At 67.7% G+C, this 57,103-nt stretch carries 47 protein-coding genes (2 of these 47 cut by a window edge); 27 read left to right on the top strand and 20 right to left on the bottom strand.

All coding sequences use genetic code 11. The features are described 5' to 3' along the window. From yaaA to BLR24_RS17015, 6 genes are all read left to right on the top strand, one after another. On the top strand, positions 1 to 733 hold the 3' portion of the coding sequence (gene yaaA, locus BLR24_RS17040; RefSeq protein WP_093018942.1) for a peroxide stress protein YaaA. The gene continues 50 nt to the left of window position 1, outside the view; 733 of the gene's 783 nt are visible here — the last part of the coding sequence; its start codon lies off the left edge, out of view; its stop codon occupies positions 731 to 733. Between the two features lies 1 nt (position 734). Continuing rightward, positions 735 to 1,577, top strand: coding sequence for a 2OG-Fe(II) oxygenase (locus BLR24_RS17035; RefSeq protein WP_093018940.1), 843 nt, complete (start codon positions 735 to 737; stop codon positions 1,575 to 1,577). A gap of 13 nt (positions 1,578 to 1,590) precedes the next feature. Continuing rightward, positions 1,591 to 2,490: an alpha/beta fold hydrolase gene (locus tag BLR24_RS17030; RefSeq protein ID WP_093018938.1), complete on the top strand. Its 900-nt coding sequence runs from the start codon at positions 1,591 to 1,593 to the stop codon at positions 2,488 to 2,490. Further along, positions 2,487 to 3,362, top strand: coding sequence for an NADPH-dependent 7-cyano-7-deazaguanine reductase QueF (gene queF / locus BLR24_RS17025; RefSeq protein WP_093018936.1), 876 nt, complete (start codon positions 2,487 to 2,489; stop codon positions 3,360 to 3,362). Before BLR24_RS17030 ends, queF begins: the two co-directional genes overlap by 4 nt. A gap of 114 nt (positions 3,363 to 3,476) precedes the next feature. Beyond that, entirely contained in the window at positions 3,477 to 4,382 is a 906-nt protein-coding gene (locus BLR24_RS17020; RefSeq protein WP_093018934.1) for an SDR family NAD(P)-dependent oxidoreductase, read from the top strand. A 93-nt stretch (positions 4,383 to 4,475) separates the two neighbouring features. Further along, positions 4,476 to 5,366, top strand: coding sequence for a LysR family transcriptional regulator (locus tag BLR24_RS17015; RefSeq protein ID WP_093018932.1), 891 nt, complete (start codon positions 4,476 to 4,478; stop codon positions 5,364 to 5,366). 23 nt (positions 5,367 to 5,389) lie between these two features. On the opposite strand, the gene BLR24_RS17010 is transcribed toward BLR24_RS17015, so the two are convergent. The 3 genes from BLR24_RS17010 to BLR24_RS17000 are packed head-to-tail and all read right to left on the bottom strand — an operon-like array spanning position 5,390 to position 8,715. Then, entirely contained in the window at positions 5,390 to 6,751 is a 1,362-nt protein-coding gene (locus tag BLR24_RS17010; RefSeq protein WP_093018930.1) for an MmgE/PrpD family protein, read from the bottom strand. A 9-nt stretch (positions 6,752 to 6,760) separates the two neighbouring features. Next, positions 6,761 to 7,924 carry an acyl-CoA dehydrogenase family protein gene (locus BLR24_RS17005; RefSeq protein WP_093018928.1) on the bottom strand — a complete coding sequence of 388 codons (1,164 nt, stop codon included), beginning with the start codon at positions 7,922 to 7,924 and terminating at the stop codon, positions 6,761 to 6,763. 5 nt (positions 7,925 to 7,929) lie between these two features. Then, entirely contained in the window at positions 7,930 to 8,715 is a 786-nt protein-coding gene (locus BLR24_RS17000; RefSeq protein ID WP_093018926.1) for a citryl-CoA lyase, read from the bottom strand. A 106-nt stretch (positions 8,716 to 8,821) separates the two neighbouring features. On the opposite strand from BLR24_RS17000, the gene BLR24_RS16995 reads away from it, so the two are divergent. The 5 genes from BLR24_RS16995 to BLR24_RS16975 all read left to right on the top strand — a co-directional run bounded on the left by BLR24_RS16995 (position 8,822) and on the right by BLR24_RS16975 (position 14,888). Further along, positions 8,822 to 11,149: an acyl-CoA dehydrogenase family protein gene (locus tag BLR24_RS16995; protein ID WP_093019004.1), complete on the top strand. Its 2,328-nt coding sequence runs from the start codon at positions 8,822 to 8,824 to the stop codon at positions 11,147 to 11,149. Positions 11,150 to 11,191: 42 nt separating this feature from the next. Next, positions 11,192 to 12,175 carry a Bug family tripartite tricarboxylate transporter substrate binding protein gene (locus BLR24_RS16990; protein ID WP_093018924.1) on the top strand — a complete coding sequence of 328 codons (984 nt, stop codon included), beginning with the start codon at positions 11,192 to 11,194 and terminating at the stop codon, positions 12,173 to 12,175. A gap of 3 nt (positions 12,176 to 12,178) precedes the next feature. Continuing rightward, positions 12,179 to 13,675, top strand: a complete 1,497-nt coding sequence (locus BLR24_RS16985) for a class I adenylate-forming enzyme family protein (protein ID WP_093018922.1) — start codon at positions 12,179 to 12,181, stop codon at positions 13,673 to 13,675. A gap of 113 nt (positions 13,676 to 13,788) precedes the next feature. Next, a complete protein-coding gene (locus tag BLR24_RS16980) occupies positions 13,789 to 13,968 on the top strand; it encodes a DUF3606 domain-containing protein (protein ID WP_093018920.1) in 180 nt (59 codons plus the stop codon). Positions 13,969 to 14,210: 242 nt separating this feature from the next. Further along, the gene (locus BLR24_RS16975; RefSeq protein WP_093018918.1) at positions 14,211 to 14,888 is read left to right on the top strand and encodes a hypothetical protein; all 678 of its coding nucleotides are present in this window, start codon (positions 14,211 to 14,213) and stop codon (positions 14,886 to 14,888) included. Here the strand turns inward: BLR24_RS16975 and BLR24_RS16970 are convergent. Next, a complete protein-coding gene (locus tag BLR24_RS16970) occupies positions 14,834 to 16,120 on the bottom strand; it encodes a DNA topoisomerase IB (protein WP_093018915.1) in 1,287 nt (428 codons plus the stop codon). The genes BLR24_RS16975 and BLR24_RS16970 overlap by 55 nt on opposite strands. A gap of 119 nt (positions 16,121 to 16,239) precedes the next feature. Between BLR24_RS16970 and BLR24_RS16965 the strand changes: the two genes are divergently transcribed. Together BLR24_RS16965 and BLR24_RS16960 are read left to right on the top strand one after the other, a co-directional pair. After that, positions 16,240 to 17,292 (top strand): purine-nucleoside phosphorylase, encoded by a 1,053-nt coding sequence (locus BLR24_RS16965; protein ID WP_093018913.1) that lies wholly within the window; start codon positions 16,240 to 16,242, stop codon positions 17,290 to 17,292. Between the two features lie 97 nt (positions 17,293 to 17,389). Continuing rightward, the gene (locus BLR24_RS16960) at positions 17,390 to 18,667 is read left to right on the top strand and encodes an aspartate carbamoyltransferase (RefSeq protein ID WP_093018911.1); all 1,278 of its coding nucleotides are present in this window, start codon (positions 17,390 to 17,392) and stop codon (positions 18,665 to 18,667) included. An 11-nt stretch (positions 18,668 to 18,678) separates the two neighbouring features. On the opposite strand, the gene BLR24_RS16955 is transcribed toward BLR24_RS16960, so the two are convergent. Together BLR24_RS16955 and BLR24_RS16950 are read right to left on the bottom strand one after the other, a co-directional pair. Beyond that, on the bottom strand, positions 18,679 to 19,359 hold the full coding sequence (locus BLR24_RS16955) for a TIGR02117 family protein (protein WP_254787361.1): 681 nt from the start codon (positions 19,357 to 19,359) through the stop codon (positions 18,679 to 18,681). 8 nt (positions 19,360 to 19,367) lie between these two features. Continuing rightward, positions 19,368 to 20,618 carry a Y-family DNA polymerase gene (locus BLR24_RS16950; protein ID WP_093019002.1) on the bottom strand — a complete coding sequence of 417 codons (1,251 nt, stop codon included), beginning with the start codon at positions 20,616 to 20,618 and terminating at the stop codon, positions 19,368 to 19,370. 121 nt (positions 20,619 to 20,739) lie between these two features. Between BLR24_RS16950 and BLR24_RS16945 the strand changes: the two genes are divergently transcribed. Then, a complete protein-coding gene (locus BLR24_RS16945) occupies positions 20,740 to 21,585 on the top strand; it encodes an RNase A-like domain-containing protein (RefSeq protein WP_093018907.1) in 846 nt (281 codons plus the stop codon). Positions 21,586 to 21,604: 19 nt separating this feature from the next. Further along, complete coding sequence (locus BLR24_RS16940) at positions 21,605 to 21,883, top strand: contact-dependent growth inhibition system immunity protein (protein ID WP_055804005.1); 279 nt, start codon at positions 21,605 to 21,607, stop codon at positions 21,881 to 21,883. A 47-nt stretch (positions 21,884 to 21,930) separates the two neighbouring features. Here the strand turns inward: BLR24_RS16940 and BLR24_RS16935 are convergent, their stop codons facing one another. Then, the gene (locus tag BLR24_RS16935; protein WP_254787357.1) at positions 21,931 to 22,695 is read right to left on the bottom strand and encodes a hypothetical protein; all 765 of its coding nucleotides are present in this window, start codon (positions 22,693 to 22,695) and stop codon (positions 21,931 to 21,933) included. Between BLR24_RS16935 and BLR24_RS16930 the strand changes: the two genes are divergently transcribed. Then, the gene (locus BLR24_RS16930) at positions 22,676 to 23,236 is read left to right on the top strand and encodes a putative glycolipid-binding domain-containing protein (RefSeq protein ID WP_093018905.1); all 561 of its coding nucleotides are present in this window, start codon (positions 22,676 to 22,678) and stop codon (positions 23,234 to 23,236) included. The two genes, BLR24_RS16935 and BLR24_RS16930, sit on opposite strands and share 20 nt — an antisense overlap. Before the next feature lie 55 nt (positions 23,237 to 23,291). Continuing rightward, entirely contained in the window at positions 23,292 to 24,647 is a 1,356-nt protein-coding gene (locus BLR24_RS16925; RefSeq protein ID WP_093018903.1) for a hypothetical protein, read from the top strand. A 28-nt stretch (positions 24,648 to 24,675) separates the two neighbouring features. On the opposite strand, the gene BLR24_RS16920 is transcribed toward BLR24_RS16925, so the two are convergent. From BLR24_RS16920 to BLR24_RS16910, 3 genes are all read right to left on the bottom strand, one after another. Next, positions 24,676 to 25,833, bottom strand: a complete 1,158-nt coding sequence (locus BLR24_RS16920) for an alpha-hydroxy acid oxidase (protein WP_093018998.1) — start codon at positions 25,831 to 25,833, stop codon at positions 24,676 to 24,678. Positions 25,834 to 25,981: 148 nt separating this feature from the next. Further along, on the bottom strand, positions 25,982 to 26,866 hold the full coding sequence (locus BLR24_RS16915) for a LysR substrate-binding domain-containing protein (protein WP_093018901.1): 885 nt from the start codon (positions 26,864 to 26,866) through the stop codon (positions 25,982 to 25,984). Positions 26,867 to 26,886: 20 nt separating this feature from the next. Beyond that, a complete protein-coding gene (locus BLR24_RS16910) occupies positions 26,887 to 27,489 on the bottom strand; it encodes a TetR/AcrR family transcriptional regulator (protein WP_093018899.1) in 603 nt (200 codons plus the stop codon). A 96-nt stretch (positions 27,490 to 27,585) separates the two neighbouring features. On the opposite strand from BLR24_RS16910, the gene BLR24_RS16905 reads away from it, so the two are divergent. Continuing rightward, positions 27,586 to 28,008 (top strand): nuclear transport factor 2 family protein, encoded by a 423-nt coding sequence (locus BLR24_RS16905; RefSeq protein WP_093018897.1) that lies wholly within the window; start codon positions 27,586 to 27,588, stop codon positions 28,006 to 28,008. Between the two features lie 102 nt (positions 28,009 to 28,110). Beyond that, entirely contained in the window at positions 28,111 to 28,554 is a 444-nt protein-coding gene (gene cynS, locus BLR24_RS16900; RefSeq protein ID WP_093018895.1) for a cyanase, read from the top strand. Between the two features lie 27 nt (positions 28,555 to 28,581). On the opposite strand, the gene BLR24_RS16895 is transcribed toward cynS, so the two are convergent. Then, the gene (locus tag BLR24_RS16895) at positions 28,582 to 29,331 is read right to left on the bottom strand and encodes an SDR family oxidoreductase (protein WP_093018996.1); all 750 of its coding nucleotides are present in this window, start codon (positions 29,329 to 29,331) and stop codon (positions 28,582 to 28,584) included. Between the two features lie 111 nt (positions 29,332 to 29,442). Between BLR24_RS16895 and BLR24_RS16890 the strand changes: the two genes are divergently transcribed. After that, entirely contained in the window at positions 29,443 to 30,060 is a 618-nt protein-coding gene (locus BLR24_RS16890) for a DUF4329 domain-containing protein (RefSeq protein WP_139188769.1), read from the top strand. Positions 30,061 to 30,087: 27 nt separating this feature from the next. On the opposite strand, the gene BLR24_RS16885 is transcribed toward BLR24_RS16890, so the two are convergent. Further along, a complete protein-coding gene (locus BLR24_RS16885) occupies positions 30,088 to 30,678 on the bottom strand; it encodes an NADPH-dependent FMN reductase (RefSeq protein ID WP_093018891.1) in 591 nt (196 codons plus the stop codon). Positions 30,679 to 30,835: 157 nt separating this feature from the next. On the opposite strand from BLR24_RS16885, the gene BLR24_RS16880 reads away from it, so the two are divergent. After that, the gene (locus tag BLR24_RS16880) at positions 30,836 to 31,597 is read left to right on the top strand and encodes a hypothetical protein (RefSeq protein WP_093018889.1); all 762 of its coding nucleotides are present in this window, start codon (positions 30,836 to 30,838) and stop codon (positions 31,595 to 31,597) included. Between the two features lie 23 nt (positions 31,598 to 31,620). Here the strand turns inward: BLR24_RS16880 and BLR24_RS16875 are convergent, their stop codons facing one another. Both BLR24_RS16875 and BLR24_RS16870 read right to left on the bottom strand, forming a co-directional pair. Beyond that, entirely contained in the window at positions 31,621 to 32,901 is a 1,281-nt protein-coding gene (locus BLR24_RS16875) for a CynX/NimT family MFS transporter (RefSeq protein WP_093018887.1), read from the bottom strand. Next, entirely contained in the window at positions 32,898 to 33,587 is a 690-nt protein-coding gene (locus tag BLR24_RS16870; protein WP_093018885.1) for a FadR/GntR family transcriptional regulator, read from the bottom strand. The genes BLR24_RS16875 and BLR24_RS16870 overlap by 4 nt, the downstream gene beginning before the upstream one ends. A 366-nt stretch (positions 33,588 to 33,953) precedes the next feature. Between BLR24_RS16870 and BLR24_RS16865 the strand changes: the two genes are divergently transcribed. The 5 genes from BLR24_RS16865 to BLR24_RS16845 all read left to right on the top strand — a co-directional run bounded on the left by BLR24_RS16865 (position 33,954) and on the right by BLR24_RS16845 (position 51,711). Continuing rightward, positions 33,954 to 34,847 carry a LysR family transcriptional regulator gene (locus tag BLR24_RS16865; RefSeq protein ID WP_093018883.1) on the top strand — a complete coding sequence of 298 codons (894 nt, stop codon included), beginning with the start codon at positions 33,954 to 33,956 and terminating at the stop codon, positions 34,845 to 34,847. A 459-nt stretch (positions 34,848 to 35,306) separates the two neighbouring features. Then, positions 35,307 to 35,897 carry a DUF11 domain-containing protein gene (locus BLR24_RS16860; RefSeq protein WP_093018881.1) on the top strand — a complete coding sequence of 197 codons (591 nt, stop codon included), beginning with the start codon at positions 35,307 to 35,309 and terminating at the stop codon, positions 35,895 to 35,897. Between the two features lie 138 nt (positions 35,898 to 36,035). Then, entirely contained in the window at positions 36,036 to 38,942 is a 2,907-nt protein-coding gene (locus BLR24_RS16855; protein WP_093018880.1) for a beta strand repeat-containing protein, read from the top strand. 251 nt (positions 38,943 to 39,193) lie between these two features. After that, positions 39,194 to 46,384 (top strand): DUF11 domain-containing protein, encoded by a 7,191-nt coding sequence (locus BLR24_RS16850; protein WP_093018878.1) that lies wholly within the window; start codon positions 39,194 to 39,196, stop codon positions 46,382 to 46,384. A gap of 32 nt (positions 46,385 to 46,416) precedes the next feature. Then, positions 46,417 to 51,711 carry a beta strand repeat-containing protein gene (locus BLR24_RS16845; protein ID WP_302848510.1) on the top strand — a complete coding sequence of 1,765 codons (5,295 nt, stop codon included), beginning with the start codon at positions 46,417 to 46,419 and terminating at the stop codon, positions 51,709 to 51,711. A gap of 13 nt (positions 51,712 to 51,724) precedes the next feature. Here BLR24_RS16845 and pbpC read toward each other — a convergent pair whose 3' ends face one another. Then, a complete protein-coding gene (pbpC, locus tag BLR24_RS16840; RefSeq protein ID WP_093018994.1) occupies positions 51,725 to 54,013 on the bottom strand; it encodes a penicillin-binding protein 1C in 2,289 nt (762 codons plus the stop codon). Positions 54,014 to 54,291: 278 nt separating this feature from the next. Between pbpC and BLR24_RS16835 the strand changes: the two genes are divergently transcribed. Further along, positions 54,292 to 54,501, top strand: coding sequence for a hypothetical protein (locus BLR24_RS16835; protein ID WP_175543292.1), 210 nt, complete (start codon positions 54,292 to 54,294; stop codon positions 54,499 to 54,501). Between the two features lie 18 nt (positions 54,502 to 54,519). Here BLR24_RS16835 and BLR24_RS16830 read toward each other — a convergent pair whose 3' ends face one another. The 5 genes in view from BLR24_RS16830 to phnE are tightly spaced (at most 58 nt apart) and all read right to left on the bottom strand, a layout consistent with a single transcriptional unit that may run on beyond the window. Next, the gene (locus BLR24_RS16830; protein ID WP_093018874.1) at positions 54,520 to 55,146 is read right to left on the bottom strand and encodes a LysE family translocator; all 627 of its coding nucleotides are present in this window, start codon (positions 55,144 to 55,146) and stop codon (positions 54,520 to 54,522) included. A gap of 32 nt (positions 55,147 to 55,178) precedes the next feature. Next, the gene (locus BLR24_RS16825; protein WP_055804062.1) at positions 55,179 to 55,448 is read right to left on the bottom strand and encodes a DUF2277 domain-containing protein; all 270 of its coding nucleotides are present in this window, start codon (positions 55,446 to 55,448) and stop codon (positions 55,179 to 55,181) included. Positions 55,449 to 55,506: 58 nt separating this feature from the next. Next, positions 55,507 to 55,932, bottom strand: coding sequence for a GNAT family N-acetyltransferase (locus BLR24_RS16820; RefSeq protein WP_093018872.1), 426 nt, complete (start codon positions 55,930 to 55,932; stop codon positions 55,507 to 55,509). 26 nt (positions 55,933 to 55,958) lie between these two features. Next, positions 55,959 to 57,032, bottom strand: coding sequence for a tRNA 2-selenouridine(34) synthase MnmH (mnmH, locus tag BLR24_RS16815; protein ID WP_093018870.1), 1,074 nt, complete (start codon positions 57,030 to 57,032; stop codon positions 55,959 to 55,961). After that, on the bottom strand, positions 57,025 to 57,103 hold the 3' portion of the coding sequence (phnE, locus tag BLR24_RS30740; protein WP_254787354.1) for a phosphonate ABC transporter, permease protein PhnE. Its footprint extends 713 nt past the window's final position; 79 of the gene's 792 nt are visible here — the last part of the coding sequence; its start codon lies off the right edge, out of view; the stop codon is at positions 57,025 to 57,027. The genes mnmH and phnE overlap by 8 nt, the downstream gene beginning before the upstream one ends.

The raw sequence follows: 57,103 nt of genomic DNA, 5'->3' as shown, positions 1-57,103 counted from the left end.
TCCCGTCGAAATCCCTGCCACCCAACCCCATTTCGAATCCCCGCGCGGCCCTTCGGTCGAACTGATCAAGCTGTTGCGCGAGAAGTCGCCGCTGCAGATCTCGGAGCTCATGCACCTGTCGGACAAGCTCTCCGCCCTCAACGTGGCGCGCTACCAGGCCTGGGCCGGCAAGAGCACGCCGAAGAATGCTCGCCAGGCGGCCTTCGCATTCGATGGCGACGTGTACGGCGGCCTCGATGCCCGCTCGCTCACGCCCGCGCAACTGGCCTGGGCGCAGGAGCATGTGTGCATCTTGAGCGGCCTTTATGGCCTGCTGCGCCCGCTCGACCTGCTGCAGCCCTACCGGCTGGAGATGGGCACGGCACTGGCCAACCGCCATGGCAAGGACCTGTATGCCTTCTGGGGCTCGCGCATTGCGGAGCACCTCAACGAGCGCCTGGCTGCAGACCGCACGCCCGTCGTGGTCAATGTCGCCTCGCAGGAATATTTCAAGTCGGTGGACCTGAAGACGCTCAAGGCCCGCGTGGTCGAATGCGTGTTCGAGGAATGGAAGGGCGACAAATTCAAGATCGTGAGCTTCTACGCCAAGCGCGCCCGCGGCCTGCTCGCGCGCTGGGCGGTGCTGCACAAGGCGGCCACACCCAAGGCGCTGGAAAAATTCGATCTCGAGGGTTATGGTTTCGATGCCAGCGTATCGACAGCCGAAAGGCTGGTGTTCAGGAGGAAGGCTTGAGATGTCACAGGCGATCAGTCCCGAGCTGAGGGAATGGCTGGTGTCGCAGCTCGCGGCGGGGCATTCGGTGCCCGCGCTGCGCGCGTCGATGCGCGCAGCCGGCTGGAAGGACGCGGCCACCGATCTCGCGCTGGCTCAGCTCGAGGCCGGCTTTCCGCACTTGGAGGTGGCTGCGAAGACACCGCGCGCCGAAATGCCCGGCCCCGACCTTGAAGGCGCGCCGCTCTACATCGATGCGGGCGACCGCCGCGTGCAGGTGCTGCACACCATGCGGCATCCGCGGGTGGTGGTGTTCGGCAACCTGCTTTCGCCCGAGGAATGCGAAGGCCTGATTGCCGCGGCCCGGGTGCGGCTGGCGCGCTCGCTCACGGTCGAAACGCGCACCGGCGGTGAAGTGCTGAACGTCGACCGCACCAGCGAAGGCATGTTCTTCGAGCGCGGCGAGAACGACATCGTCGCGCGCCTGGAGCAGCGCATTGCCGCATTGCTGCGCTGGCCGGTTGAATTTGGCGAAGGCCTGCAGATCCTGCGCTATGCGCCCGGTGCCCAGTACCGCCCGCACTACGACTACTTCGACCCGGGCGAGCCCGGCACGCCCACAATCCTCAAGCGCGGCGGCCAGCGCGTGGCCACGCTCGTGATGTACCTGCAGGAGCCCGAGCAGGGCGGTGCCACCACCTTCCCTGACGTGGGCCTGGAAGTGGCGCCCGTGCGCGGCACCGGCGTGTTCTTCAGCTACGACGAGCCCGACCCCGCCACCCGCACGCTGCATGGCGGGGCGCCCGTGCTCGCGGGCGAGAAATGGGTTGCCACCAAGTGGCTGCGCGAGCGCGAATTCAAATAGCCACAAGGAACCGATGAAAGTCACCGCCAACGGGCTGCAGATCGAAGTCGACGATACCGGCGGGGAGGGGCGCCCCGTCGTCCTGCTCATCATGGGCCTGGGCATGCAGCTGGTGGCGTGGCCGAATGGCTTCGTACGGCAACTGGTCGACGCGGGTTTTCGCGTGGTGCGCCACGACAACCGCGACATCGGCCTGAGCCAGGGCTTCGACCATGCCGGTACCGGCAACATCGTCTGGGAAACCGTTCGCCACCGCCTGGGGCTGAAGGTGCGCTCGGCCTACACCCTGCAGGACATGACGCAAGACTCGATCGGCGTGCTCGATGCGCTGGGCATCCCCAAGGCCCACATCGTCGGGGCCTCCATGGGCGGCATGATCGCGCAGCGCCTTGCCGCCAGTGCGCCGCAGCGCGTTGCCAGCCTCGTGAGCATCATGAGTTCGAGCGGCGCGCGCGGCCTGCCCGGTCCGCGTCGCGAGGTGACCGCCATGCTCATGCGCAGACCCCTGGGCCGCAGCGAGGCCGAGCTCGTGGCGCACAGCATCAAGCTTTTGCGCCTGATCCAGAGCCCGGCGTATCCGCAGACCGACGAGGAACTGGCCGAACGCCTCACCTTCAGCATGCGCCGTTCGTACCGTCCGGCCGGCCTGATGCGTCAGATGCTGGCCATTGGCGCCGATGATGATCGCCCGCAGATCCTGCCGCGCATCCAGAGGCCGACGCTGGTGCTGCACGGCGAAGCCGACGCCCTCGTGCCCATTGCCTGCGGCAAGGATTCGGCGGAGCGCATTCCGGGCTCGACGTTCATCGGCATTCCCGGCATGGGCCACGACCTGCCGCCGCAGGTCTGCACCATCCTCGCCAACCACATTGCCCCGTTCGCGCATGCCGTGGACGCCAAGGAAAAGCCATGAGCCTCGACAACGCCCCCGACAACCCCAACACCCCCGAGCAGTCGCAGCTGGGCCGTGCCTCGGCCTACGCCGACAAGTACGACCCCTCGCTGCTCTTTCCGATTTCGCGCGCCACCCAGCGCGAGGCCATGGGCATCATCGGCGCCCAGCTGCCTTTCTTCGGCGCCGATCTCTGGACCGCCTTCGAGGTGAGCTGGCTCAACCTGCGCGGCAAGCCGCAACTGGCCATTGCGCACTTCACCGTGCCTTGCGAAACGCCCAACATCATCGAGAGCAAGTCGTTCAAGCTGTACCTCAACAGCTTCAACAGCACCGCTTTCGCGAGCCTCGATGCCGTGCGCGACCGCCTGCGCACCGACCTGTCCGAAGCGCTCTGGCGCGGCAGCGACCAGTCCGCCGGCATCGGCGTGAAGCTGCTGGCGCCCGACATGTTCGACCGCGAGCCGGTGCACGAACTCGACGGCCTGGATCTCGACCGCCTGGACATCGAGTGCACGCACTACCAGCCCGCGCCCGAGCTGCTGTCGAGCGACACCAGCCAGCCGCCGGTGAACGAAACGCTCACGAGCCGTCTGCTCAAGAGCAATTGCCTCGTCACCGGCCAGCCCGACTGGGGCAGCGTGCAGATCCGCTACAGCGGCCCGGCCATCGACCAGGCCGGCCTCCTGGCGTACATCGTGAGCTTTCGCAACCACAACGAGTTTCACGAACCCTGCGTCGAGCGCATGTTCACCGACATCTGGCGCCAGTGCCAGCCCAACAAGCTCGCCGTGTACGCACGCTACACGCGGCGCGGCGGGCTCGACATCAATCCGTTTCGCACCAGCTGGCCGCAGGCGCTGCCGCCCAACATCCGCACCGCGCGGCAATAAGCAGAGCGCGCGTCGCTGAAGCCCCTCTTCGGAAATCAGAAACTCGCAACCGCGCTGCTGTGGCATTCTGGATCCGCCCGTGAACCGCGGGCGGATTTCCCGGAGCAGACACACATGGTTGAAGGAAAAACAGTCGTCGTCACCGGCGCAGGCGGCGGCATCGGGCGCGACATCGCGCTGGCCATGGCGAGCCACGGCGCCAAGGTGGTGGTGAATGACATCGGCGCCGCGCTTGACGGCGAGGGCGGCAGCGCCGGCCCGGCGCAGCAGGTGGTCGACGAGATCCGCGCCGCGGGCGGCCAGGCCGTGCCCAACACCGACAGCGTGGCCGATGCGGCCAGCGCGGCGCGCATCGTCGAATGCGCGGTCGAGAGCTTCGGGCGCATCGACGCCGTGATCAACAACGCCGGTATCCTGCGCGACCGCTTCTTCCACAAGATGTCGGTCGACGAATGGGACGCCGTGATCAAGGTGCATCTCTACGGCGCCTACTACGTGAGCCGCGCGGCGGCCACGCACTTCAAGGAGCAGAACTCGGGCGCCCTGGTGCACATGACCTCGACTTCGGGCCTCATCGGCAACTATGGCCAGGCCAACTATGCGGCGGCCAAGCTCGGGATCGTGGCGCTGTCGAAGTCGATTGCGCTCGACATGCTCAAGTTCAACGTGCGTTCCAACTGCATTGCGCCCTTCGCGTGGAGCCGCATGATCGGCGCCATTCCCACCGACACCGACGAGCAGCGCGCCCGCGTCGACAAGATCAAGCAGATGACGCCCGCCAAGGTGGCGCCGCTCGCGGTGTACCTTGCGAGCGAGGCGGCCAGTGCGGTCAACGGCCAGATCTTCTCGGTGCGCAACAACGAGATCTCGCTCATCAGCCAGCCGCGGCCGGTGCGCTCCATCCACCGCTCTGAAGGCTGGACGCCCCAGAGCATTGCCGAGCACGCCATGCCCGCCATGCGCGCGAGCTTCCATCCGCTGGACCGCTCGGCGGACGTGTTCAGCTGGGACCCCGTCTGAGGCCAGGCCGCTGAGGTCAAACCCTGAGGCCGGCGCACCCGGCGCCATTCGCCGGACAATGTGTGCTTCTATCTCTTGTGGCGCGCTTGTCCGGTGAACCTGCATTTCGACCTGTTCGACCTGAAACTGTTCGTCTACGTGGCCGAGGCGCGCAGCCTCACGCGCGGCGCCGAAAAAGCCTGCATCTCGCTAGCGGCGGCCTCCACGCGCATCAAGCAGATGGAAGAAGCCGTGGGCGGCAAGCTGCTGCACCGCAGCGCACAGGGCGTGAGCCTCACGGCCGCGGGCCAGGCGGTGCTCTACCATGCCAAGCGTGTGATGCAGCAGATGGAGCACCTGCGCTGCGACATGCAGGACTTCGGCAAGGGCATCAAGGGCCACGTGCGCGTGTTCGCCAACACCACCTCCATCACGGAATACCTGCCGCAGAAGCTGGCCGGTTTTCTCACGCAACATCCGGCCGTGCAGGTGGACCTGCGCGAATACCTGAGCGAAGAAATCGTGCGCGCGGTGGCCGACGGCGAGGCCGACATCGGCATCCTGGCCGGCGACGTTCACACGGGGGAATTCGACGCGCGCCCCTTCGGCCGCAACCAGCTCGTGCTGGTGGTGCCCCTCAACCACCACCTTGCGGGCGCACCCTCGGTGGCCTTTGCCGACACGCTCGACGAGCAGCACGTGGGCCTGCACCACGGCAGCGCCATCCACCGATTTTTGCAGCGCCGCGCCGAGCTGGCCGGCCGCGGTTTCAACCCGCGCATCCAGGTCAGCAGCTTCGAGGCGATCTGCCTGATGATCGAGGCGGGCGTGGGTGTCGGCGTGCTGCCGGCCTCATCGGCGCAGCGGCTGTCGATGGCCATGCGGATCTCGACCGTTGCGCTCAGCGATGCATGGGCCGAGCGCGAACTCAAGCTCATTGCGCGCGACCGCGAACAGCTGCCGGCCTCCGCGCGCGAGCTGTTCGACCATCTGATCGCGCCGTAGCTTGCGCGTGCGCCGTGCTGCCTTCAGGGCAGCCAGCGGTCCACGCGCGGTGCATCGGCCAGTTGCCAGATGCGCTGGCACAAGGCCTTGGCCTCGTCGGCCGTGGCGCCTTCTCCGTAGTGCGTCAGGCGCTGCATCTTGTCTTCGATCTCCGCGCGGCTCAGGGTGTTGCCCGGATCGCCCTTGGGCTCGTCGACACGGCCTTGCAGCGTGCGGCCGTCGCGGGTCTGCACGCTCACCTTGCCGATCCAGCGCGCGGGGTAGGCGGTGTCGACCTCGGCATCGAGTGCCATCGCCACCTTGTCGCGGAACGCGGCCACTTCGGGCGCGAGAAAGTCGCGGTCGAATTCGCCGAGGCCCGCGCGGCCATGCACCGCGATGAGTCCCAGCACCGTGCCCATCGAGAACTTGCCCTGGTGCACGGTGGCCGGCACCGTGACACGGCCCAGCACGTCAATGGCACCTTGATGCACGTGCGTGGTCACGCGGGCCACGTCGTCATGCTTCAGGTTGTTCTGCGCCATGACTTGCAGCAGCGCATCGGCTGCGGGATGCGTGTGTCGGCACGAGGCGTGGTACTTGAACGAGGTTTCGGCCAACGCCCAGCGCGTGCCGAGGTGATCGGTGAGCTTCGCGGGATCGGCATCGCTCGACATGCCCACGCCGAGGCCTTGCGCACCTTCCAGCACCTTGGCTGCACCGGTGAAACCGTCCTGCGCAAGATAGGCCGACATCAGTCCGCTGGCAGCCGCATGCGCGCAGTGCAGCTGCTTGGAATCGGCCGCGTCGCGCAAGAACTCCCACACTCCGGCCGACTGCGTTCCGGCCGAACCGAAGGCGTGCAGCATCTGCTGTGGCGTGAGCTTCAACAGGCTGCCCACCGCGGCCGCCGCGGCCAGCGTGCCTGCCGTCGCGGTCGTGTGAAAGGTCCTGTAGTGGGAGCGGCCGAGAAACTCGCCGACGCGGATGCCCACCTCGTAGCCCGCGGCCACCGCAGTCAGCAACTGTGCACCGCTTGCACCCAGGCTCTGCGCCACGGCCAGCGCGGGCGCGATGACCACGGCCGCGGGATGGAACACCGAGCCGTTGTGCACGTCGTCCTGCTCCACGTAGTGTGAAGCCGCCGCGTTGACGAGCGCGGCAAACACCGGCGAGCTGGTGCGGCGCGAGGTCAGTATTTCACTCGGCCCATCGGCGGGCCCCATCATCTGCGCGAAGCGTTCGATGCTGCGCACCGGCCGCGCGGTGCGCGCCGCGAGCACGGAGCCCAGCCAATCGAGCATCAAGTCTTCGGTGCGGCGCAGCACGGGGGCTGGAATGTCCGCGAACTTCAGTTCGGCGGCGAAGGTGGCCAGTGTCTGGCTGGGATGATTCGATGAAGTCATGAGAGGTCTTCAGAACGATCGGGGGAGGCCAAGCATGTGCTCCGCCACATAGCTCAGGATCAAGTTCGTCGAGATCGGCGCCACCTGGTAGAGCCGCGTCTCGCGGAACTTGCGCTCGATGTCGTATTCGCACGCAAAGCCGAAGCCGCCATGGAACTGCAGGCAGGCATTGGCCGCCTCCCAGCTGGCTTTGGCTGCAAGGTACTTCGCCATGTTGGCCTGCGCGCCGCAGGGCTCGCGCGCATCGAACAAGCGGCAGGCCTCATAACGCATCAGGTTCGCGGCCTCGATCTCGATGAAGGCCTCGGCAATCGGAAACTGCACGCCCTGGTTCTGTCCGATGGGACGGCCGAACACCACGCGCTCCTTGGTGTAGGCCGTCACCTTGTCGATGAACCAATAGCCGTCGCCGATGCATTCGGCGGCGATCAGCGTGCGCTCGGCGTTGAGTCCGTCCAGGATGTACTTGAAGCCCTGGCCTTCTTCGCCGATCAGGTTCTCCGCGGGAATCTCGAGGTTTTCGAAGAAGAGCTCGTTGGTCTCGTGGTTCACCATGTTCAGGATGGGCCGCACCGTCATGCCATTGCCGATGGCTTCGCGCAGGTCGACGATGAAGATCGACATACCCTCTGACTTCTTCTTAACGTCGGCCAGCGGCGTGGTGCGCGCCAGCAAGATCATCAGGTCCGAATGCTGGATGCGCGAGATCCACACCTTCTGCCCATTGATGACGTAGCGGTCGCCCTTCTTCACGGCCGTGGTCTTGATCTTGGTGGTGTCGGTGCCGGTGCTGGGCTCGGTCACGCCCATCGACTGCAGGCGCAGTTCGCCGGTCGCAATGCGCGGCAGGTAGTTGCGCTTTTGCGCCTCGCTGCCGTGGCGCAGCAGCGTGCCCATGTTGTACATCTGGCCGTGGCAGGCACCGGAGTTGCCGCCGCAGCGGTTGATCTCTTCCATGATCACCGAGGCTTCGGTGAGCCCGAGGCCGGAGCCGCCGTACTCCTGCGGAATGAGCGCGGCCATCCAGCCGGCCTTGGTGAGCGCGTCGACGAACTCGGCGGGGTAGCCGCGCGCCTCGTCGACCTTGCGGAAGTATTCGTTCGGGAACTGCGCGCACAGATCGCGCACGGCGTCGCGAATGTCGGCAAAGCGGGTGTCGTTGTGGTTGTTCATTTCGTTCAATCCTGGCGCGGGCCGCCGGCTTCCTTCTCTACACGTTGCCAGATCTCGATCGCCATCGGGTCGTCGATCTCCTCGAGGATGTGGCCCACGAGCCCGATGGCGCGCGCCATCACGCCGAAGCCGCGAATGATCTTCCACGGAAAGCCGAACTCGGCGGCAATCGCGCCGATGGCGCCGGTGGCGTTGATGGGCAGCGACTTGCCCGAGACGCGCTCGGCTTCCTGCTGCACCGCCTGCATCAGCGCGACGTAATGGCCGGAAAGGCCGTTCTCCTCGGCAATCTGGAACAGTCGCGGCGTGCGCGGGTCGATGGGCTTGTGCAGCGGATGCCCGAGGCCCGGCACGATCTGTTTGCGCGCGCGGTGGTCGGCGACGATCTCCTGCGCCATCTCGGCAAGCGGCCGCGCCGGCTTCTCGCCGAAGGGAACGGCCTCATAGAGCATCTTCGCCGCGCCCTCGGTGCTGCCCACGAACACGCTGCCCAACCCGCACAGGCCTGCGGCCACGGCGGCCTGCAATGCTTCGGGCGCGCCCGCATAGGTGAGGCGCGCGGCCAGCGCGCTCGGCGTGATGCCGTGCTCGACCAGCGTGACGACGATGGCGTTGAAGGTGACCGATTCCTGCGGCGTCGGAATGCGGCCGGTGAGCTCCAGGAAAGCCATGTCGCCGAGGTTCAGGTGGCCGAGGATCTCGGAGGGCAGGTCGCGCCCGCGCACGGTGATCTTGTCGGGCGTGCTGTGGCCGAGTTCGGTGTGCAGGGATTTCTTGATCTTTGTAGGCATGCGCCGAATCTATGCCGCCGGCGCGCGAGGCGGTTCTGTGTTTGCGAAACCCTCCCTTCGGCAAATGCAAATGCCGCACGGCGAGGCGTTCTGTCACGCTGCGGCGATGGACATCGAATCACTTTCCGCCATGCGCGAGGCCGCGCTCGACTACTTCATTCGCAGCCGTTCGGTCCAGCGCCGGCGTGAGCGCATGGAGCGGCCCGACGCCGACGAGGCGCAGGGCTGGAGCGCCATCGCCGAACTGGGGTGGGCCGGCATGCTGGCACCCGAATCCGCGGGCGGGCTGGGCCTGGAGCTGGCGGGCGCCGCGCAAATCCTCCGGGCCGCGGGCGAGCACGTCGCGCCAGAGCCGCTGCTGGCGGTGGCCGGTCTGAGCGCGCTGCTGCTCGCACGGCTAGGCACGCCGCGCGCAGAGGCGCTGCTGGCAGAACTCGTCGCGGGCCGCAGCCTGCCTGCGCTGGCCTGGCAGGAGAGCGCGGGCGACCTGAGCGCGGTGCCCCTGGCCTGCGGGTGCGAGCCGCGGGCGGGGCATGTCGGCGGCGTGCTGCTGCAGGGCGAAAAACTCATGGTGCTGCCCGGTGCGGCGGCCAGCGGCTGGCTGGTATCGGCGCGCGGCAGCGACGATGCGGTGTTGCTTTGGGTGCCACGCGGGACCGCCGGTGTGAGTGAAACGCTGGTGCCGCTGGTGGATGGCGGCCAGGCCGCGAACCTGCGCTTCGAGCAAGTGGCTTTGCCGGCGGAATCGGTGCTGGCCGAAGGGCCGGCCGCGCAGGACGCGCTGCGCCAAGCGCTCGCAGCCGGCCAGATCCTGCAGGCGGCCGAGCTGCTGGGCGTGGGGCAGGCCATGCTCGCGCAGACGCTGGCGTATCTGCGCACCCGTTCGCAGTTCGGCAAACCCATCGGCAGCTTTCAGGCGCTGCAGCACCGCTGCGTGGACATGTTCATTCATCTCGAAGTGGCGCAGGCTGCGCTCGACGAAGTGATGGCATTGGCGAGTCAGGAGCTCACCGCCGAGCGGCTCGAAGCCGAAGCCAGCCGCGTCAATGCCCGCTGCACCGCCGCGGCGCTGCAGGCCTCGCGCACGGCGGTGCAGCTGCACGGCGCCATCGGCTACACGCAGGAGTGCGACCTGAGCCTGTACTACAAGCGCACGCTGTGCCTCGCGGCGTGGCTAGGCAATGTCGCTGCGCACCAGCGCCGCCATGCCGCGCTGGCCGACGGCGCGGAAGCGCGCACCAGCACCGCCGCATGGGAGGGCGAGTTTCCTCGCGAGGTCGACTGGGCTGCGATGCCAGAAACCGAATTCCGGCGCATGGTGCGCGCCTTTCTGCAGCAGCGCTATCCGCAGCATTTGCGTTACCTCTCGCATCGCGCGCGCTGGAGCGAGATCCGCGAGTGGTATCTCACGCTGTCCGGGCAAGGCTGGATCGCGCCGGCCTGGCCCCAGGCACATGGCGGCATGGGGCTGCCGGCCGACAAGCTGATTGCATGGATCGAGGAACTCGAGCAGTACGGCGTCGCGCGCGCACCCGACCAGGGCATCGTGATGATTGGACCGCTCCTGATCCAGCACGGCACGCCCGAACAGCGGCAACGTTTTCTGCCGCGCATCCTCCGCGGCGAGCATGTGTGGTGCCAGGGTTATTCGGAACCCAACGCGGGTTCCGATCTGGCCGGGCTGCGCACCGAGGCCGTGGCCGGGCGCGACGCCGAGGGCAATCACTTCATCGTCAACGGCCAGAAGATCTGGACCACGCTGGCGCAGGACGCTAACCACATCTTCATGCTCGTGCGCACCGACAAGGCCGCGCGCAAGCAGGAGGGCATCAGTTTCCTGCTGTGCGACTTGCGCACATCGGGCATCACGGTGCGGCCCATCCAAACGCTCGCGGGCGAGCCCGAGTTTTGCGAGGTGTTCTTCGACAACGTGCGCGTGCCGGCCGAGAACCTCGTGGGCAAGCTGCATGGCGGCTGGACGATCGCCAAGGCCTTGCTGGGCTTCGAGCGCATCTTTCTCGGCAGCCCCAAGCAGTCGCAGTACGCGCTGGGCCAGCTTGCGCGGCTGGCAGAGGCGCGGCGCCTTTTTGCCGACCCGGTGTTCGCACAACGCTTTGCGGCACTTCGGCTCGACGTGCTCGACCTGTCGGCGGCGTACACGGGCTTTGCCGACATCGTGCGCGCGGGCAAGCCGTTGCCGGCTTCGGTGTCGCTGTTGAAGATCTGGGCCAGCGAAACCTACCACCGCATTGGCGCACTGCTGGTCGAAGCGGGCGAAGAGCAGGGCGCGGTCGCGGGCGACCAGGTGCTCGACGGCCAGAGCTTCAACCTGCTGTCCCCGCTGATCGGCTCGACGGCCGCAATGATCTACGGCGGCACCAACGAGATACAGCGCAACATCCTCGCGCGGCAGGTGCTCGATCTGCCGACGTGAACGATGCGAGCGGCTGAAGAAATACACAACAGGAGACAACCCATGCAATCGATCGACTTCACACGGCGCCATGCCATGGCCGCGCTGGCCGCCAGCGCACTCGGAGCCGCGCTGCCTTCGCGCGCCTTGGCGCAGCAGCTGCCGCCGCTCATCAAGCTGGTGGTCGGCTACTCCGCAGGCGGCCCGGTGGACGGCGCCGCACGGCTGCTCGCGCCGGCGCTGGCCCAGGAGCTCGGCACGCAGGTCATCGTGGACAACCGCCCCGGCGCCAGCGGCTCGGTGGGCGGCGATGCGGTGGCCAAGGCCGCGCCCGACGGCGCCCTGCTTTTCTTCGGCGCGAGCCCGACGATCACCATCAATCCGAACATCCAGCGCAAGATGCCCTTCGACCCGATGAAGGATCTGACCCCCATCGCGCCGTTGGTCGATTACACCAACGTGCTCGTGGTCAACAAGGATCTGCCCGTGCAGAGCGTGGCCGAACTGCTGGCCTTTGCGAAGGCACAGCCGGGAAAGTTGTTCTATGGCTCGGCCGGCATCGGCGCATCGAACCACCTGAGCGGCGCGTTGCTCGAGAAGATGACCGGCGTGCAGCTGACGCACGTGCCGTACAAGGGCAGCGCGCCCGCGCTGGCCGACGTGATGGGCGGCACCGTGCCCATGATGTTCGACATCATCGCCACCTCGCGGCCCTTCATCCAGTCGGGCAGGCTGCGTGCGCTGGCCGTCACCTCGCGCCAGCGCAACCGCATGCTGCCCGATGTGCCGACCATGATCGAATCGGGCGTGGCTGGCTACGACGTGGGCGGCTGGTTCGGCCTCTACGGACCCGCGCGCATGGACCCGGCGCTGGTGGCTCGCTTCAATGCCGCCGCGCACAAGGCGCTGGCGCGCGAGGACATTGCCAATCGCCTGCGCGAACAGGGTTACGAGGTCTGGAGCGGCGGCGCGGATCTGCTCGCGGCCAAGGGCCAGGCCGACCGCAAGCTCTGGGCCACGGCGTCCAAGGGTATCGAGGCGGAATAGCCAATGGCACCCACGCGAATTCACGAACTGCTCGAGGCGCGTGCTTCGCGCACGCCCGAAGCGGTCTTTCTCTTCGAGCCGGCGGGCACCGTGTCGTACGCCGGGTTGCAGGCCATGGCCGAGACGGCCACGCAAGACCTGCTGGCCGCCGGCGTGCGGCCGACCGATCGCGTGCTGCTGGTGGCCGAGAACTGCGCCGCGCACATTGCGCTGCTCATGGCGTGCAGCCGCGTCGGTGCATGGTCGTGCGGCGTCAACGCGCGCATGTCGCCCGGCGAGATCGCGGCCATTGCGGAGCGCGCCGACGCGCGCCTGTGCTACTTCACGGCCGGTGCTTCGGACGCCGCGCGCCAGCATGCCAGCCGAGCCGGCGCGGTGCCCTCCGCGCTGCCCGGCGTGATGCGCTCTGCCGTGCGGGCGGAGGCCCGGCCCGAAGCCGACCCGGCGCTGTCGGACACGGCCGCCATCATCTTCACATCGGGTACTTCGGGCACGCCGAAGGGCGTGATGGTGTCGCACCGCGGCCTGCTGCATTTCGGCCGCGTGTCGGCCGCCGCACGCTCTCTGGATGAACGCGACCGGGCCTATGCCTTCCTGCCGATGACGCACATCTTCGGCATTGGCACGGTTCTCGTTGCCGCGCTCACCGGTGGCGCCGCGCTGGTGCTGCGCGCGAGCTTTTCGCCGGCCGACATGCTGCACGCGCTGGCGCACGAAGAGGTGTCGAACCTGCTGGGGCCGCCCACGATGTACGCGCGCCTCTTGGCCTACGTCGAGGCGGAGCGCATCGTGCCGCGCTTTTCGGCGCTTCGCTACGTATATACCGGCTCGGCGCCGCTCGACCTGGGACTCAAGCAGCGCGTGGAGACGCTGTTCGCCCAGCCGCTGCACTATGGCTACGGCCTGTCGGAGTATGCGGGCTCGGTGTTCCTCACGCGCGTGGAAGCACCGCGCGCGGACACGGCCGCGGGCTACGTCGTCGAGGGAGGAGAGGCGCGCATCGTGGGCCCCGATGGCAAGGATCTCGCGCCCGGCGAAACGGGCGAAATCTGGCTGCGCGGCCCCGGCCTGATGCTGGGCTACTTCCGCGATGCCGCGGCCACCGCACAGGTCATGCGCCCGGGCGGCTGGTATGCGAGCGGGGACCTCGGGCGCTTCGATGCGGACGGTGCGCTGTTCGTGGTGGGCCGGCTCAAGGAGATGATCATCCGGTCGGGCTTCAACGTGTATCCCGCGGAGATCGAGGCGGTGATCGGCCGCTTCGCCGGAGTGCATCTTTGCGCCGTGGTCGGTGTGGCCGAGGCTGACAGCAACGAACAGATCGTCGCGTTCATCGAGATGAAGCCCGGCGCGGTGCTGGACGAGCCGGCGTTGCGCGCCTACCTGGCGGAGCATCTGTCGCCGTACAAGCGGCCCGCGCGCATCGAGACCGTCGACGTGATGCCCACCACGGCCAATGGCAAGGTGCTCAAGCGCGAATTGCAGGCACGCTGCCGCTAGCCCGCGCTGGTTTCGGACATTTCCTTCAAGGAGCCGCGCCACCGTCCGCCAGTGGCGGGCGGGAGGAGAGCGCATCGTTCGTGCATCGATACAGGAGACACAGGACGCACGCCATGGCAGACGACCCGAACAAGCGCGGCCCCGAGGACCGGACCCGCATCAATGTCAACGAGCCGCACGAGGTGCGCTACTGGACCCAGACGCTGGGCGTGACCGAGGCGCAGTTGCGCTCGGCCGTCGCGGCCGCGGGTGTCGAAGTGAAAGACGTGCGGGTCTATCTCGGCAAACCCTGACCGGGGATCGCGGTCATTTGCCGCGAATCTCCAGCCCCGGGGCGATTCCGGCATCCGAATGCGTAGGCACGCTCCTACACCCGGCCACGGAGGGGGGCCCGATACTGCTTGCATCTCCCCCGCTTCAGGACGCGAAAAGTGAACGTGCCGAACGTGCCCATTGCCGACCTCCGACCCGCAGGCCCCCGTTGCCTGCGAGCCTGCCCACCCAACGAGGCGAAGCCTTCGGCTGCCGCCGCGCAATGAAGGCCTCCCCCGGAGCCCGCAGCTGGATTGCCGCCGGCGTGCGGCACGAACTGCTTACCCGCGCCTTGCCGGCATTGCGGCATGACATGGCTGCCCCGGTATCGGTGATACGCATGGCACTGCTCATGCTCAAGCGCCAGATAGGCGCGCCGTCCATCGATGGGGCTGCCTGCGAGGAACGTGTAGCGCTCATCGACAACCAGGTGTCCGAGTTGGTGGAAGGCATCCGTTCGCTGCGCGACTGGGAGCTGGCCACGGTGGACGACGGCATTACGCGCAGCGCGCTGGTGGCGCAATGCGTGAGCCTGATGCGGGCGGCCTTCGACATGCACGGCGTGGCGCTCGATGTCGACCCCGCGCTCGAACCGCGGGCGCACGAACCTCGCCGGCCGCAGGGGGCCGCGCTGCGTTATCTGTTCCTGGGCGGGCTCGGCTATCTGCACGATGGCGCGTCCGACGCCGGTGCGATCCGCATCGAGGCAGACGGTGAAGATGCGCTCCGGTTGAGCGCCTTGCCCCGCGAGTCCAGCGGCGTCAGCCCCGTGCTCGATGCGCACCGTGCACCGCGCGCGCTGGCCATCGATGCGATCGCGCTGCAAAGCCTGGCCGAAGACCTCGGCTACACCGTGGCGCTCGAACGCGACAGCGTGCGGTTCCCGCTAGCCACGGCCTGAAGCTTCGGCGCTCCGTTTTGCCTCCCGGGCGGCGCGGCCTTTGCGCTGCGATTCGCGCTGTGCTTGGCGCTGGCCCTCTTACTCCTGCCAAGCTCACGAAGTTCGCGCGCCTGGGTTTGCCGATGCATGCGCAAGAAGGCGAGCAGGCGCTGTTCCGCGGCGTGGAGTCCGCGCGTCCTGCGTGCCGCGCTACGGGCCGTCATCTTTCGCAGCACTTCCGACGAGGCGTCTTCGCGGTCGCCCGCGAGCGCGCTGCCCAGCGCCAGCACGGCCGGGTGGACATAGGCCTTCTTGCACACGGCGGGTGTGTTGCCGAGCTGCCTGGCCACCGCGGCCAGGATCTCCTTGGCGCTGTAGCGGCTGCCGTCGGCGGCACGGTCCGGCTCGCAGGCCAGCCGCGTGAGCTCCAGCGCCTGCACCGTGCCGTGCCAGGTCCGGAAGTCCTTGGCTGTGAAGCGCTCACCGGGCGAGGCTTCGGCGATGTAGTCGTTCACGTCCGTGGACGACACGCTGCGCAGCTGCCCGTCTTCCTCCTGGTACTGGAACAGCGCCTGGCCGGGTAGCTGCTGGCACTGGCGCACCACCTTCGCGACGCGCGGATCGTCGAGCAGGGCCTCGTGCATCACGCCGCTCTTGCCCCGAAAGCGCAGCCGCAGCGCTGCCCCCCGCACGGCCGCGTGCCGGTTGCGCAGCGTGGTCAGGCCGTAGGAGCCGTTGCTGCTCGCGTACTCCTCGTTGCCCACGCGCAGCAACGTGGTGTCGAGCAGCCGCACCAGCGCCGCCAGCACCTGCTGGCGCCCGGGTGCCGCCGTGGTCGCGCCTGCGCCTTCCTGCAGGTCGCGCACCACGCGGGCACGAATGCGCGGCAGCGCGAGCCCGAAGGCCTCGAGGCGCTCGAACTTGGTCTCGTCCTTGAAGAGCCGCCAGTCGGCGTGGTAGCGGTACTGCTTGCGCCCTCGGGCATCGATGCCGGTGGCCTGGAGGTGGCCGTTGGGCAGCGGGCAGATCCAGACATCGGTGTAGGCCGGCGGAATTGCCAGCATCCGGATGCGCGAGAGCTCCTCCGCGTCGCGGACCCAACGGCCCGCTGCGTCGCGGTAGCGAAAGCGCTCGCCCTGTTTCAGGCGCCGGATGCCCGGCATGTCCGGATTCACATAGACCAGGCCATTGGCGATCGGCGTCGGCTTCGAAGGCGGTGAGTTTGGTGAAGGCGGAATGGAGCGAACCGGCATGTGATTTGCGTGGTGACGGTACCCAGAGCTTGTGCCTGCGCGGACAATCGCCGCCTGTAGGACGCTGCAATCGCCGCTGGTGCGATGGGGGCTCGTTGTTCTTCCTGGAGTCAAGAGAAATGATGTTTTCCCATGGACGGTTCTCGTCCTTCTGTGCGCGCTGGATCGCGGCTTGCGGCATTGCGCTGCTCGCCACGGCCTGCGCTTCGACTTCGCCAACCTCCGCTGCGCGCACCGCCGCTGCGCCAGTCAAGGTGAAGGTCTTCGTCGCGGCCATGTTCGAAATCGGCCAGAACACCGGCGACCGGGCCGGCGAGTTCCAGCACTGGTACGAGCGCTACTGGAAAGGCGCTGTGCCAATGGCCGTGCCCGGCGCGCTTCAGCCGGTGTACTGCAACACCGACGGCGTGTGCGGCGCGGTGCTCGGCATGGGCAAGGTCAACTCGTCGTCGTCGATGCAGGCCATCCTGCTGAACCCGCAGTTCGACTTCTCGCAGGCCTACTACGTGATTTCCGGCGTGGCCGGCACGCCGCCCGCGCGCGGCACCATCGGCGAAGTGAGCTGGGCTACCTGGCTCGTCGACTACGACCTCGGCCACCGCTGGGCACCCGACGAAAACAAGCCCGGCGAACCTACCTTCATGCCGCGCAAGGGCTACGAGGATTACCGCCGCTTCAAGCTCAACCCAGACCTCGTGGGCTGCGCCATGAAGCTGTCCGCCGACACGCCGCTCAAGGATTCGGATGGTGCGCGCAAGTACCGCCTGCGTTACCCCGATACCGCCGCGCGGCGCGCGCCTTTCGTGGGCACCGGCACTCACATGACCGGCGACACCTTCTTTCATGGCCCCGGCATGTCGGCGCAGGCGCAGTACATCGCGAAGCTCTACGGCGCCGACGACTACGTGATCACCGAAATGGAAGCCGCCGCCATCACCCTCGTGATCAAGCGCACCCACGGCACCGACCGCGTGATGAGCCTGCGCGGCGCGGTCAACTTCGATCAGGGCAATCCGAAGGAAAGCACGCTGCAGCACCTGGACCCGGCCCCGGGCGAGACGGCGGGCGGCTTTGCCGAGACGGTGGAGAACATCGCGCTGGTGGGCACGCGCGTGGTCGATCACATCGTGGCCAACTGGCCGCGGTGGCAAGACGGCGTCCCGAAGCCCTGAGAGCCCAAGCATCGGCAGGGATGCTTGGGGCAATAAAATATACGCACTGAGTAAATTCCCTCGTCGGAATTTGACGCTTAGCGTATATTCAGGGCCCATGAGCCAACAAGACACCCTGCGCGATGCGATGCGCCGCCTCAATCTCACCCGCGACGCATTCTCCGAACGCTTGGGTGTCCGCCGCCGGGCGCTTGATACCTGGCTGCTGCCGGCTGACTCCGGCGAGTCGCGCGCCATGCCCGAAATGGTGGGCAAATTCGTTGCTGAAATCCTGCAGCGCGAGGCTCAGGCCAGCACCGCTGCGGACGATCGACCCTTGGTGCAGCGCATTGCGGCCGAGGGCCGGCCCCACCTCTTATCGGTCGCGCAGTTTGATCGCGACAGCCTCGAAGCCCTGTTCCAGGTCGCCGACATCATGCAGCCCATCGCGCGACGCCAGAAGGTCACCCGCGTGCTGGAAGGTGCGGTGCTCGGCAGCCTTTTCTTCGAGGCGAGCACCCGCACCCGTGTGAGCTTCGGCGCGGCTTTCTGCCGGCTGGGCGGCACGGTATGCGACACCACGGGGTTCACCTTCTCTTCAATGGCGAAGGGTGAGTCGATCTACGACACCAGCCGCGTGATGAGCGGCTATGTCGATGCGCTGGTGGTGCGGCACCCCGAGCAGGGCTCGGTCGCCGAGTTCGCACGGGCGACCAACATCCCCGTCATCAATGCCGGCGATGGTCCGGGTGAGCATCCGAGCCAAGCCGTCCTCGATCTGTACACCATCCAGCGCGAGTTCTCGCGCATGGGCAAGCTGGTCGACGGCACGCACGTGGCGATGGTCGGCGACCTGAAATACGGCCGCACGGTGCACTCGCTGATCCGGCTGCTGTCGCTCTACCGCGGGCTGAAATTCACGCTCATTGCGCCGCCGTCGCTCGAGATGCCGGCCTATCTGCTGGAGCTGGTGGCGCGCAATGGCCATGTGATCGAGCAGACGCAGTCGCTCGAAGAGGGCCTGCGCGGCGCGGACGTGGTCTATGCCACCCGCATCCAGAAGGAGCGCTTTGCGGGCGAGGAGATCGAGGGCTACACGCCCGAGTTCCAGATTCGCAAGGCACTGGTGGACACGCTCTGCAAGCCCGACACCATCCTCATGCACCCGCTGCCGCGCGACGGGCGTCCAGGCGCGAACGACCTGAGCATCGACTTGAACCATGATCCGCGGCTGGCAATTTTCCGGCAGACGGACAACGGCATCCCGGTGCGCATGGCGCTGTTTGCGGTGCTGATGGGCGTGGAGCACCAGGTGGCGCGCTCGATGCGCGATGCGGGCTGGCGCTCGCCTGCCCACATCGGGCCGGACGATGCGGACTTCGACGGGCTCGACTGATTGGCAGAGGCTCAGGGCGTTGCAGGCTGCAAGTGCCACACGACGTTGAAGTCGAACGGCGTCCAGCGGCTCACCGTGACGCCCGCATGTCTGAGGCCCCTGCCGGTCCAGGTGTTGCAGGTCTCGAAAAGGTGGTAGCCGCCTTCGGCTTCATAGAAGGCGTCGTCGTTGCCGTAGTGCGCGCCCGCAATGGGCGCCGCCTGGCCCGAGGGCAGCGATGCACGCACGAAATCCACAAGCTGCGCGTACTGCGTCTGCGAGAGCGGCAGGAGGTAGGCGCCGTGCCGCAGTTGCGCGCGGCGCAGGTAGGTCACGTGCAGCAGAGCGCGATTGCCGCCGAGCATGGCGCCGAAAGCGCGCGATGCGGTCAGGTCGCCCCAGGTCGGCGTGTTCAGGTAGAACTCGCGGTCGCCCCAGCCGATGGCAATGAATTCCGCATCGGGCGGCACGGCCTTGAAATGCGCGAACGGAAAGAGCTGCCGCCAGTCGATGGCCGCCGAGCGGATCGGAAACACCAGGTCGGTGTGCACGCCATTGCTCAACACCCAGGCCTCCAGTTCAGGCGCCGCCGCCGGTGGCGCTTTTGCGTTGGCCGGCCAGAACATCAGCGCACAGGCAACCGCCACATACAGCGACGCCAAAGCGGTGAACGCGAGCAGCGTGAATGCGAACCGCCGGAGCCAGCGTTTCATCACGCTTTTTAGAAGAGCGACGCTGTGGTCGATGCCAGCTCCGACGGCGCGCGCGGAGCCGGGCCGCCGGCGGCGGCTGCCATTGCCTCGGGGCTTCCAGCCTTGGCGAGCGCACCCACGCGCACGCCCAGCAGGCGCAGCGGCCGCTCCAGCGGCACGCGCTTCAGGCACAACCCGCCGATCTGGCGAATGGTCTTGCCGTCGGCGGTGTGACGGTCGATGGTCTGGTCGCGCGTGGCAATCTTGAAGTCGTCGTAGCGCAGCTTGATGCCGATGGTCTTGCCGACGTAGCCCTTGCGCTGCAGGTCTTCGGCCAGCTTCTCGCACAGGTGGGTGAAGATGGCGCCGAGCTCGGCGCGGTCGCGCACCGCATGCAGGTCGCGGTCGAAGGTGGTCTCGCGGCTCATCGATACGGGCTCGCTTTCGGTCACCACCGGCCGGTCGTCGCGGCCCCAGGCCACCTCGTGCATCCATGCGCCCGTGGACTTGCCGAAATTCTGGATCAGCCAGTCGCGGTCGCGTGCCGCGAGCTCGCCCACCGTCTCGATGCCGAAGCGCTTGAGCTTCTCGTCGGCCTTGGGCCCGATGCCGTTCACCTTGCGGCAGGGCAGCGGCCAGATGCGCGTCTGCAGGTCGTCCTCGTAGACCACCGAGATGCCGTTGGGCTTGTTGAACTCGCTCGCCATCTTGGCGATGAGCTTGTTGGGCGCCACGCCGATCGAGCAGGTGAGGCCGGTCGCATCGAAGATGGCTTTCTGGATCAGCCGCGCCAGCGAGCGCCCGCCTTCGCGCTGGCCGCCCGGCACGTCGGTGAAGTCGATGTACACCTCGTCCACGCCGCGGTCTTCCATCAGCGGCGCGATCTCCCTGATCATCTGCTTGAAGGCGCGCGAATACTTGCGGATCTCGTCGAAATCCACCGGCAGGATGATGGCCTGCGGGCACAGCTTGGCGGCCTTCATGAGCCCCATGGCCGAGCCCACGCCGAACTGGCGCGCCGGGTAGGTGGCGGTCGTGATCACGCCGCGGCCTGCGTAGTCTCTGAGGCGCGGGAAGGCGTCGATCGGAATGTCGGCCAGCGTGCCGCCTTCGGGTACGTGGCGGATCGCCTCGTCCACGCTGCGCCGCCCGCCGCCAATCACCACCGGCAAGCCCTTGAGTTGCGGATAGCGAAGCAGCTCGACCGACGCGAAGAAGGCGTCCATGTCGAGGTGCGCGATGCGGCGGATCGGGGGGTTGGTCACGGGCTGGGAACTCACGGCTGCGATTGTCTCGCGGCCGGGCCGTCTCTGCCGCACGGCGCACGCATGCCAGAATGCGGCGGACTGCGGTTTTTGACCGTCCGATGGCAACTGCGACATGGGAAGGAAGGGATCTGGCATGGATGACGAAGTCGAGGGATTGAGCATCGCGCTGACGCCGGTGCAGATGGCGGCGGTGCTGGGCGGGCAGGACGTGCCCGAATCCGCAAGCCTGAGCAACCGGCTCTGGGGGACTGTCGGGCTGGTGGGCGGGGTGGTGGAACTGGTCGGCGCCGGCGTGCTCTGCCTGACGCCCGAGCCCACCATGGTGACCAAAGCCGGCTGCGTGGTGCTGGGCGTGCACGGCTACGATACCTTGGCAACCTCGAGCCGCCAGGTCTGGACCGGCACCCCGCAGCGCACGGCTACCGCCGTCACTGCCAGCTCGGCGGCCGAGGCGCTGGGCGCCTCGCGCGAAACGGCCGACGGCATCGGGCTTGCGGTGGATGTGGCGGTGCCATTGGTCGTGGCTTCCGGGCTGGTCGCCGCGCGCGTGATCGCGGTGCGCGCCAGCAGGTTTCGCCTGGAGCCAGTCAATCTGCGGCTGCATGAAGGACCGCCAGGCACAAAGATCGGCGGCCACGCGATTCGGGAACATGTCGGCAAGACCGAGGCGGAACTTTTCCAGCGGTTGGCGAACAAGCCGTCGCTGCCCAAAGTGTCGTCGTTCCACAACCTCGACGTCGCAGAGCGCGCCATCAGCGCCACGGTTCGCGCCAACGCGAGAGCCATCAGGGCGTGGTCGCGCTCGGCCGCCGTGGGCTCCAAGCCCATGGCGTTCAACCACGACGTGGGCAGCGTGGTGGGCATCGGCGTGCAGCGGGGCGCCACCACCGTCAGCCAGCTGACCAACGTGCGCGTGATCCTGAACATGAAGAGCTACAACGGAATGCCGTACTACATCCTCACGGCGCACCCCTTCTGAAACGAGCAGCCGGGTCACCATGAAGCGCTACGAACTCATCGAGAACCTCACCGAGGTTTACTTCGGCCAAGATTACGATTATTTCGGCGAGACCGGTGCCGAAGTCATGGCCGAATACCGAAAGGCCTGCACGCCCGCTGAACTAGAGGCGCTGCGCGTCGAGATCGTCGATTTCATGCGATTGCACCCAGACCTGGAAACCGACTTCCCGCGCTGGTTCGAGCGCCCCGCCCAGCCGGAAGACTTCGGATCCACCATCCGCGAGTTCCTCGACAGCGTGCTGGCCGCACTGAAGTAGCAGCGAGCGTCCCATCCGATTGCGTCAGTGCGCGGCGCGGGCAATTTTCAGCGCTGATCGAATGGCCCGGCCGATTGCACCTCGCCGCCAAGCCACACATCCGGTCCAAGTTCTTTCGCAAGGTAGGCCATGAGCTTCGCGGTGCGCTCGCGCAGCGGGGCAATGCGGGCCTGCAGATCGGCCCTGGGCAGCACAACGGATTGGCCGGGCTCATCGTCGGAATCGGGGTTGCTTTGCCGGATGTAGAGCGTGCCGTCGAAGGCCCAGGCCTCCACCGCCCAGCCTTGGTCCTGGTCGTCGTGGAGCATGCCTTGGTCGTTTCCGGCGACGGCGGCAAGGAAGTGGTCCATGGAGGAGACGGTGTCGTACCAGGGAAATGACAGGTGAACGTCCGCCTCCTCGTTGTCGAGCCGCAGATCCATCCAGAAGTACTGGCGCACCTGGTGGATTTTCAGCGCGTGCTGCCGGGCCAGTGCGGCCACCCGGCCGTAGTACGCGGCAAGTTCCGCTTCGTGCGCCGTGACTTCTGAGGTGCGCGCCAGCAAGCGCGAGGCGCGAGGGAATTCCGGCAGATCGAGCGGCTCGGGCTGATGCTCCGGTGCGGGATGAAATTGGTCCCACAAACGAAACGCGATCTCGGGCTCGAGCGAGTCGATCGGCTTGGCATCGGCGAACCAGGACTCCACTGTGCGCTCCTCTGAACGGTCGCCCACGGACAGGCAAATCTTCTTCACGATGGGGGGATTGTGGCAAGGCTTGCCTGTTGCGCTCGCTAGGGCCATCATCCGCGCCATGCAAACCGTCGCTTCCATCCTGTGGCGCAGGCTCGATGCACCGGGCCACGACGCTTGCCGGCTCGAGCGCAACGCGACCGCGTGGCAGCTCGACGGAGCCGCCGTATTCCGGCTCGAGGACCACCGCATCGCGCAACTGCACTACCGCGTGCGCTGCGACCTGCACTGGCACACCCAATGGGGCACCGTGCGCGGCTGGCTCGGCGGCAGCGCCATCGACCTGTCCATTGCGCGCGATGCGCGCGGCCACTGGAAGCTCAACGACGAGGCGGCGGCGGACCTGTCGCATTGCGTCGACCTCGACCTGGGCTTTACTCCCGCCACCAACCTGCTGCAACTGCGCCGGCTCAATCTCGCCAAGGGCGAAGGCGCCGATACGCCGGCCGCCTGGGTCGACCTGGACGGCGGCGTGCTCAGCGAATTGAAGCAGCGCTACGAGCGGACCGCGGACGATGCGTATGCCTACGAGGCCAAGCGCTTCGACTATGCGGCGGCGCTGCGCGTGACGCAGGACGGCTTCGTGCGTGACTACCCGGGCCTCTGGATCGCCGAGGCGTAGCACCGCCGTCGAATTGCGACGGTCCGTCGCAGTGGAACTCGGAGCAAGGGCATTGATGAGGCTCAACGGCAAACCACTTCTTCGCACCTTCGCTCTTGCGCTGCTCGGCACCATGGCCATGGCGACCGCCCATGCCGCCTCTTGGGGACCCAAGCCCACGGCGTGCCCTGCACCGGTACCCGCACAAACGAGTTGCTATACCGGCGAAGACAGTGCCGGCGCGTTCTACTGGATCGCCATGCCGAAGGCGTGGAACCGCGTGCTCGTAATGCATGCCCATGGCGGCCCCGAAACTGGTCCGCCCAAGCTCGCGCGCGGCGAGGAAGACCTCAAGCGCTGGGCAGTGACGGTGAAGGCCGGCTACGCATGGGCCGGCTCCACCTATCGGCGCGGCGGCTATGGCGTGACCATGGCCGCCGAGGACACCGAGCGCCTGCGCCGCATCTTCGTGCAGCGCTTTGGCGTACCGCGCCGCACGCTGCTGCATGGCCAGAGCTACGGCGCGGGCGTGGCCGCAAAGGCCGCCGAACTCTATGCGCCGTTGGGCAATGCGAAGAGCCCGTACGACGGCCTGCTGCTCACCAGTGGCGTGCTGGGCGGGGGCAACAGCGCCTACGATGTCCGGCTCGACCTGCGCGTGGTCTACCAATACGTGTGCCGCAACCACCCGAAGCCCGACGAGCCGCAATACCCGTTGTGGCAGGGCCTCCCCATGGATTCGAAGCTCACGCGCGCCGAACTGGCCGCGCGTGTCAAGGAGTGCACCGGTGTCGGCGTGCCCGCCGCGCAGCGCACGCCCGAGCAGGCCGCGCGGCTCAAGACCATCCTGTCGGTGGTGAAGATCCAGGAGCGCTCGCTGCAGGGCCACCTGAACTGGGCCACCTGGCTGTTCCAGGACCTGGTCCAGCAGCGCCTGGGCGGACGCAATCCCTTCGGCAACATCGGCGTGGTCTATCAGGGCTCGGCGGACGACGCGGCACTCAACGCCGGCGTGGCGCGCTACGCCGCCGATCCGCAGGCCAAGGGCGCTCTCGCCGCCGACAGCCAGCCCACCGGCCGCACCGCGCTGCCCACCGTGGCTCTGCACGCCATCGACGACCCCACGGCTTTCGTCGAACTCGAGAACGCCTACCGGCGCATTCGCGATGCCGCGGGCACGGGCGGCACGCTGGTGCAGAGCTTCAGCGCCGAGCGCGAACACAGCTACCTGAGCGACTCGGAATACCCGGCGCTCTTCGACGCATTGATGGACTGGATTGACAAGGGCGAAAAACCCACGCCCGCGAGCCTGGCGCAACGTTGTGCGACGCTGGTGCCCCGCTTCGACACCGACGGCAAGAACGGGTGCCACATCAAGCCTGAGTGGCAGGCGCCCGCGCTCGAAACCCGGGTGCCCGCGCGGGCACCCTGATTTTTCGCAGACGCGAGCCCGAGTAGGTTTAGAACGTGCCCGGCAGCAGGATGCTCGAATCCACGTTCTCGATATCGGTGCGGCCGCAGAAGGCCATCGTGATGTCGAGTTCCTTGTGAAGGATCTGCAGCGCGCGCGTCACGCCCGCTTGGCCGTAGGCGCCCAGGCCATACAGAAAGCTGCGGCCGATGAGCGTGCCGCGGGCGCCGAGTGCGCGAGCCTTGAGCACGTCTTGGCCGCTGCGGATGCCGCCGTCCATCCACACCTCGATCTCGCTTCCCACGGCATCGACGATGGCGGGCAGCGCGGCGATGGAAGAGGGCGCCCCATCGAGCTGTCGCCCGCCGTGGTTGGAGACGATGAGCGCATCGGCGCCGCTGGACGCGGCAAGGCGCGCGTCTTCCACGTCCATGATCCCCTTGAGGATCAGCTTGCCGCCCCAGCGCTTCTTGATCCATTCGACGTCGGCCCAGCTCAGTGCCGGATCGAACTGCTCGGCGGTCCACGACGACAGCGACGACAGGTCTTTCACACCCTTGGCATGGCCCGCGATGTTGCCGAAGGTGCGGCGCTTGGTGCCCAGCATTCCCATGCACCAGTGCGGCTTGGTCGCCAGGTTGATCATGTTGGCGATGGTCGGCTTGGGCGGCGTCGAGAGCCCGTTCTTGATGTCCTTGTGGCGCTGGCCGAGGATCTGCAGGTCGAGCGTGAGCTGCAGCGCCGACACGTTCGCGGCGCGCGCGCGTTCGATCAGCCGCTCGATGAAGTCGCGGTCCTTCATGACGTAGAGCTGGAACCAGAACGGATGCCGGCCGGTGTGCTCGGCAATATCCTCGAGCGAGCAGATGCTCATGGTCGACAGGGTGAACGGAATGCCGAAGGCCTTGGCCGCGCGTGCGCCCAGAATCTCGCCGTCCGCGTGCTGCATGCCGGTGAGCCCGGTGGGCGCAATGGCCACTGGCATGGCCACGTCCTGGCCGATCATGGTGGAGCGCGTCGAGCGGCCCTCCATGTTCACGGCCACGCGCTGGCGCAGCTTGATCTTTTGAAAGTCGCTCTCGTTGGCGCGATAGGTGCTCTCGGTCCATGCGCCGGAATCGGCGTAGTCGTAGAACATTCTCGGCACGCGCCGCTTGGCAACCACCCGCAGGTCTTCGATACAGGTGATCTTGGAAAGGTCTGGCACGAGGCGGTCTCCTGAGGTGTCTTCTGTTGTTCGTTGCTTGCGAAGGCCCGCCATTATGGGCAGGCCCGCAGCGGCCCGAGTGTGATGCGCGCGGCCACGGTCGACCTGAAAATTACCCGGCCCGCGGCTGAAAAGAATTCAGTTCAATTCAATCGCGCAGCGCCTGGCGCAGCCATTCGGCGAAGGTCGCGCACTCCCAGCGCTCCATGGCGCCCGGCCGCCAGCAGATGAAGTAGGCATTGGGTGAGGGCACGCTGCGTGGCGAAAGCCGCACGAGGCGGCCGCTATCGAGCCATGCGCTGCCGAGCTTCAGGTGCATGAGCACCACGCCGAAGTCTTCGGCGGCGGCATCGAGTGCCAGGCCCAGGTCGTTGAACTGGTGGCCCGTGGCCGGCTCGGGCAGGCCGATGCCACAGGCCTTGAACCAGATGCGCCACGTTTCCAGCGGCGTGCGCAGCAACTGGGCACGCAAGATTTCCGCATCGGTGGCAAAGCCGTCGAAGGGGCCGTGGCGCTCCAGGTAGGCCGGGCTGCACACGGGCGAGACCTCGTCGGCCAGCAGCTGGAAAAACTCCCGGTCGTGAAAGGGCCCGGTGCCGAAGCGCAGCTCGATGTCGGCCTCTTCGGCCGTCATGTTGCGCACAGGCGTGGTCACCTGCAGCATCAGTTCGATGTTCGGGTAGGCATCGCGGAACACGGCCAGCCGGGGCAGCAGCATCTGGCGCGAGAAGGTGGGCGTTACGGCCACGCGCAGCCGCCGCACCTGCGATACAGGCTCTCGCCCGGGCACTTGCTGCAGCGCCGCAATGGCCTCGCGCACGCGGGCCAGGTAGGCCACGCCATCGGCGCTCAAGCTGAAGTCGTTGCCCACGAAGAACTTGAGTTCGAGCAGCGTCTCGAGTTGGCGGATGCGGTGGCTCACGGCACTGGGCGTCACGCTGAGTTCTTCCGCCGCCAGGTTCACGCTGCGCAGCCGTGCCACGGACTCGAAGGCCTGCAGGCCCTGGGTCGAGGGGAGTCGCGTTGAAGCCATGTGTCGTTCCGGGCTGGATCTTATCGGGGCGCTGCGGGGTCCGACGCGGCCGCCAGCGCCTGGAGAAGGCGCCGCAAGTCGTCGATGGCTTCGCGCGCCAGGGCCGCGTCGCCCATCTGCGCCTTGACGATGGCGCCGTCCACGCCGAGCGCGGCGGCCTGTGCAAGCGCCATGCGCGAGGGTGAATTCGCGGGCAAAAGGCCTGCGATGACTTCCACCATCTCGCGCTTGTGTTCGCGCGCACGCTTCGCTGCGCCTTCGACGCTGCCGCCCACCTCGGCCACCGAGTTGATGAAGGCGCAGCCGCGAAACACCGGGTCGGCGAACCATTCGGCCATCACGTCGGCGAGCAGAAGCAGGGCCCCGGCATCGCCGATGCGCTCGTGCGCGCCGCGGCGTCCCAGTGCGTCGACGAACCAGGCCATCCACCGCGCGTGGCGGTGGTCGAGAAATTCGCGCACCAGGTCGTCCTTCGACGGGAAGTGCCGGTAGAAGGTGACCTTGGTCACGCCCGATTCGGCAATGACGCGGTCGATGCCGGTGGCGCGGATGCCGTCGGCATAGAAGAGGTCGTGCGCCGTGTGCAGGATGCGCTCGCCTGCGGGCAGTGCGGAGATGTCCATGGCGCTATTGTAGGCATGTAGACAGATCTGTCTACGTGTGGCAAATTGCGGGCTAGAACCCCTCCTTCATCCACTCCGCTTCAACGAAAGACGCTCATGGAATCCCGCCCGCCGCTGCCTCCCTTCACCCTCGAAAGCGCCACGAAGAAAGTCCAAGCCGCCGAAGACGCCTGGAACACGCGCGACCCGGTTCGCGTGAGCCTGGCCTACACGCCCGATACCGAGTGGCGCAACCGCGCCGACTTCGTCAACGGCCGGGAGCAGGTGGTCGAATTCCTCGCCCGCAAGTGGGAGCGCGAGCACGACTATCGCCTGAGGAAGCAGCTCTGGGCCTTCATGGACAACCGCATCGCGGTGCGCTTCGAATACGAATGGCACGACGCAGCCGGACAGTGGTTTCGAAGCCATGGCAACGAGAACTGGGAATTCGCCGAGAACGGGTTGATGCAAAGGCGCTTTGCGAGCATCAACGACCAGCCCATCCAGGAGTCGGAGCGTAAGTTCCGCTGGGAGCGCTGACGAGGGTCCTCTCCCTCTGGGAGAGGGAGCAACGCATCAGGAACATTTGTTGCTTGCTTGCTCCTACTTCACCCATCCGATTCGAATCAGGAGCCAACCCGCATGAACCGCAACGACGTTACCGAGAAGATCATCACCGTGAAGGTGTCCAAGGGCATCCAGTGGGCCGACGTGGCCAGGAAGGTTGGCCTCTCGAAAGAGTGGACCACCGCCGCATGCCTCGGCCAGATGACGCTCGACGACAAGCAGGCCAAGATCATCGGCAAGATCTTCGGCCTCACCGTCGAAGAGCAGAAGTGGCTCCAGGTGGTGCCCTACAAGGGTTCGCTGCCAACGCCCGTGCCGACTGATCCGCTCATCTACCGCTGGTACGAGGTGGTGAGCGTGTATGGCACCACCATCAAGGAATTGATCCACGAAGAATTCGGCGACGGCATCATGAGCGCCATCGATTTCAGCATGGACATCCAGCGCCAGGCCGACCCCAAGGGCGACCGCGTCAACGTGGTGCTCTCGGGCAAGTTCCTGCCTTACAAGACCTACTGATAAGACCTAATGACGCGGCGCGGCCCCTCAGAACGCGTGCTCCGCCGGCCGCGGGCGCCATGCCGTGCGCCGCGGTGCCGAGATGCTGCTGCCTTCGATGGCGCCCGCAATCGAGCGGGCCACGGCCTCCACCGGCACCGCGATGCGCCGCCGCGTGACCATGCGCTCGAACGAGCTGCAGGCCGCGATGCGATCGGCCAGCGTGCGGTCTGCCTCGCTCACATCGGGGCGCACCACGGTCACGCGCACCCGGCCCGCATGCTCCTGGCGCAGCCCTTCCGAAATGGCGTCGACCGCGTACTGCGTGCCGCAATAGACGGCTGAATTCGGCGACACGCCATGCGCGGGCACCGGCGCCACATTGACGATGTGGCCCCAGCCCTGCTCCTGCATCGTCGGCAGCACCGCCGCAATGCCCAGCAGCACGCCGCGCAGGTTCACGTCGATCATCAGTTCCCACTCGTCGACCTTGCGCGTCCACAGCGGCGAGAGCGGCATGACGCCCGCGGCGTTCACCAGCACGTCGATGCGGTCGTGCGTCTCGAGTGCGAACTCGGCAAACGCCTCCACGTCGGGCCGATAGGTGACGTCGAGCCGCTGGAAGCTCGCCGTTCCGCCGGCGGCCGTGATGTCGTGGGCCAGTGCCTCGAGCCGCTCCGTGCGGCGCGCGCCGAGCACCACCTTGGCGCCGCGACGTGCCAAGAGCCGCGCGGCCGCCTCGCCGATGCCACCGCTTGCGCCCGTGATGAGAACGACTTTTTCCTGGATTGCGCTCATGAGAAACTCCTCGTGCGGGTTGGTGTGAACCATGGCGCAACGCAGCGCCGGGCATGGAGACAAGTCTCGCGCGGATGGTGCTTCAGGTGTTATCCGGATCGAGCAAGGTTCTTGCCTGATCCTGCAGAGGTGGTGCCCGCCGCGGCCGGCCGGGTGTCATACGCTTTCTGGCAGATGGCCGCGTGCGCGCGCAGCCGCGACACTCCGGGCATGGATACCGCACCGCCCCCATTCCCTTTCGAGATCCAACTCTTCGACACGCCGACCGGAGCCGCGCGCGCGGCGCTCGAAGCCGTGCTCATCGAGTCCATCGAACGGCGCAAGGAGTTCGGCGGCATGATTTGCCAGTGGGGCACCAAATACTTCGCCATGCCCCCACGCGAGGGAGACACCAACACCGTCGACGTGGGCCACCGCGGTGGCAACAAGGGCTGCCCCGAAGGCACCAGCGCCGTGGCTTACTACCACACGCACCCCGCGATCAAAGGCGCCGGCTTCAAGATGGAGCCCAACAAGTTCTCACCGGAAGACCGGGGCGTGGCGGACGATTTCGGAATCGATGCCTATGTCGGCAGCGTGTCGGGCCTGTTCCTCAAATACGACCACAGGACGAAGAAGACCGCGGTCGCGGGGCCGAGGCTTAAGAACTGCCGGGATGAAATAATCCTGCGCGATCCGCCCAAGGTCACGCCCAGATCGAGGACGCGTGCACGGCTGAACGCCACGTAGCCGCAACGGAAAACCCACTGCCGCCGGTCAATAGGGCGGTGCCTTCTGCGCCCGCTGCGTGCGCGCGGCCTCGGTCCACCACGCCAGGTCGTCGGCGAAGCGCCCGAACGAGCGCTCGAGCGATTCGCCCGGACCACCCGTGGGCTTGCCGCCCGCATCCAGCGTCTGCGAAATGGGGCCGACGGCCAGCGTGCTCGAGATGACGACCATTCCCATCTCGGACAGGATCGAATGCCACAAGGTGCCCGAGCGCACACCGGAGAAACGCCCCGCCGAATAGCTGGCGACGGCGGCGGGACGCCAGAACCATTCCTCGAGGAAGTGGTCGGTGAGGTTCTTCAAGCCGGGCTGCGGGCCCCAGTTGTATTCGCCGGTCACGAAGACGAAGGCGTCGGCGCCGCGTATCTTCTGCGCCAGCGCTTCCATCGCCGCGGGCGCGGCACCCTGGGGATACTCCTTGTACATGCGGTCGAGCATCGGCAGGCCGACGGCCTGGGCGTCGATCAGTTCGGCTTCGGCGCCGCGCGCGTTGAGGCCGGCCACCACGTAGTCCGCCAGGCGAATGCCCATGCGATCCGATCGATACGAGCCATAGAACACCAGGATCTTGTCAGCCATCTTCGCTCCGTTCGAGAGGCCGGGGCGGCCACGTTGCGAAGGCTACAACATCGAGGCCATCGCTCATTCGGCAATTTGGTCGCAACTTCTTGCAGCAGTCTGGCTACCATTCCCGTCCATGAAAAAGCCGTCACCAGCCCTTTGCCCTGCTGCCTCGATGCTCGCTTTGCTGCTGCTGCTGGCCGGCCAGGTCATTGCCGCACCCGCCGCGCAGCCGTTCGACGCGGTCAAGAAGCCGGAGTCCGTCGATCCTGAATGGCGCCCACGTCTGTGTGCGCTGCTGCCGCAGCCTTGCAATCCACAGTCCCTCGGGTTGTATCGGCCGCGTGGCGCAGCTGCAGGCGACTACGCGGTGTTATCTGACGAGCCGCTGGCCATGGCGATGTTGCGCATCAAGCGCGGCGCAGATTCGAGAACCTGGCAGCTCGCGCGCCTGCATGACTTCAGCAGCTATGCCGCCGCGTTGAAGAAAGAAGGGAGCGGCACGCCCGAGGCGCGTGTTTCGCTCGCTCCGGCCCTCTACCCGCTGGCCGAGGGGCAATGGGCCGTCGCCGTGCTCCAGACGGTGTCCGAGATGTATTCGGGCGGCGGCGCTTCGTTCACCAAGGCCGACTTCGTTCCGCTCGACGAGAGCAAGGCCGCGTACGACGACATTCCCTTTTCCTGCTCGAAGATGGTCCGAGCCTGCTTCAGCGAGAAGGAATACAAGCAGTCGAAGCATTGCCACGACGAGAGCAGCGGCAGTCTGCGCATCGCCTATGGCGAACCCGTCCGGCCGGGCGAGCCCTACAACTGGCAATTCACGTGGCTGCAAAGCGACTGGCCGGCGCACACGCCCCCGAGCGCCGCGACCACCACGCGCCTGCACTTTGCCGCCAGGACCACCGAACGCGCGGGGTTCTGCGGCGGACCGCAGTAGCGGTGCGGCCGCCTTTCTCGTCGTCAGCGCTGCGGAACCGTGATCGCTCCCACGTGCATGGTGCGCCCTGCGCCGATGCCCGCCGTCACCAGTGCAATGCCCAGCCCGAGGAAAAGCCATGAGGATGCGCGGAAGCTGCCGGTCCATCCATGCAGCAGGCCGGCCAACAAAGGCCCGAACGCCGCGACGACATAACCAACACCCTGAGCCATGCCCGAGAGGTGCGCAGCCACGTGCGAATCGGGCGAGCGCAGCACGATCATCGTGAGCGCCAGCGCAAAGGTGCCGCCCTGCGCAATGCCCAGCAGCACGGCCCACAACCACACGCCGCCAAGCGGCGCGAACAGCATGGCCAGCATCGCGGCCACGGTGAGCGCGGCCAGCACCACCGCCAGACCGCGCTGGTTGCGCAGCTTCACTGCCACGGCCGGCACCACGAGGCAGGTCACCACCTGCGTCATGACCGACAGCGACACCACGTAGCCCGCAGTCTCGCTGCCGAGCCCGCGTTCGCGCAGGATGGGTGCAAGCCAACCCATCACGATGTACGCAAGGGCCGATTGGAGTCCCATGAAGAACGTGACCTGCCATGCCAGCCGGTCGCGCCACAAGCCGCGCACGGTGAAGCCCGATTCGCTGGGCACCGGCTTCAGCGGCAGGGCTTGCGGGGCCCAGATCAGCGTGACCAGCAAGGCTGGCGCCGCCCACATGGCAAGCGCGTAGGTCCAGCTTCCGCCGAGCGCATGCTGGATCGGCACGGTGACGCCCGCGGCGCTGGCCGCACCGCCGCACACTGCCATGGTGTAGAGGCCCATCATCAGCGCCGCCTGTCCGGGGAAGTCGCGCTTCACGAGGCCGGAGAGCAGCACGTTCGAAACCGCGATGCCGCTGCCCGCGATGGCAGAGGCCAGGAACAGCAGCGGGATGCTGCCGGTGCCCCGCAGCAGCGTGCCCACCAGGATCAGCACCATGCAGGCGAGCAGCGTGCGCTCGGTGCCGAAGCGACGGCCAAGGCCCGGCGCCAGCGGCGCGAACACACCCAGGCAGACGATGGGCAGCGTGGTCAAGAGGCTCGCGGCGGTGGCGGAGAGACCGGTGGCCGCAATGATCTCGGGCAGCACCACCGACAGGCTGGCGAACACCGGCCGCAGGTTGAAGGCGATCAGCACCACGCTCGCGCCCAGCAGGATGCGCCGGCCCAGGCTGCCCGCCGGCGTGGCGCGCGGCGCGGGCATGCTGTCGGCCTCGGCGTCGATCAGCAGTTCGTCGGCCGTGTGGCCCGCCCTGAACGGCACTGCGCTCATCGGGCGGCCTCCGCGTCCTGCGCGAGGGCGTCGATCATGGGCGACATGAAGGCACGCACCGCCTCCGCGGCGCGGTCAGGGTCGCGGCTTGCAATGGCTTCGACGATGGCGGTGTGCACAGCCGTGTCGGGTTCCGGCAGGCCGGCGTCCATCGTGCTTGCGATGGTTTCCTTGATGTAGCCGGCGATGAAGCGGCAGGTTTCGGCCAGCGCGAGGTTGCCGGAGATGTCGACGATGGCCAGGTGAAAGGCCAGGTCACGCTCTATGAAGCTCGCGCCACCGTCCTTTGCGTCCGGCACGCCGCGCTTTTCGAGCAGGGTTTTCAGGTTGCGCAGATCCTTGGCGGTATGGCGCAGCGCGGCCAGCCGCGCGGCCTCGACCTCGAGCGCGCGCCGAACCTCGAACTGGTCTCTGAGGCTCGCGCGCCGCATCTTCTGCAAGCTGAGCGACGGGTCGAAGCCGGAGCGCACATAGGTGCCGGAGCCCTGCCGCACCTCGAGCAGGCCGCGCGAGACCAGCGTCTTGACCGCTTCGCGCACGGTGCCGCGGCTCACGCCGAGCAGCAGGGCCAGTTGCGGTTCGATGGGAATGCGCGAACCGATCGTCCACCGGCCGGCCGCGATCTCGGCGCGGATGCTGTTGGCGGCGCTGTCGGCCAGGGAGGTGCGGGGAGCTTGGAGGAGCATATGAATAAGAAAGGTCTAATTCATTGAATCATTTGACGAATTTTCGCCCAAGTGGATTGTCGCAGTCGGCGGCAGGGGTTTGGGGGCGGGCGCACGGACCGTCCAGCCGTTGCGGTCGTTTTTGAGCCTCAAGCACCAACGTTTCTGCAAGCGCGATTTACACAATTGCTGCTGAATAGTGAACTATTCCCGGATCGGTGAAACTGTGTTGCAAAAGTTAACCAATCTTGTTTTATCGTTCGAAAATGTTACTTAAGGCCACTGCGCCAATTGCGTAAGGGGCTTTCATTTGCGAAGCGGCGTGGCCGCACAAAACGCCGATACGAGCGTTCATGAAGAAAACAAACAGGGTTGCCGGAAGTTGAAATGAAGGATTTTTCTTTGTCGGACGTCCGGCTTTTCACCAAAGCCGCCCAGCTCGGAGGACTGACTCCGGCAGCCGATGTGCTGAACGTGCCCAAGGCGTCCGCATCGCGCCAGCTCCAGCGGCTGGAGGCGACGGTCGGACACCAGCTTCTGCATCGCGGCTCCACGCGCTTCGCGCTCACGGAGGAGGGCCGGGAGTTTCTGGTCGCGGCCCAGCATGTGCTGACCATCCTCGATGACGTCATGCTGAACCTGTCCTCCGGCAGCGGTACGGTGGGCGGGCGGCTGCGCGTGGCGGTTCCTCACTACTACGGCAGGGAGCTGCTCGGGGCGCATCTGCCTGATTTCATGGCGGCCTATCCGCAGCTCGAGGTCGTGGTCGAAACGGGCAATGACAGGGCCGATCTGTATCGCGACGAGGCCGATGTGGCCATCCGGCGCGGACGGGAGGGCTGCGACGAGATGGTGGCGCGCCATCTGAAGAACGAGCCGATGGTGCTGTGCGCCGCCCCGGACTACCTGGCAGCGCATCCCGCCCTGGAGGGCGTTCCCGATCTGGCGTCGCACGCATTTCTGGTCACCGAGGGCGAGGGGCGCAAAAAGGAAATCAGCCTTTCGACCGCGGGCAAGATATACCGGGTGCGCGCGGGCAGCGTATTCCAATCGGACGATCTGGAATTGATCCTGAAATTGACAATAGCCGCCAAAGGTATAGGACTGGTCCCTCTGGCGATGGCCCAACCACACATCGACAGCGGATTTCTGGTTTCCGTGCTGCCGGCGATCAAATTGAAGCCGCAGGAAATCAATCTGGTCTACTTGCCGTCCCGCCGCAATTCTCCAAAGATCAAGGTCTTTGTCGATTACGTCTTGAATATTTTCAAGCTTTCTTGATTCGGGCAGGACGACGTTCGGCTCGCCACCCCCGAGCCCGGCATGGGCTTTTTTCCCATTTTTCTATTGCATCCGTCGAACGCCGTGTGAGGGCTTCGTGTCCGCTCGCATGGGCTCCAGAGGGAAAAACATGCTTCCGCCGGCTCCGGTTGTCGTAACCGGAACTGTTGTTCCGAATGGACAGTTGTCGGTTTCGATTGGTACCAAAGTATCAGTTTTGGTCTACACTTCGTAACCAAAACTAGATGTTTGTTAACAGTTGATACGACTGACTGCGACGGAGAAATCGCAGCAGTCCAGCGGGTTGTGCCGCATCGATGCAAATCGAAAAGGCACTGATCGCTCATTCAAACGCCGGCGCTTGCAATGCCGGCAATTTCTCCCCGCGGCCCGAGCCGCTTATTTCATTGCCGGCATGCGCCGGGGTGAACTCCTGTGTGTCTTGAATCTGGAGCAACCATGGTTATTAAAAAACTGACTCAAATCCTGAATTGCCGCTTTTCCAGCCTGGGCGCCAGCGCGTTCCTGCTGGCCGGGCTGACCGGTTTCGCCGGCGCTGCCGCGGCCCAGTCCGCACCCGCTGCCGAGGCCGCCCAGAAGAAGGCCGTTGCCGTCGTTCTCACCCAGTCCAAGGTGGTGAAGGACGCGCAGGGCAAGGAACAGCTGGTGGACGCCAGCTCGGTCAAGCCCGGCGATGTCGTCGAGTACCGGGCCACCTATACCAACAACACCGGCAAGCCGGTCACCGGCCTTGTGGCGGATCTTCCGATTCCCGAAGGCCTTGAGTACCAGCCGCGCAGCGCCAAGCCGGGCGCAGGCCTGGTGCAGGCCGCGACCAAGGACGCCGTGTTCGGCGCCGAGCCGCTGATGCGCAAGGCCGCTGGCAACAAGACCGAGCCGGTGCCCTATGCCGACTACCGGTCGCTGCGCTGGACGCTGGGCCAGTTGCCCGCCAACGGCAGCACCGCCGTGAGCGCGCGCGCCAAGGTCGAGGTGGTCGTGCCGCCGCCCGCGGTGGCGGTGCAGGCCGCGTCCGGCGCTGCGCGCTGATCCGGCGCTTCGCCTCTTTCACCGTGCCATCCGATTTCTTTCGAGTGCAACCCGGTCGCCGCGTTTTCGAGCAACGAAACACGGCAGCCCGGGTTTTTTCCTGTTCCTGACCTTTTTTGACAACCGAGGAGAAACCACGTGATTTCCACCCTGCCAACCCGGCGCAGCATCGGCCTCAGGCCGTCTGCGTCGTGGGCCGGCGCCGCAGCCTTGACGCTGGGCTTCCTGTTCGGAAGTTCGACCGCACTGGCCGCTGCACCACCAGCCAATACCGTCATCGGTAACCAGGCTTCGGCCACTTATTCCGACGCAGCCGGCACCACCCAGCTGGCCACGTCCAACCTGGTCCAGACCACGGTTCAGCAGGTGGGGTCGTTCACGCTCGACTCGGTCAACCAGGTCACGACGACCATAGTCAACACGAAGATCGGCGCGGCGGGTTCCATCGTCTACGCACCGCACACGTTGACCAACACCGGTAACGGCACCGACACCTTCACGCTGACGGTCGACGCCGACACCGACAAGTTCTCCAAGGTCGAGGTCTACCCCGACGCGAACGGCGACGGCGTGCCCGACGGCACCACCCCGCTGTGCACGGCCGCAGCCGCAGGCGTTTGCAGCGTGCCCGCACAGAGCGTGGCCGGCAACAACGGCGTGTTCCGCTTCGTCGTGGCCTACACGATCCCTGGCACGGCCACCAGTGCCACCGGCGCTTTCGATACGGCGACGCTCACCGCTACGCCAGGCACGTCGGCGCTGTACACCGCACCGAACACCTCGGCAGCCGACAAGGACGAGATCAAGCTGACGACGGCGGCGGCGTTCAACGTCACCAAGTCGATCGGCGTTCCGTCCGTGGCCGGACCTGGCAATGCCGCCTGGCCGATCGCGACCACCGGCGGTCCGCGATCGTCCTCGGCAAGCTGTGCCACGACCTGGTCGGCCGGTCTCGCTTCCAGCGCGACCTGCCAGTACACGGTCTACACGCTCACCTTCAACAACACGGGCGGCGCAGCGGGCAGGTTTGCGATGTCCGACACGTTGCCAAGCGGCATGACCTACGTCGCGGGTTCCGCGGTATGGAGCAGCGCGCCCGGCACGGCGCTGGGCGACGGCGCAGGCGGCGATCCGTCCGGCATCGACTTCCAGGTGGCCGGCAGCACGCTGAACACCGTGGTCGCCTCGCTCGGCCAGAACGTGACGCAGACGGTCAGCTTCGTGGTGCTTGTGAAAACCACCGCCGCGATCGGTACGTCGACCACCACCAACGTGGCGACGTTCGAGTCGACCAGCGTTCCCCTGACGATCACGGCGGCGGCCATCGGCACGCCGGGCTCGAGCACCAATCCGTCGGCCTTCACGGTCGTCGCGAGCTACGGCATCGCGGTGGGTACCAACCCGTCGACCGCTACCACCGCCGTCGACACCACGGCCGGCACGCCCAACGGCACCGCAGCCGACCTGACCACGCGTCCTTCGGTCGTGGCTGGCGGCAGCGTCAAGTTCGCGCAGTCCGTGTTCAACGCGGGCACCGGCACCGACACCGTGAACCTCACGGTCGCGGCAGGCACCTTCCCGGCGGGCACGACCTTCGTGCTGTTCGCGGCCGACGGCGTCACGCCGCTGCTCGACACCACCGGTGACGGCGTGCCCGACACCGGCCCGATCGCGCCTGGCGGCAGCGTCAACATCGTTGTGCAGGCCAACGTGCCCTCCGCCACGGCGGTGGGTGCGGGTCCGTTCTCGGCCACGGTGACGGGTCGCTCTGCGGGCGACACCACCAAGATCGACGCCACGCTCGACACGGTGACCATCGTCGTCGGTTCGCTGGTCGACCTGACCAACACGGCCGCCGGTACGGGCACAGGCTCGGCAGCAGGCGGCGACTTGGGCCCCGGCCCGAGCCCGAACCCGACCACGACCAACGCGACCGCGGCCGGCACCGGCACCGTGTTCGCGCTGTTCGTCAAGAACAACGACTCGGTCAACAACACCTACAACCTGGCTGCCAGCCAGTCGACCAGCTTCCCCGGCACCCTGCCGACCGGCTGGACGGTGAAGTTCGTGGCCTCGGGCGGCACTTGCGCATCGGCAGCGATTGCCAGCGTGGCCGTCAATGCCGGCGCACAAGCGCAGGTCGCTGCCTGCGTGACGCCGCCTGCCACACAGTCGCCCGTCACCGCACAGAAGGTCTACTTCCAGGTGCAGTCCACCGCCGTTGCTTCGACGGGTGTGATCGTGTCCGACACGAAGACCGACGCCGTGACCGTGACCGCTGCACAGACGCTGAGCGCCACGCTCTCGCCAAACAACAGCGGCCAGCTCGCACCGGGCGGCACCGTGGTGTACCCGCACACGCTGACCAACACCGGCAACCAGAGCTGCGGTGCGTACACGCTGACGGCCACCGTGCCAGCGGCCGACGCCACGCTCGGCTGGACCACCGCGATCTACCTGGACGTCAACGGCGACGGTCAGATCGACGCGGGCGACACGCTGGTGACCGGCCCGCAAGCCGGCCCGCTGGCCGTGGGCGCATCGCAGAAGCTGCTGGTGCGCGTGTTCGCACCGGGCGGCGCCAGCGCCGGCGCAACCGACACCACGACCGTGACCGCGACCTTCACCGACGCGGCGAGCTGCGGCGCACCGTCGGCCACCGACATCAGCACCGTGATCACCGGCCAGATCCGCGTCCTCAAGACGCAGGCAGCCGACCTCACCTGCGATGGTGTGGCGGACGGCGCATTCGCGGCAGCTCCGCTGTCGCTGAAGCCCGGCCAGTGCATCGTCTACAAGGTCGTCGCCACCAACGAAGGCACGGCATCGGTCACCAACATCGCCATCAACGATGCGGTGCCTGCTTACACCTCGCTGAGCGCCACGCAACCCGCGGCCGCGTCGCGATGCACCTCGACCGGCGTGACCGGCACGGCGCTCGTCTACGCACAGACCGCCACCGCGGTGAGCTGCGGCAGCGCCGCCAACACCGTGGCCCCGAGCGGCACGGCCACGCTGACCTTCGCCGTGAAGGTCAACGAGTGACGACAAGGGTTTGAGTCGCTGGCGGGCCTCGGGGTCCGCCGGCTTTCGCGAGGCGCTGCCTGTTGGCATGCCTCGCTTTTTTCCCTTGCCGCTTTCACGCAGCACGCGACCGCGCCTGCCTTGCAGGCGGCAGAGGAAAAAGTTCTTTGAGTTTTGGACGGCCCGCGCCGCGCGCGGGCCGATGGAAGGTTCGTGGCGTGCAATTTCTTCTGGCGTATCTGAGCACCCGCTCGCAACGATGGCGAGGCGGCATGGCCGCAGCCGTCGTGGCGATGGCGGTCCTCGGCTGCACGCTCGCCGGAACCGCCGCGCACGCCGCGCCCCCGTCCGGCGGCACCGTGATCCGCAACGTCGCCACCGCCACCTACGTGCCGGCCGGCCTTTCGCAGACCGAGACGTCGAGCTCCAACGGCGTCAGCGCCACCGTGCTGCCGGTCGAGGCGCTGGTGCTCACGCAGGACCAGTCGGTCAGCCGGCCGCCGGCCGCCGTCGTCACGCTGAGCCACCTGCTCGCCAACACCGGCAATGTGCCGTCGAGCTACACCCTCGGCCTTGCCAACGGCGGCGTGGGCTGCCCGGCCGGCGCGCTCGACTTGTCGGCGCTGCGCGTGGTGCGCGACACCAACAACAACGGCGTGGCCGATGCGGCCGACCCGGTGCTGCCGCTCGGCACAGGCGGCGCCATCGCGCTGCAGTCCGGCGAGACCGCAGCGCTGCTGGTGCAGGGCACCATCCCTGCCGCGGCCAGCGGCAATGCCTGCGTGGCGCTTACCGCCACTACTGCGCTGCAGAAGCTCAGTGCCGTCAACCGCGACACCGTCACGGTGGGCGATGCGGCTGTGCTGGCCATCACCAAGTCCGCGAGCTATCCGGGCTTCGTGGTTCCGGGCACCACGCGCATCGACTTCACCGTGTCGGGCACCAACATCGGCGCGCGCGACGCACGCCCCGGCAACACCGCCGCACCCGCAGGAACGCCGGTGCTGGTGAACGGCACGCCCACCAGCCTGCTGCTGGTGCGCGATCTCGTGCCCGCGGGCACGCGCTACATCGCGGGCAGCCTGCAAAGCACGGCAGCCGGCGCGGTGCGCCTGTTCCGCCTGCCGGGCGATCCGGACTTCAGCTACCGCACCGCCGAAGACGCTTCGGCGGTCGAAGTGGCCATCGGCGTGCCGACCGCGCTGTCGCGCAACGCATCGATCGCCATGCAGTTCGCGGTGCAGGTCAAGGCCGACCAGAGCGGTGACATCCGCAACACCGCGCAGGGCTACTACAACGACGGTGCGGCGCCCGCGGTGTCGCCCTCGAACACGGTGGTCATCACCTCCAGCCAGAGCCGCATCGGGGTGGCCAAGGCGGCCTCGACGCCGCGCCTCCACCGCGGCGCCGACGGCCAGCTCGACGGCACCGCCACCGTGAGCTTCAGCGTCAACGTGCGCAACTATGGCGCCGTGTGGCTCTACGGCGTGCAGGCGACCGACTTGCTCGAAGGCAGCGGCGCGACGCAGTTCGGCACCTACACGTCGGCCGCGGTGCCCGCCGCCAACCAGTACACCATCGTGCCCGGCACGCTGGCCATCGCGGGCAGCCAGGGCAATGGCGTGGGCGGTACCGCGGTCGCGGCCGACAGCGCGTTCAACGGCACCGCCGCCGCGCAGAACCTGCTGGCGCCTGGTGCCGTGCTGCCGGTAGGCGCGCAGTTCACCGTGCGCTTCGATGTGCGCTTCAACGTCGGCGGCCGCGCCGGTACGCTCTACAACACCGTGCGTGCCCAGGGCGCGCTCACCGCAGGCGGCTCGCCGGCGGCCTTCGACGACTCGGTCAACGGCAGCAACCCCGACGCCGACGGAGACGGCAATCCGAACAACGACAGCTCGCCCACGCCGGTGTCCACGCAGCTGCCCGCGCTCACGCTGGCCAAGACCGCTTCGGCGCCGCGGCGCGTGTCGCAGGGCGTGTACGAGCTCGACTACCGCCTCAAGGTGAGCAACACCGGCGCGGCCTCGGCGCCGAACGTGCGGCTCATCGACAACCTCAATTGCACCTTCGACATGGACAAGCCCGACGGCCTCGTTGCCGCCTGGGAACTGGCCGGTCCGCCGAAGGCGCGCAGCGGCATCCTCCATGCCGCCAGTGGCTTCACCGGACGTGCCACCTGCGACCGCGAAGCCCTCGCCAGCAGCGATCCCTTCAGGCTGCCGACCGAAGCTGTGCTGAGCGTCACCGACGGCAGCCGCGCGCTGGCGCCGGGCCAGAGCGAAGAACTTTCCTTCACCGTGCGCATCACGCAGAAGCCCAGCGTCGTTGGCGGCCGCATGGCGCTCAGCAACAAGGCCTGGGCTGCGGCCTTCGACCAGAACACCGTCAACGTCACGCCGGCCATGCTGGTGGCGGCCAGCGCCAACTCGGCGCAGTCGCTGCTCGCCGACCCGCAGGGCACGGTCTACAACGCCGTCACGCGCCAGCCCGTGGCCGGTGCGGTCGTCACCTTCACGCGCCAGTCGTGCAGCAGCGGGCCGGTCACGCCGATCACGGCGGAAGAGCTGTATGGCGGCGCGTCGGGCATCTACACGGTCAACGCCAACGGCAGCGTCTCCATGACCACCGGCGCCGACGGCGGCTACCAGTTCTTCCTGCAGTCGCCGCCGGTCACCGGCTCGTGCACCTACGCGCTCGGCGTGGTGCCGCCCGCAGCCAGCGGCTATGTGACGCCGTCGCAGCTCATTCCGGTCACGGCCGGCACCTTCAACAGCTGCGGCGCCATCGTGCCGAATGCCGGCCCGCCGCAGGGCGCGGACCCGACCACCTACTACTTCTCGGTCAATGCGGGCTTCAATGCATCCGGCGCCGCCTGCGACGTGGTGCACAACCACATCCCGCTCGACCCGGGCAATGTGCTGGGGCTGGTGCTGCGCAAGGAAGGCAGCAAGCGCCAGGTCGAGTTCGGCGACTTCATGGACTACGCGCTGGTCATCACCAACAAGACGGGCTTCCCGGTCACCGGCGTGCGCCTGGCCGACAGCCTGCCGCCCGGCTTTGCCTATGTCGCGAACAGCGCGCGCCTGAACGGTTCGGCCGCAGTCAACCCAGCCGGCGGCGCGGGCCCGCAGCTCGTCTTCGACTACCCGGCGCTGGCGCTGGGCGTGGACCAGTCGGCCACGGTGCGCTACCGCGTGCGCATCGGCGTGGGCGCGCCCACCAATGGCGACGCCGTCAACCGCGCCCGTGCAAGTTCGGGCCCGATGCAGTCGAACCTGGCCAACTGGACCGTGCGCGTGACAGGCGGCGTGTTTTCCGACGACGCTTTCCTATTCGGCAAGGTCCACATGGACTGCAAGCGCGACGGCCGACAAGACGGCGACGACGAGATCGGCGTGCCCGGCGTGCGCCTCTACATGGAAGACGGCACCCACGTCATCACCGACGTGGAAGGCAAGTGGAGCCTCTACGGCCTCAAGCCCGTCACGCACGTGCTGCGCGTCGACCAGACCACGCTGCCCGCCGGCGCGCGGCTCGAGGCGCTCGACAACCGCAATGCCGGCCGACCCGAGAGCCGCTTCGTCGATCTGAAGAAGGGCGAGTTTCACAAAGCCAACTTCATCGTCGCCAACTGCGACACGCCGGGGGTGATGGACGAGGTGGCCGCACGCCGTGCGGCCATTGCCGCCATTCCCGATACCGAAGCCGAGGCGCAGGTGCGCATGCGGCTCGACCCCGAAGGCAAGATCGTGCCGGTGGGCGACGCGCGCTCGCTGCCTGCCAGCGGCCAGGCGCTCGCTACGGGCAGTACGGCCAGCGCCGGCTCGACGCTCTCCAACTCGGCCCCACTGATCGCGATGCCCGTGGCGCCCGCCAACGCGAGCAGCTTCGTCAACGGGGCATCGAGCACCTTGAGCGGCACGCTCGGCGCCAGTGCGGCACCGGCGCCCACGCCCGCAGGCAGCCTGTTCGCGGCGCTCAGCGGCCTGCCCACCAACGCGCAGGGCGCATCGGCCATGGGCGGCGGCGCCACCGGCGTGGGCGCATTCGCGAGCCGCCCGGTCAACACGAACACCGCCATGCTCGAGCCGCGCCAGAACGCGGTGGCACCGCTGCTGCCGCAGGCCGTGCCCAGCCCGGTCGAGCTGGAAGCCCTATTGCCGCAGATCGAAGACAACGCGCTCGGCTTCATCGACCTGAAGGACGGCGACACGCTGCCGGGCCAGTCGGTCAACGTGCGCGTCAAGGGCCAGGCCGGCCTGGCGTTGCGACTCACCGTCAACGGCAAGGCCATCGAGGAGCGCCGCGTCGGCAAGAAGACCGAGCTGGCCGGCAAGAAGCTCGGCGCCTGGGAATACATCGGCGTGGTGCTGCAGCCCGGCGCCAACCGCCTGCAGCTGGAAGGCGTGGACCCCTTCGGCAACGCGCGCGGCACGGCGCAGCAGATCAGCGTGATCGCGCCCGACAAGCTCGGCGCGATCCGCGTCGACGTGCCCGAATCGGCGAAGGCCGACCTGCGCACGCCGGTGATCGTGAAGGTGCGCCTGACCGATGCGGCCGGCGTGCCCGTGACCGCACGCACCCAGCTCACGCTCGAAGCCGACCGCGGCCGCTGGCTGGACGAAGACCTGAACCCCGCCGAACCCGGCACGCAGGTGTTCATGGAAGGCGGCGTGGCCGAGTTCCGCCTGCTGCCGCCCGGTGAACCCGGCGACGCGCGCCTGCGTGTGACGGCCGGCAGCTTCGTGAAGGAAGTGCGCCTCGCGCTCTTGCCCGAGATGCGGCCGATGATCGGCGTGGGCATCGTCGAAGGCGTGCTCGACCTCACCAAGCGCGGCGGCGTGCCGCTCGGTGCGATGCCTGCGGGCGCCGCCTTCGAGGCGGAACTCACCGGCCTGGCCGACGAGAGCAACAGCAACCGCCGGGCCGCCGCCCGCACCGCTTTCTTCTTCAAGGGCACCGTCAAGGGCGAGTACCTGCTCACGGCCGCCTACGACTCGAACAAGACGCGCGACGACCGCCTGTTCCGCGACATCCGCCCCGACGAGTTTTATCCCGTCTACGGCGATTCGTCGGTCAAGGGCTTCGACGCGCAGAGCACGCAGAAGCTCTACGTGCGCATCGACAAGAACCGCTCCTACCTGCTGTACGGTGACTTCACGACCGCCAGCAGCACCGAGGTGCGCAACCTGAGCCAGAGCAACCGTGCGCTCACCGGCCTGAAGCATGTGTACGACGACGGCAACGTGCGTGCGACCAGCTTCTTCTCTCGCACCGCGCAGACGCAACAGGTCGAAGAGTTCCGCGCGGTCGGCACCTCGGGCCCGTACTACCTGAGCGCCACGGGCGGCGAGTTCGTCGACAACAGCGAGCAGGTCGAGGTCGTGGTGCGCGACCGCAACCAGCCCAACCTGGTGCTGCAGCGCACGACGGTGGCGCGCTTCGTGGACTACACCATCGAGCCGCTCACGCGCCGCATCCTGTTCACGCATGCGATCTCGTCGGTCGATGCGAACCTCAATCCGCAGTCGATCCGCGTGACCTACGAGATCGACGCCGGTGGGCCGAAGTTCAACGTGGCCGGCACCGACGTGCAGGTGAAGGTCGGTGACAACCTGCAGCTGGGCGTGGTCGCGAGCACCGACGAGAACCCCGAGAACCGCCGCAAGCTCGGCGCGCTCACCGCGGTGGCGCGCCTGGGCGACAACACCACCATGGCGGGCGAATGGGTGCGCACCGAATCCGACAAAAACGGCAAGGGCAGCGGCGGCCGCGCCGAGCTGCGCCACCAGACCGAAGACCTCGCCGTGGTCGCGCTCGCCAGCAAGACCAGCGTCGGCTTCGACAACCCCGGCGCGAGCTTCTCGGCCGGCCGCACCGAGGCCTCCGCGCGCGCCGAGTACCGCATCGACGCCACCACCGTGGTGCGCGGCGAAGCGCTCTACAGCCAGGACGCATTGCAGGATGGAAGCCGCCGCGGCTTCACCGCCAGCGTGCAGAAGAAATTCGGTGAGCAGATGGCCGCCGAAGTCGGCCTGCGCCACGGCCAGAGCGGCGCGGGCCTGGGCACCAGCTCGGGCTTCGACTACGGCCAGATCTCGACCTACAGCGGCAACCTCGGCAGCGGCGTCGGCGCCAGCAACGTCACCGCGCTGGGCCGCGCGGCGAGCGCGAACGCCAGCGCGAATGCCGAAGACCTGACGACCGTGCGCGCGCGCCTGTCGGCGCAGGTGCCGGGCCTGCCACAGGCCAGCGTGTTCGTCGAGGGCGAGCAGGACATCCGCAAGTCCGACCGCCATGTGCTGGCCGTCGGCGGCAACTATGCCGTGACCGACAAGACGCGCATCTACGGCCGCTACGAACTGGTCTCCAGCCTTTACAGCCAGGACCAGCTCGGCACGACCGGGTCGAACAACGTCGGCATCCTCGGCATCGAGAGCAGCTACATGGAAGGCGGGCGCGTGTACAGCGAGTACCGCCTGGCCGACAGCATCGACGGCCGCGCCGCGCAGGCGGCCACCGGCGTGCGCAACACTTTCAAGCTCAACGACCAATGGCGCCTGACTGGTGGCATCGAGCACACGCGCCAGCTCGGTGGCCTGCGCAACAGCGGCAACACGGGCACGGGCTATTCGGGCGGGCTCGGCCAGTCGACGGCCATCACCGGCGGCGTCGAATACATCGCCGAACGCATCAAGGCGAGCGGCGTGCTCGAAGGCCGCCGCGGCGACGATGCGAACACGCGGCTCTTCAGCGCTGGCTTCGGCTACAAGATCGACCGCTCGTGGAGCCTGCTCGCGCGCAGCGTGATGAGCGACAGCGAAGGGCAGGGCACCAACGCGGGCAACGCGCATCATCTTGCACGCCACCAGTTCGGCCTGGCGTACCGCCCGGTCGATACCGACCGCTGGAACGCGCTGATGCGCTACGAGCGCCGTTCGGAGCGCGTGGTGGGCACGGGCAGCTCGACCGGCGCGCTCGACGGTTCGAGCGTCTTCGGCGCGGGCTCCGGCAACGCCAGCCTGCCCGGCACGACGAGCGCCGACATCGTCTCGGCCCACTTCAACTACAACCCGCGGCCCGGCACCGTGATCAACGGGCGCTATGCGGCCAAGTGGTCGCGCGCCGACGACGGCTGGCTCAAGAGCACCTACTGGGCCCACCTGCTGCAGGCGCGCTACACGCAGGACATCAACAAGGACTGGGACTTCGGCATCCAGGCCGGCTTGCTCCACGGCAAGGGCGGCGCTCTGCAGAAGACGATGGGCGCCGAGGTGGGCTACCAGGTCATGAAGGACCTGTGGGTGTCGGCCGGCTATAACTTCGTCGGACTCAAGGACCGCGACCTCACGGCCAACGAGTACACCAGCAAAGGCGCATACATCCGCCTGCGCTTCAAGTTCGACGAGACGGGGCTGGGCTTCTCCTCGGCCGGCGCTGCGGCTTCGGCGAACGCCAAATGACAAGAAATGATTCGGCCGCAGTGGCAGAACAGATGACTCACATTCCATCCTCGATCGCCCGGCACATGCGTGGCCTGTGGGCGTGTGTCCTGGTGCTGCCGGCGTTGTTGATGTCGGTGCCGGCCGTGGCTGACCAACTGCCTTGCTCGCCGCAATCGGGCTACAACGCCTGTGTCCAGATCACGTACACCGGCGCGAACCAGACGTTCACCGTGCCGACCGGCGTGAGCTCGGTGTTCATCAAGGCATGGGGTGCGGGCGGCGGCGGACCCAATACGAGCTACTACACCGAGCAGCGCGGCGGCGGGGGCGGCGGCTTTTCTTCCGGCACGCTGGCGGTGACTGCGGGCACGGCGCTGGGCGTTCGCGTCGGCGAGGGCGGCGCGGTCAACGATCTCACCGGCACCTATGGCGGCGGCGGCGCGGGCGGCAACGGGCAGGCCACAGCCATCGGTGCGAGCGGCGGCGGCCTGTCGGGCGTGTTCGCCACGACGACCTACACACAGGGCAACGCCAGGCTCATCGCCGGCGGCGGCGGCGGTTCCTCGCCGGGCGCAGACACCGGCACTCCGGCCGGCGGCGGCGGCGGCGGGGCGAGCGGGCGCGACGACGGCGTGGCTGCCAGCGGGCGGCCCGGCACCCCGACGGCGGGGGGCGCGGCGGGAACGGGCGGCACCTGCAACCTCGGCGCGCCGACGGCCGGCACCGCGCTCCAAGGCGGCGCTGGCGCTTCCACCAACCAGAACCAGAACGAAGGCGGCGGCGGCGGTGGTGGCGGCTACTTCGGTGGCGGCGGCGGCCTGTGCCAGGGGACCGCGCCCAACGGCATGGGCGGCGGGGGATCCGGCTACACCGGAGGCGTCGCCGCACCGAACCTGGCCACGGCCGCCGGATTGAATTCGGCATCCGACAACGTCGGCGGCGCCGCAGCCGCCACCGGCGACGCCCACTACACGGCCGGCATCGGCACCGGCGGTGGCGGCGATGCCAGCGGCGGCAACGGTCTCGTGGTGATCCAGTACAACCTGCCGGTGATCACGCTGAGCAAGACGGCGCCGGCGACAGTGGCATCTGGGGCCGCCATCACTTACACCCTCAGCGTGGCCAACAGTGGCGCGGTCGCCACCGGCACGGCGGTGATCGTTCGCGATCAGCTGCCAGCAGGCGTGATCGCCACGGCGGTCGCGCCCGGCGCCAACGTCAACGCCGTAAGCTGCGGCGCGCTGCCGAGCGCGGCCGGCGCATTGCTGACCTGCACGATGACGCTGCCTGCCGGCGGCATTCCCGCCGGGGCGTCGCGCAACTTCACGCTCACCGCCACGGCGACCACGATCGCAGGCACTGTGCTCACCAACTACGCAAGCACCAATGTCGTCGGCAACGGAACGCCCGCTACGAACCCCGGTGCGAGCTGCGTGTCCAACGCCACGATCAGTTGCGGCAGCGCGGCCACTACCGTGGTTGCCGGCGCGGCCGCCCTGGCTCGCTCGGGCGAACGCACCGTCACCGACAACCAGGTGGCCAACGGCAGCGCGCAGGACGTGCTCGAAGCCATCGTGCGCGATGCCGCCGACAACCCGGTGGCGGGCACGGTGGTGACCTTTGCCGTCACCCCCGGCGTGGCCTTCAACGGCGGCACGGTCGGCGCGGCTGGCACGTGCACCACCACCGCCAACGGCATCTGCCAGGTCAACGCGACCAGCACCGTGCCAGGTGCCAAGAGCACCGCGGTCAGCATCCCGGCCGGCACGCTGACCGGCGTCTTCACCACGAACGGCCAGAGCTACGGCGCGAGCCCGGCGACCTACAGCTTCGTGGTCGGCACGCCGAGCGCGGCGCAGTCGGGCCTGCGCGTCGTCACCGACGGCCAACTGGCCAACGGCAGCGCACAGGACGTGCTGGAGGCCTTCGTGCGCGATGCGAATGGCAATCCGGTCGGCGCCGGCGTGGTCGTGAGCTTCGGCGCCACACCCAACGTGGCCTTCAACGGCGGTAACGTGGGCGCGGCGGCCAGCTGCACCACCACCGCCGCAAGCCTTTGCCAGGTGACGGCAACGAGCACCGTCGTCGCGTCCTACAGCGCCACCGCGGTCACCCTGGGTGGCGTGGCACTGGGCGGCAGCTTCACGGCCAGCGGCAACAGCTACCTGCCGAGCCCGCAGACCTACAGGTTCTTTTCGCTGCCGACGGTGACCATCCGCAAGACCTCGCTCAACGGCGTCGGCACCTTCGACTTCACCGGCAGCAACGGGCTCGCCGCACAGAGCATCACCACCACAGTGGCCGGCACGCCCGAGAGCGCGCCGGTGCAGACGCTCACGGCCGCGAGCACGGCCACCACCATCACCGAGAGCGCGCCGCCGGCAGGCTACACGCTGACGGGCGCCTCCTGCACCGGCCTGCCTTCCGGCGGCACCGCCACGCTCTCGGGCCGTACGCTCACGCTCAATGCCGCGGCCACCGCGCCGGGCGCCAACCTGGTCTGCACCTTCACCAACACCGGCGCCACCGACGCCACCTCGCCGCCGATTCCACCGACGTTGAGTTGCCTCTCGAACGCCGCGATCTTCAACACTGCCTACAACGGCGTCAACGGCCCGCCGCTCACCAGCGGCCGCGACGCGGTGTGGGAGTCGGGGGTGGGCGCTGCCAGCGGCGGCCCGGGCACCGTGGCCTCGTGGCAGCGCGCCTACGTGGGCAACAAGGCTCCCGGCGCCTGGGTCAATTCGCCCTTCGGCAACGCCAACTGGAATTCCAACTACGACCCGAACCACACGGGCAATGTCGACGTCTACCACCGCTTCACATTCAACATGGCGGCGTCGGTGAACCCGGCGAGCTTCTCGCTGAAGCTGGACTTCTATTCCGACAACTCGGTGGCCGAAGTGTTCGTCAACGGCGTGCTGCAAACCGTGCCCGGCGTGCCGCAAGGCGGTAGCGATCCCTACAATTTTCAAGGGTACCTGGCGGGCAGGCAGGCGAGCGCGACGCTGTCCAGCAACTGGCGCACCGGCAGCAACACCGTGGTGGTGCACATCAAGAGCGGCGCGAACGCCGAAGGCTTTCTTGCGCAGGCCACCACCACCGCAGTTTGCGCTCCGCCCACCTTGACCCTGTCGAAGACCACCACCGGCGGCGCCGGCGGCCCCTTCAATTTCACGCTGAGCAACACCACCCAGACCAACGGCGTGGTCAGCACGGTGGCGGCGGGCACCGCAGTGCCGGTCGACGGCAACACGGCGACGGCCGGCACGCAACCCTTCTCGGCCACGGCCCAGGGCGCCGCGATCACCATTGCCGAGCCGGCGGTGCCGGGCTGGAACCTGGCGGGCGCGGTCTGTACCGATGCCGGCACGCCCGTCGGCAGCCTGGGCACCGGCACCAATGCGCGCACCTACACGATTCCCGCAGCCAGCGTTCAGTACGGCAGGCCGCTGCTGTGCACCTTCACCAACGCAGCCTCGGCGACGGTGACGATCAGCAAGGTGAGCAACGGCGGCGTGGGCCCCTTCGGTTTCACCGGCAGCAACGGCCTCGCGGCGCAGACGATCACCACCGTGACGGTCGGCGCCGCGGTCGCGGGCGCGATCCAGACGTTGACCACACCCGGCATCGCCACCACCATCACCGAAGACCCGCTGCCCGCCAACTACGCGCTCACCGGCGTGAGCTGCACCGGCCTGGGCGCGGGCGGCACCGCCACGCCCGACCTGCCCAACCGCAAGGTGACGCTCGATGCGGCCGCCACCGCGGCGGGCAGCAACATCGCCTGCACCTTCACCAACACCTTCACGCCGCCGTTCCCCCGGGTGCAGATCGTGAAGACCACCACCGGCGGCAGCGGCGCCAACCTGTTCGGCTTCGCGCTCAGCGGGCTCTCGGCCGCCACCGACAGCATCACCGTCACCGGTGCCGGCACCGCGAGCGGTGCCGCCAACCTGACCGGCACGGCCGGCGTGCTGGCGACGATCCGGGAAAGCGTGCCCGCCGGCTGGCCCGCCAACCCGATCAGTGCGAGCTGCCTGGATGCGGCCAGTGCCACGCCCAACGTGTCCTTCGGCACGCTGGCCGGCAATGTGCTCACCATTCCTGCAGTCAACATGGTGGCCGGCGCCAACATCACCTGTACCTTCGTCAACGGCTTCGGCTACACCGTGACGGGCCGCGTGTTCCTGGACAACGGCACGGGCCCGGGCGTCGCGAACGACGGGTTGATCAACGGCAGCGAGGGCGGCATTGCCGGCGTGAGCGTGCGGCTCACCAACTGCAGCGCCACCGTGCTGTCGACGGCCACCACCGACGGCGCCGGCAACTACGCGCTCGACGTGCCCTTTGCCACCGCTGCGAATGCGCCGCTGTGCGTGGAAGAAACCAACACCGCGCTGCGCCTCTCGACAGGCGCTTCGTTCGGCGCCGTTCCGCTGCCTTCGGGTTCGGCGGTGGCGAGCGGCGGCACCAGCTACACCTACACGCGCACCGGCACGCCCGACCGCGTTGCCTTCACCTGGAACGGCACGGGCCACACCGGCCTCAACTTCGGCGACGTGGACCGCAACACCTTCGCGGCCGACGGCGCCAAGAGCGGCATGCCGGGCAGCACCGTCAGCTATGCGCACACCTTCACTGCGCGCACCGGCGGCACGGTGAGCTTCAGCATCTCCAACTCGGTCGACACGCCGGCCGTCAGCGGCTGGAGCGGCAAGATCTTTGCCGACACCGGCTGCACCGGCGCGCAGCAGGCCGGCGCTGCGCTGCTGTATCCGCCCGCGGCGCCGGTCACGGTGGCTGCCGGGCAGAACGTGTGCATCGTGATGCAGGAGTTCATTCCCGCCAACGCGGCCAACGGCAACAACAACCAGAGCACGGTGCAGGCCAGCTTCAGCTTCACCAACGCCGGCCCGGCCCTGAGCGCGAGCTACACGGTGCTCGACACCACGACGGTGTCGAACAGCGCGCTCGAGCTCAAGAAGGAAGTACGTAACGTCACGCAGGGCGGCAGCTTCGGTGTGAACAACCAGGCCAAGTCGGGCGAGACGCTGGAGTACCGCGTCAGCTACACCAATAACGGAACGACGCCGATCTCCGACATGAAGATCAACGACACGACGCCGCAGTACACCAGCTTCGTCGCCGCGCAGGCCGGCACCACGCCCGCATCGCTGACCGCCTGCCGGAAGAACACGCCTGCCAACGTCACCCCCGCGCCTTCGGTGGCCTGCGCGGTGGCGCAGACCGCCGGCGGTACCGGCATGCTGAGCTGGGAGTTTTCTGGCTCGCTCGCACCGGGCGGGTCGGGGTCGGTGCTCTTCAGCGTGAAGGTGGATTGAACGGGATCGCTTGCTATCGGCGCGCGCTTTTCGCGATCACGCCCGCGCCGCGCACTTCGAGCTTGCGCTGGTCCACCACCTTGCCCGTGGCGTCGACCAGTTCGATCACGTGGCGCCCAGGCCAGGGTAGCCATTGCGCGCTGTTGCCACGCGCAAAGTGCTTGCCGTCGATGCGCCATTGCACGCCGCGGCCTTCGGACTCGAAGCGCACGCGCTGGTGCAGCGGCGGAATGTCGGGGTCCAGCGCGATGATGGTGCCGTCTGCTGGCGCGGTGATGCGCGCGGCTGCCGCCTCGGACGATGTGCCGGCGCCGCCGCTGTCGAGCGCGAAGAGCGGCTGCTCCGTGCCCTGCAGGAACCATTCGCTGCGCGCGGCCTCCAGTGAGTTGCCGTCGGCACCGGACCCGAATGTCACGTGCGCTTCGACGAGGCCGGCGGGCGGCTTGGGTGCGCGGCTGGGTTCACGCGCGTGCAGGAAGCGCATCACCTCGGCCCATACCGGTGCCGCGCCGCTGGTGCCGCTCACGTCCCACATCGACGCACCGCTCGCGTTGCCGACCCACACGCCGACTGTGTAGCGCTGCGACCAGCCGATGGCCCAGTTGTCGCGCATGTCCTTGCTGGTGCCAGTTTTCACCGCGGTCCAGAAGCGCGTGGAAAGAATGCTGTCCAAGCCGAAGGTGCGCGTGCGTGCGTTCGCGTCGGACAGGATGTCGCCGACGATGAAGGCCGCTCGTGGGTCGAGGACGAGCGCGGCCGAGTCGTCGCCAGCCCTGGCTTTCGCGGCTGAAGCCGGTGCCGGTGCCACAGGCCGCGCGGACAGCGTGGTGGGTCCGTAGCGCCCGCCATTGGCCAGCATGCGGTAGGCGTTGGTGAGCGACAGCAGCGACACCTCGGCGCTGCCGAGCGCGAGGCTGTAGCCGTAGTAGTCGCCGCTTTCGCGCAGCGGCAGGCCCACCGCGCGCAGCTGCCGCGCAAACGATTCGGGCGACACCATCACCAGCGTGCGCACCGCCGGCACGTTGAGAGAGGCGGCGAGCGCGGTGCGCGCCGACACCGGTCCCTTGAACTGGCGATCGTAGTTTTGCGGAATGTAGAGCCCGCTCGCGGTGTTGATCTGCGCCGATGAATCGTCGATCAGCGAGGCCGCGGTGAGCCGCCGCTCGGCAATGGCCTGCGCATAGAGCAGCGGCTTGAGCGTGGAGCCGGGCTGGCGCAGCGCGATGACTGCGTCGACCTCGGCCGCCTGGCTCAGCGGGCCCGAGGAGCCGACCCAGGCGAGCACCTCGCCACTCGCGTTGTCGAGCACCACCAGCGCGCCGTCTTCCACGTGGCGGCCGCGCAGTTCCTTCAAGTGGCGTTGCAGCGTGCCGAGCGCAAAGCGCTGCAGCGGCGCGCGCAGCGTGGTCCTGACGGCCGTCTCCTTGTTGGCTGCCTGCCGCGCGGACGTCGTGGAAAGAGCAGCCGCTTCACCGGCGTCGCGCAACTCCCTGAGCGCGCGCCGAGCCGCATGCGGCGCAATGCCTTCGTTCGCATCGAAGGCACGCCGCTGCACCGCCGCACTGGTGAACATGTCGAGCGCATCGCAGTCGATCTTCTGGCCCGGCTCCATGGCGCGCATCACCTCGCAGGCGCGCTGCGCCACCAGCGCGGGCTTGGCGTTGGGCGCGCGCACCAGCGCAGCGGCCACGCTGGCCTCGCGCGCATCGAGGCCGTTCGGCGCCTTGCCGAACAGCGTGCGCGAGAGCGCGTCGATGCCCACGATCTCGCCGCGGAAAGGCACTGTGTTGAGGTAGGCCTCGAGGATCTGGTCCTTGCGCCAGCTGCGTTCCAGCTGCGTGGCCGCGACCGTCTGGCCAATCTTCTGCGTGAAGGTGCGCCCGCTGTTGGCGCGGCGAAGATCTTCGTCGAGCAGGCCGGAGAGCTGCATCGTGATGGTCGATGCGCCGCGGGTGCGCGTGTTCCACAGGTTGCCCCAGGCGGCAGACGACACCGCTCGCCAGTCGATGCCGCTGTGCTCGTAGAAGCGCCGGTCTTCGCTCATCACCATAGCCATGCGCAATGCGGGCGAAACGTCGGCAAGCGCAATCCACTGCCCGCGCCGCACGGTGGCGTCGGTGCGCACGCGCTGCAGCAGCTCGCCGTTGCGGTCGAGCACCGCAGTGTCGGAAGAACGAAACTCGCGCTTCACCTCGTCGAAGCTGACGATGCCGGCCGATGCAAGCACCGGCTGCGCGCAGAGGATGACCGTCAGCGTTGCGGCAAGACAACGGCGGCTGATGGCGAAAGGCGGGGGGTGCATGAGGAGCGGCGTGAAGGCGGGAGCGGGAATCGGCTGCCCCGGGGGCGCCATTCTCGGCCATGCGGCCACGGGAAATGCACCTACTTGCAGACGGGTGCGCCGCCGCCTGCGCGCGTAAGAACTTAGCGCCAAAGTTTGCAGCACGTTCCACATCCGGTAACGAACTTCACGCCCCGGCCTCATCGCAGATACGGAGCCGAGACGGAGGTGGCCTTCAATGCAGCTGCCGGCTTGCGGAGGCAAGCCGTCTTTCCATAACTCCAAGGAGAAATCAAATGATGATGAAGACACTGGCCCTTCTGCTTGCCGCATCGGCCGCCCTGGCCGGCTGCGTGGTCGCACCCTATGACCGTCCGGCGCCGCGCGCGCACTATGGCTACGGGGACCGCGACCGCGACGGTGTGCCCAACCGCTATGACCGCGACCGCGATGGAGACGGCGTGCCGAACCGCTACGACCGCAGCCCCGGCAATCCGTACCGCAACTGACGTTGGCCGGAGTGCGCCTCAGGCAGGCCTGCGCGCAAGCAGCGCCCACACGCCTGCTGCGCTCAGCAGCGAGCCGCCCGCAAGGTTGAAGCGGCGCTGCGCGCGCGGCGACGAAAGCAACCTGCGGGCTGAGCCCGCGAACACGGCGTAGAGCGTGGCATTGAGCGAGGCCATGGCCACGAAGGTGACCGCCAGCACCCACAGCTGGTGCGTCACGTTCGCCATCGGGCTCAGGAACTGCGGCAGGAACGCCACGAAGAAAACGATGCCCTTGGGGTTCAGCGCCGTCACCAGGTAGGTGTTGGCAAACAGCCTCCAGCGCGACGCGGGTGCGGCTGGCGCCGCCATGTCGGCCGACGTGATGCCTGCCCGCAGCAGCTTGATGCCAAGGTACAGCAGGTACAGGCCGCCCACCCACTTCACCACCGTGAACCAGAACGCCGACGCGGCAAGCAGCGCGCCCAGGCCGAGCAGCGAAACCACCAGCGCGGTTGAATCGCCCAGCGCCACCGCGGCCACCAGCGGCACGTTGGCACGGCGGCCGTGCGACATCGAATAACTGATCACCGTGAGAATGGTTGGTCCGGGAATGATCAAGAGCACGGCCGATGCGGCGACGAAGGCGAACCAGAGTTCAAGGGGCATGAAGAGTCTCCTAAAGTTTGTGGTCGTGTCGTTCAGGTGCCGAAGCGTGCGGCCGACTTGGCCTTGGCGCGCTCGGCTTCGATGGCACGGTCGCGCGGCTCGGCCGTGGTCACCAGAGAATCGATGAGTCGCGTTGCGCTGGCGGCCATTTCATCGACTGCGCGCTCGAAGGCTTGCTGGTTGGCCTTCGATGGCACGCTGAAGCCGCTGAGCTTGCGCACGAACTGCAGCGCAGCGGCACGGATCTCCTGCTCGGTGGCGGGAGGCTCGAAGTTGTAGAGGGTCTTGATGCTTCTGCACATGGGAACTCCCTTCAGCAGCGGATGCACGATTGCACGAGTCTAGCGACCCGGCGCATCCTTATTCGATCAGCCCGCGCTCCGCGGCCTGCGCCTGGTTCTCGAAGATTGCCATCGCGGTCTTCATGCGCCTGAAGCCGAACTTTTTATAGAAGGGCTCCTTGCCGGCCACCGCATAGAGAATGATCTTGCGGTGCCCCTTCGAAAGATCCACGAGCCGCGAGACGATCTCCTTGCCGAGGCCGGTGCCCTGGTGGCTCGGATGCACGGCCACGTCGCAGATGTAGGAGCAGTCGAGCCCGTCGGCCATCGCGCGGCCGACGCCGACCAGTCGGCTGTCGTCATACGCAAAGCACTTGAACATGCTGTTGGAAAACACGAGCTTCAATCCATCAGGCTGCTTGTTACCGAGCGGTGCGGCCTGGTAGAGCCGCGAGAGTTCTTCCCAGTCGATGCCTTCGAGCGAATGGCGCCATTCGAGTGTCATGGAGCATGCCTGTTGTGTGTGGCCGGTCAGCCGGCAGGGTTCAAACGCTGGATGGCATCCGCCACGGCTTCGATGCCCTGGTCCGTGAGGTCGGGTCCCGCCACCTGCTGCCGCTGCGGCCACTTCTCGAAGTGGCGCGCCTGCGAGCGTTCATAGTGCGGATCGTAGTGAAGCGCCATCAGTTCCGCAAAGAGCGGCGGCAGTTCGCCCTGCAGCGCCCATTCCTGCCAGCGCTGCACCACCGCCTTGCCCTGCATTTCCTTCAGCCTGTCGAGCTGAGCCGCGAGCGCGGCGCGGTCGTCGCCCAGGTAGGCGTAGTCGCGCAGCAGGTAGTCGAGCCGCGCAGCCGCATCGGCCTGGATTTCGATGCACTCGGCCGCGCGCATGTGCGCAACCAGCGGAATCGGCACCGAGAGCCGGCCGATGCGCGCGCTTTCGCCTTCGACGTAGAGCGTGCGCGAGAGGTCGAGCGCATCGAAGCAGGTGGCAATGCGCGTCTCGAACTGCTTTTGCGAAGGCTGCGGCACGCCGGGCAGGGCACCCAGCAGCGAGCCCTTGTGGCTCGCGCAATGCTCCAGGTCGAGCACCTGTTCGCCGCGCGCGGCCAGGGACTGAAGGACCCGCGTCTTGGCGCTGCCGGTGGCGCCGCAGATCACCCGCAGCTGCAGCTTGGGTACGGTGGCTTCGATCTGCGCCAGCACGTGGTGGCGAAAGCTCTTGTAGCCACCCGCCAGCTGCTGCGCGTCCCAGCCGACCAGGCGAAGCCAGGTCACCATCGAGCCGCTGCGCAAGCCCCCGCGCCAGCAATACACGAGCGGGCGCCAATTGGCCGGCTGATCTGCAAAGCGCTCGCGCAGGTGCCGTGCGAGGTTGGCGGCCACCATGGCGCCGCCGACGCGCCGTGCCTCGAAGGCCCCGGTCTGCTTGTAGATGGTGCCGACGATGCGGCGCTCTTCGTCGTCGAGCACCGGACAGTTGATGGCGCCCGGAATGTGGTCGAGCGCGAACTCGGAGGGCGAGCGCGCGTCGATGACGGTGTCGAACCGGTGCATGTCGGCCACCCGCGTGGGCTGGTGGCGCGGGTTGTCGTGTTCACGCATGGGCGTGCCCCAGGTTGCGCCGCAGCCGACCGCTCGCCAGGTCGACGAGGGCCACCAGCCCGAACATTGCA

This window comes from Variovorax sp. OV700 (assembly GCF_900099805.1).
In the GTDB taxonomy this organism is placed as follows: domain Bacteria; phylum Pseudomonadota; class Gammaproteobacteria; order Burkholderiales; family Burkholderiaceae_C; genus Variovorax.
Note: the sequence above shows the minus strand (reverse complement) of the source record. Positions and strands in the feature narration are given on the sequence as shown.

What these genes read in the sequence shown, in the direction of transcription:
- BLR24_RS16925 (WP_093018903.1), top strand. Translation starts at nt 23,292, where the DNA reads ATGAGGCTCAACGGCAAACCACTTCTTCGCACCTTCGCTCTTGCGCTG.
- BLR24_RS16955 (WP_254787361.1), bottom strand. Translation starts at nt 19,359, where the DNA reads ATGAAACGCTGGCTCCGGCGGTTCGCATTCACGCTGCTCGCGTTCACC.
- BLR24_RS16985 (WP_093018922.1), top strand. Translation starts at nt 12,179, where the DNA reads ATGGCACCCACGCGAATTCACGAACTGCTCGAGGCGCGTGCTTCGCGC.
- BLR24_RS17000 (WP_093018926.1), bottom strand. Translation starts at nt 8,715, where the DNA reads ATGCCTACAAAGATCAAGAAATCCCTGCACACCGAACTCGGCCACAGC.
- BLR24_RS16910 (WP_093018899.1), bottom strand. Translation starts at nt 27,489, where the DNA reads ATGGACATCTCCGCACTGCCCGCAGGCGAGCGCATCCTGCACACGGCG.
- BLR24_RS16970 (WP_093018915.1), bottom strand. Translation starts at nt 16,120, where the DNA reads ATGCCGGTTCGCTCCATTCCGCCTTCACCAAACTCACCGCCTTCGAAG.
- BLR24_RS16915 (WP_093018901.1), bottom strand. Translation starts at nt 26,866, where the DNA reads ATGGCTTCAACGCGACTCCCCTCGACCCAGGGCCTGCAGGCCTTCGAG.
- BLR24_RS16845 (WP_302848510.1), top strand. Translation starts at nt 46,417, where the DNA reads ATGACTCACATTCCATCCTCGATCGCCCGGCACATGCGTGGCCTGTGG.
- BLR24_RS16860 (WP_093018881.1), top strand. Translation starts at nt 35,307, where the DNA reads ATGGTTATTAAAAAACTGACTCAAATCCTGAATTGCCGCTTTTCCAGC.
- BLR24_RS16945 (WP_093018907.1), top strand. Translation starts at nt 20,740, where the DNA reads ATGGATGACGAAGTCGAGGGATTGAGCATCGCGCTGACGCCGGTGCAG.
- BLR24_RS16965 (WP_093018913.1), top strand. Translation starts at nt 16,240, where the DNA reads ATGATGTTTTCCCATGGACGGTTCTCGTCCTTCTGTGCGCGCTGGATC.
- BLR24_RS16935 (WP_254787357.1), bottom strand. Translation starts at nt 22,695, where the DNA reads ATGGAAGCGACGGTTTGCATGGCGCGGATGATGGCCCTAGCGAGCGCA.
- BLR24_RS16870 (WP_093018885.1), bottom strand. Translation starts at nt 33,587, where the DNA reads ATGCTCCTCCAAGCTCCCCGCACCTCCCTGGCCGACAGCGCCGCCAAC.
- BLR24_RS17005 (WP_093018928.1), bottom strand. Translation starts at nt 7,924, where the DNA reads ATGAACAACCACAACGACACCCGCTTTGCCGACATTCGCGACGCCGTG.
- BLR24_RS17030 (WP_093018938.1), top strand. Translation starts at nt 1,591, where the DNA reads ATGAAAGTCACCGCCAACGGGCTGCAGATCGAAGTCGACGATACCGGC.
- BLR24_RS16820 (WP_093018872.1), bottom strand. Translation starts at nt 55,932, where the DNA reads ATGACACTCGAATGGCGCCATTCGCTCGAAGGCATCGACTGGGAAGAA.
- BLR24_RS16825 (WP_055804062.1), bottom strand. Translation starts at nt 55,448, where the DNA reads ATGTGCAGAAGCATCAAGACCCTCTACAACTTCGAGCCTCCCGCCACC.
- BLR24_RS16905 (WP_093018897.1), top strand. Translation starts at nt 27,586, where the DNA reads ATGGAATCCCGCCCGCCGCTGCCTCCCTTCACCCTCGAAAGCGCCACG.
- BLR24_RS17010 (WP_093018930.1), bottom strand. Translation starts at nt 6,751, where the DNA reads ATGACTTCATCGAATCATCCCAGCCAGACACTGGCCACCTTCGCCGCC.
- cynS (WP_093018895.1), top strand. Translation starts at nt 28,111, where the DNA reads ATGAACCGCAACGACGTTACCGAGAAGATCATCACCGTGAAGGTGTCC.
- BLR24_RS16830 (WP_093018874.1), bottom strand. Translation starts at nt 55,146, where the DNA reads ATGCCCCTTGAACTCTGGTTCGCCTTCGTCGCCGCATCGGCCGTGCTC.
- queF (WP_093018936.1), top strand. Translation starts at nt 2,487, where the DNA reads ATGAGCCTCGACAACGCCCCCGACAACCCCAACACCCCCGAGCAGTCG.
- BLR24_RS17035 (WP_093018940.1), top strand. Translation starts at nt 735, where the DNA reads ATGTCACAGGCGATCAGTCCCGAGCTGAGGGAATGGCTGGTGTCGCAG.
- BLR24_RS16990 (WP_093018924.1), top strand. Translation starts at nt 11,192, where the DNA reads ATGCAATCGATCGACTTCACACGGCGCCATGCCATGGCCGCGCTGGCC.
- BLR24_RS16850 (WP_093018878.1), top strand. Translation starts at nt 39,194, where the DNA reads ATGGCCGCAGCCGTCGTGGCGATGGCGGTCCTCGGCTGCACGCTCGCC.
- BLR24_RS16885 (WP_093018891.1), bottom strand. Translation starts at nt 30,678, where the DNA reads ATGGCTGACAAGATCCTGGTGTTCTATGGCTCGTATCGATCGGATCGC.
- BLR24_RS16940 (WP_055804005.1), top strand. Translation starts at nt 21,605, where the DNA reads ATGAAGCGCTACGAACTCATCGAGAACCTCACCGAGGTTTACTTCGGC.
- BLR24_RS16930 (WP_093018905.1), top strand. Translation starts at nt 22,676, where the DNA reads ATGCAAACCGTCGCTTCCATCCTGTGGCGCAGGCTCGATGCACCGGGC.
- BLR24_RS16995 (WP_093019004.1), top strand. Translation starts at nt 8,822, where the DNA reads ATGGACATCGAATCACTTTCCGCCATGCGCGAGGCCGCGCTCGACTAC.
- pbpC (WP_093018994.1), bottom strand. Translation starts at nt 54,013, where the DNA reads ATGCACCCCCCGCCTTTCGCCATCAGCCGCCGTTGTCTTGCCGCAACG.
- BLR24_RS16980 (WP_093018920.1), top strand. Translation starts at nt 13,789, where the DNA reads ATGGCAGACGACCCGAACAAGCGCGGCCCCGAGGACCGGACCCGCATC.
- BLR24_RS16880 (WP_093018889.1), top strand. Translation starts at nt 30,836, where the DNA reads ATGCTCGCTTTGCTGCTGCTGCTGGCCGGCCAGGTCATTGCCGCACCC.
- BLR24_RS17020 (WP_093018934.1), top strand. Translation starts at nt 3,477, where the DNA reads ATGGTTGAAGGAAAAACAGTCGTCGTCACCGGCGCAGGCGGCGGCATC.
- BLR24_RS16875 (WP_093018887.1), bottom strand. Translation starts at nt 32,901, where the DNA reads ATGAGCGCAGTGCCGTTCAGGGCGGGCCACACGGCCGACGAACTGCTG.
- BLR24_RS16960 (WP_093018911.1), top strand. Translation starts at nt 17,390, where the DNA reads ATGAGCCAACAAGACACCCTGCGCGATGCGATGCGCCGCCTCAATCTC.
- mnmH (WP_093018870.1), bottom strand. Translation starts at nt 57,032, where the DNA reads ATGCGTGAACACGACAACCCGCGCCACCAGCCCACGCGGGTGGCCGAC.
- BLR24_RS16975 (WP_093018918.1), top strand. Translation starts at nt 14,211, where the DNA reads ATGAAGGCCTCCCCCGGAGCCCGCAGCTGGATTGCCGCCGGCGTGCGG.
- BLR24_RS16895 (WP_093018996.1), bottom strand. Translation starts at nt 29,331, where the DNA reads ATGAGCGCAATCCAGGAAAAAGTCGTTCTCATCACGGGCGCAAGCGGT.
- BLR24_RS16865 (WP_093018883.1), top strand. Translation starts at nt 33,954, where the DNA reads ATGAAGGATTTTTCTTTGTCGGACGTCCGGCTTTTCACCAAAGCCGCC.
- BLR24_RS16835 (WP_175543292.1), top strand. Translation starts at nt 54,292, where the DNA reads ATGATGAAGACACTGGCCCTTCTGCTTGCCGCATCGGCCGCCCTGGCC.